We start from the raw sequence: 54,313 nt of genomic DNA, 5'->3' as shown, positions 1-54,313 counted from the left end.
ACGGCGTATGCCATCGCATCGGGGTCGGCGGCGATGGCGGGCGGCACGATGTGAGGTCGCAGCTGCACCCAGAGCTCGAGACCGGATCGGATGGAGCGTTCCAGATTGTCGCGGATCGGAGCGGCCAGCAGGGGTCGCATGGCTCCTCGGTAGACGCAGGCACGGCGGCGCACGTGTTCGAGCAGCGCCCGCTCCCCGTCGCCGATCGTGTCGGTGCGCGGGAGGATCTCCATCGACTCCGCGATCTCGGCCGACAGCGCCTGCGCGAGAAGGTCGACCGGGCTGTCTGCGTGCCGGTAGAAGGTGTCGCGTGCGACGCCGGCGCGTGCGCAGATCGCGGACGCGGTGACGTCGGCGATCGGCATGGTGGCGGCCAGCGAGAGGACGGCGTCGTGCAGGCGCTCCTGCGATCTCCGAGCCCGTGCGTCCATCCTCCCAGCGTAGTGACGGACGAAACTATCCAACAGGTGTCCGATAAGGCGTATCGTCGGAGGCATCGACGCCGAACGGCGTCACGGAGAGGAAGTCATGACAGAGTTCGAGAACAGTGTCGCCGTCGTCACCGGGGGCGTCTCGGGGATCGGGGCGGCGATCACGCGCCGTCTCGTCGACCGCGGAGCGAAGGTGTTCGTTGCCGACATCAACGCGGATGCCGTGGCCGCCGCCGCCGACACGTTCGGCGAGAACGTCGCCGGCCTGCGGACCGATGTCACCGACGAGGCCTCGATGGAGGCGCTGTTCGCTGCCGCGACCGAGCGCTTTGGGTCCATCGACGCCGTCTACAACGTCGCGGGCGGCTCGAAGCCGGGCAACGTGGTCGACATGGATCTCGCGACGTGGGACTTCAACATCAAACTGAACCTCTACGGTGCCTTCCTCGGAACCAAATTGGGCGCGAAGCACTTCCTCGCCGAGGGCAAGCGCGGCGCGATCGTCAACATCGCGTCGCTGAATTCGCAGGTGCCGATGCACGGGGGAGCGGGCTACTCCACCGCCAAGGCGGGGGTCGTGATGCTCACGAAGAATGCCGCCCTGGAGCTCGGGGAGCAGGGCATCCGCGTGAACGCCGTCTCGCCCGGGCTCGTCGCCACCCCGCTCACCGGCGGGCTGCTGGCCGTGCCCGGCGTGATGGACACGTATCTCGACCGCATCCCGGCGAAGCGCGCGGCCGACCCCGATGAGATCGCCGGCGTCGCCGTCTTCCTCGGCTCGGCCGACGCCTCGTACGTGAATGGCGAGAACATCGTCGTCGACGGCGCCTGGGCGACCACGGGCTACCCGGACCTGCGTCCGTTCCTGGGCTGAGGTCACTCGGTCGGAACCGGGCGCCGAGCGGACGACCACGCCCTCGGCGCCCGGCGCAGCGCGGCGCAATGCGGATGCGCGGCGAACGTGTCGGTCATGTCAAGGCGCTGTCGAGGCGGCAGCCGCCGCGGCTGAATGCTCTCATGACGATCACCAGACGCCTCACGAGGACGACGGGCGCAGCGCTGGCGCGCATCCTCGGCATCTTCCTGCGCGCAGGGATCGGTGTCGTGCTGATCGTGCGGCGCCCCCGTCCCATTCATTCGCGCGGTGCCGTGCTCGACGGGTGGGTGCGCCTCCGCCCACCCCTGCTCGCCGCCGGCCCAGGAGGGGAGGGCTCGACGCGTGCGATCAGGGTCGTCGCCCGCCTATCCCGCTCGATCGGGCTCCCCGACGGACTGCCCGATGTCTACGGACTCGCCGTGCGCGGTGTGATCGACGGCCGCACCGTCGACCTGCAACTCTCCGCGACCGGTGTCGGGGTGCCCGGCCGCTTCCTGCTCGCTCCGCACTTGACGCCGGACCGGGCGACCTACTCGAGCATCCTCCCGGTACGCACGAAGCGCGGACCGATGCTCTTCTGCGCGCGGACCCTTCAGTCGCCGGGGCTTCCGGCCGACCTTCCGGGCATACGTCGGGCCGTGCGCCGCGAGCCCTGGCGTCTGGGACTCTATGCCGCCACTCCCCGCGGGCGCTGGCATCCGATCGGAGAGATCGCGCTGGATGCATCCCGGCCCGAGGACGACCCGACGCTGCGCTTCGACGTCGACCGGCATCCGATTCCGGGCACGGAGCCGTACGGCTGGGTGGCCGCACTGCGTCAACCCGCGTACCGGCTCGCGCAGGGACGGGATCCGGGGGAGCGTACGGATGAGCGTCCAAGCTCGGCGGATACCGGAAACGCAGAAGGCCCGCGATGATCGCAGGCCTTCCGTTTCGATGTGGTGGGCGATACCGGACTCGAACCGATGACCTCTTCCGTGTGAAGGAAGCGCGCTACCAACTGCGCCAATCGCCCAATGCCCCAGGGGGCCGACAACCGATACTACCGGACCCGGAGTCGTGCTCGTGACCAACGAGGGAGACACGCGCGAGATTCGCCCCGGGTTTTGACACTCGGTGATCTTGGGCTAATGTTTCATGAGTGCCCGGGACAACAACCGGGAACGAAATGCGGATGTAGCGCAGTTGGTAGCGCACAACCTTGCCAAGGTTGGGGTCGCGAGTTCGAGTCTCGTCATCCGCTCGAGTGCAGGGGATCTTCGTCAGAAGGTCCACGGCACGTGGGGTCAATCCACACGGTGGCGTGGCCGAGCGGCTAGGCACCGGCCTGCAAAGCCGTTTACACGGGTTCGAATCCCGTCGCCACCTCACCGACAAATGAATAGCCTTTTAGGCGCGATTGGCGCAGCGGTAGCGCGCTTCCCTGACACGGAAGAGGTCACTGGTTCGATCCCAGTATCGCGCACAGACGAAACCCCCGGAATCCCGGGGGTTTCTTCGTTTCCGGGGTCGAGTTTTCGCGTAACTTTCGCTTAGGGGCTTGACGGGCGAACCTCATTTTTCGCCCTCTCCGAGGGGAACATGCGACGTTTTTCGTCGGCCCGCATAGGAGGCTCCATGAGCTTCCCCGTTTCGACCCCCAGCCACCGTCCTTTTCGCGTCCGTTCGGCGGGCGCCCGCGCCCTCGCTGCAGAGCCGGCCGAGCGGGTCTTGTTGTCCATCAAGGAGGCTGCGGCATACCTGTGCGTGTCGGAAAAGACGGTAAGGCGCTACATCGATGCCGGCGTCCTTCGCGCGTGGCGGTTCGGACCCAAGCCTCTACTGCGCATCGAGCTGAGCGACCTGGAAGCGCTGATGGCGCCGGCGCATCCAGCGCACATGTAGAGCGGACAGGGCGATGCCGCTCCGAGCTGTAGGTTGAAGGCGTGCCAAAGCCTCTCTCAATGAACGCCATCCGGAATCGAGCCGCGAAGTTCGCGCTTGACTGGAAGGACAGCCCCGGAGACGAGAAGCAGGACGCGCAGAGTTTCGTTCGTGACCTCCTGGGCGTGTACGGCATCACGGAGACGCGCGCTGCGTTCTACGAGAAGCGTGTGAAGAGGACCTCGACCGGGCGACGGGGGTACATCGACGCGTTGATCCCGGGACGCGCCGCCATCGAGATGAAGTCGCGAGGCGAAGATCTTGCCGCCGCAGAGCGCCAGGCACTCGACTACCTTGACTCCCTCTCCGACACAGAGATGCCGCGCTGGGTCATCAGCTGCGACTTCTCGACCTTCCGCATTCTGGATCTTCACGCCCATGATGCTGATCCTGTCGAGTTCGGACTCGAAGAACTTCGCGACAATGCTGACTCGATGGCGTTCTTCGCCGGATATGGTGGGCACCAGTTCGGCTCGAAAGAGCAGGAAGCCGCGTCCATCAAGGCGGCGAAGCTGATGGCCAGCCTCTACGAAGCGCTCGAGCAGAGTGGCTACGAGGGTCACGAGGCAAGTGTGTTCCTCGTGCGCACACTCTTCGCGCTCTATGCAGATGACTCAGGCGTGTGGGAGCGAGACCTCTTCCTCGAGTTCCTCGAAACACGCACTGCTGAGGACGGATCCGACCTCGGCCCGCAGCTGTCCCTGCTCTACCAAGTGATGGGCAAGGAGAAGCGACAGAAGAATCTCGACGAGCTAGTGAGCCGCTTCCCCTACGTCAACGGCGGCGTCTTCGAAGACCCTCTCGACATCCCGTCGTTCGATGCCGTCATGCGTCAGCGTCTGTTGGATGCTGCGAGGTTCAACTGGAGTGCGATCTCTCCGGCTATCTTCGGATCGCTCTTCCAAGCGGTCAAAGACAAGACGGCGCGCCGTCAGCTAGGCGAGCACTACACCACCGAAACGAACATCCTGAAGGTAATCCGTCCCATGTTCCTCGACGACCTGAGGCGCAGGTTCGACGAGGGATTCAACGACGCGAAGGCGCTCACGAAGCTGCGTGCGCGGATGGGTCAGATGCGCTTCCTTGACCCCGCGTGTGGCTGTGGCAACTTCCTCATCATCGCCTTCCGAGAGATGCGCGCGCTCGACTTGGAAATCCTGCAGCGACTTCAGCAGCTAGGCGGGGCCGGTGTGACACTTCTGTTTGCAGAAGAAGATCTGCCGGTCCGCCTAGAGAACTTCCACGGCATCGAGCTGGAGGAATGGCCAGCGCAAATCGCGAGCACGGCGCTTCACTTGGTTCAGCACCAAGCGAACATGGCGATGGAACTCGCGCTCGGACAGGCGCCCGATACTCTGCCACTCGACCGCATTCACACGATCCACGTCGGCAACGCCCTGCAAAAGGACTGGTCTGAGGTCGTGCCGCCCGGCGACGAGGTCTATGTCGTGGGCAATCCGCCGTTCATTGGGATGAACCGCATGACATCGGATCAGCAAGCTGACAACCGGCTGACATTCAGCTCCATTGATGCCAAGGGGCTTCGAACAGGTCGACTCGATTACGTGGCCTGCTGGTACGCAAAGGCGATCTCTTACTTGAAGGGCACGAGCGGACGAGCGGCCTTCGTCTCGACCAACTCGATCACCCAGGGTGAGCAAGCGCGGACGATGCTCCCGTTGTTGAGCCGGCATGGCTTCGCGGTGGACTTCGCTCATCGGACGTTCAAATGGACGTCCGAGGCCCCCGGAGCTGCAGCAGTTCACTGCATCGTGGTGGGCTTCTCCGCATCGAGTCGCTCCGGGCGGGGAGCCCGGCTGTTCACATACGACGCGCTCGCTGGTGACCCCACCGAGCTCCCCGTCGCGCGCGTTAACTTCTACCTGGCGGATGGGCCGGATGTCGTCCCTGCCAAGCTCGCAAAGCCGGCCACCCCGGGGATGCCCAACGGCCACAAGGGTAGTCAGCCCACTGATGGCGGGTATCTCATCATCGACGACGGAGATGACCTCGCCGCGCTCCTCGCGGACCCCCACGCTGCGCCGTACATCCGCCGGTTCATCCAAGGCAAGGACATGTTGCAGGGCCAGCCGAAGCGGTGGTGCTTGTGGTTGAAGGACGCCAATCCGAGCGATATCGCTGCTTCGCCGCTCATCAAGGCGCGGTTGGCGGCAGTGCGAGCCGAGAGAAAGAAGTCACCCACGCAGTCGGTGGTTGACTACGCCGACCGGCCAGCGCTCTTCACGCAGAACCGCCAGCCGTCGGGTGGCTACTTCGCGCTGCCGGAGGTGTCTTCGTCGAATCGGCGATGGATCCCAGGTCGATTCATCGAGGATGGATCCGTCGCCGGCAACAAACTGATCATCTTCCCTGACGCTCGAATGTGGCAGGCCGCACTGCTTCAGTCGTCGATGTTCATGGCGTGGGTCGAGACATTCGCTGGTCGACTCAAGTCGGACATTTCGATTTCGCCGGCGCTGGCCTACTTCCCCGTGCCATGGCCGACTGTGAGCGACAACCAGCGAGAGGTTCTAGCGGAGGGGTGGAAGTCGATTGTGGCCGCACGCGACCTGTTTCCGGACGCCACCCTCGCCGACCTGTACGACATTGATGCGATGCCGCACCAGCTTCTGAGCGCGCACGCGGCGCTGGACTCCGTGGTCGACAAGCTCTTCGGTGCTAGGCGAAAGCTGGCGGACAACGCTGAGAGACTGTCCATCCTGTTGAAGCGCTATGACGAGGCCAACTCGAGCGGACAGCTGGCGATGCCAGCTGCGAAAGCACGTTCTTCGAGGAATTAGAGCGAACTCAGGGCTGCGTCCACTTCACGCACGACTCGCCCCCACCGTTGCGTACCTCGACGAGCACGTACCCATCATCGACAGGCCGGCCCTTGCGCATCCCAATGAGCTCGACGGACCAGATCTCCGATGTGTCAGTCGTCTCGATGAGGGTCGCATCCCGGAGCTCCCACTTTTCCCAAGGGGATGCCTGCCCGAGGCACTGAGCGGACGCATCGCCGTCGAGCCACTGCGCTGCAAGGGAGCGGGCGTCGTCGCCGGGACCGGCGCAGGATGTGAGGGTGAGGACCAGGGCCGACGCAGCGACAGCTGTGATGAACTTCTTCATGACCGCCTCATGCGCGGTCCCATGTGTAGGTCGCACCGCGTGGTTGCCCGCAACGACGAAAGACCCCTCTCCCAGGTCAGGAGAGGGGGTCAGGTTCAGCCGTCGAGGCCAGTGCGCTCGCGGTAGTCATCGCGGGTCTCACCAGGAAGCGGCGCCGGCGCCACGACCGTGTGAGCGATGTACATCGGCTGCTTCGGGTTGCCGAGCAACCAACCGATGCCCTGCCAGCGCTTGGACGCCCACGTGACGAGCGCCCAGTACGCGGCCGCGACGACGGCGGTGAGGGCCGATGCGAGCTGGAGCTCCGTTCCCACCGGCAGAACGATGCCGAGGGTGACGAGCCAGCTGACGAGCGCGCCGACGCCGAGGGGGACGGAGGTGCGGATGAAGCCGACGATGTTGTCGGAGAGGGTCATGACGGGTCCTTTCAGAGCGGCGGGGCGAGTTCGCCTGGCCACGTGGGGCGGTCTGCGACCTGGTCGCCGGGCCAGCGGGTGTGGAGGGTGGATGCGTGCCGGTGAGCGAGGCCGTACTGCGCATGGCGAGTGTCGGATTCGGCGCGCACGGCGCTGAGCTCGGCTTTCACGGTGGCGATCTCGGCGCGGCCCTCGCGGGCGATGTCGAGGGCGAGCTCACCGGAGGTCTGCTCACGGGTGAGGGTGGCTGTCCGGCGGGCTGTGCGAGCGGAGTGGATGTGGCCGACGACAACGCCAGCGAGTGTGAGGAGCGCGGCGACGATGACGCCGGCGGTCGCGATGAGCTCGCCGGGAACATTGGCGAGGAGAGTGATGAAATCGTGCATCTGTGTGGGTCTCATATCCGTGATACGCCGAGGGTGCCCGTCAAAGACACCCTCGGCGAGAATCACTGCGTTCAGAAGGTTCCGGCGTTCAGTCGGACCTGGAGAGCGCGAGCGGTGTCCGGTCCCCACTGGCCGTCCTGCGCGACACCGAGGTGGCGCTGGAGCCCCTTGCTGGTGTTCGGCCCCATGATCCCGTCAGCGGCGACACCGACGCGGGCCTGGAGCGCCCGGATGGTGTTCGGGCCGATCTGACCGTCAGCAGCCACGCCGAGCGCTACTTGCAGCGCCTTGGTCGTAGCGACGCCCCACTGGCCGTCCACGGCGAGGTTCGGTCCGGCAGGGAAGCCCTTAGCGTCGGAAGCCGGACCCCAGACGCCGTCGGCGACGAGACTGTGTGCGCCTTGCCACGCGCGCACCTTCGCGGTCGTGTCCGGGCCGTAGATGCCGTCCGGGTTCGCTCCGACGAGGCGCTGGATCTCCGCTGTCGGGCGCTTCGTCCGGTTGCCGTTGGACGAGCTGCCAGCTCCGACGACGCGGGAGCGGGTGAAGTAGTTCCAGATGCCGGCGTACGTGTGCACGCCGCGTCCGCTCATGATCTCCATGTGCAGGTGCGGGCCGGTGCTGCGACCGGTAGAACCAACGGCCCCGATGACCGTGCCCTCGCTTACGCGGGTGCCCACTGCGGGGATTGCGTTGAGGTTCGGCTGGTGGCAGTACAGGACGAGCGGGCCGTTGTCGTACTGCACGAGCGTGGAGTAGCCGGCGTTGGCGTTCTGCCAGCGGCGACCGGTGACGATGCCCGGGCCGGAGGCGCGGATGGCGGTGCCGCTGGGGACGGGGAAGTCAACGCCGCTGTGGCCGGCGTAGGTCGTGGGGTTGCTGAAAGGCACGGGAAGCATGGCAGTTCCGTTCTGCGGCGGGGCGGCCGCGGGTGGGGCGCCGGCGAGGATGGTGTTGGCGCGGGTGACGATGTCGTCGAGGCGGGGGAGGAGGTACGGGCCGGGGCAGATGGTCCCGGTGCTGCTGTTCACCTCGCGGTGCCCGACGACGTTGGTGCGGGTCAGCGGGCCCCAGCCGTAGCGGGTGGAGAGATCAGCGGCCAGCTGCGCGAGAACTTCGAGCTGTGCGTCCGTGACTGCCCACTCAGGGGCGGCGGTCGAGTTGACGCTCTCGACGGTGATGGCGTCGCCGTCGTATGCGTGCCCGCCGGTCGTCCATGGGCGGAGCTCTTCGGGGACGATTCCGACGAGCACGGCGGTGTTCAGTAGGCAGTACGTCGCCGAGGTGTCCGCGCTGTTCGTGGCAAGGAACTCCGCATTGCCGTTTGAGGTGGAGCCGCAGTGATGGATGATGAGACGGCGCGGGGTCTTGCCCTGCCGGTCGGAGTGCTTGGTGGTCGCGAGCGTGCGCGTCGCGAGCACGGAGAAGGTCAATGGGTGCCTTTCGGTTGGCGTGATGAACACCGCCTCGGGTGGGCGGTGAAGGGGCGGCGGCTCGATAGAGTTCTGTCGTCAGTGACCGCGGGGAGACAGAGATGTTCGGCAAGAAGCAGAAGGCGACGACGACGCCGGAGGAGGTCGTCGAGGTCCTTGACGCCATCGCTCCGTGGCTTGAGGCCTACGCGTGGAGCGACAACGGGTTCGTTGTCCAGACTCCGCACGTGATGAACCGCGTCTGGGAGCCTCGCGACGACCTGTGGTGGTCCGGTGACCTGTACCAGGTCGGCGAGGAGGACTGGGAGACGTCGGATTGGGTGCAGTCCGGGGTTGGACGCACGGACAGCGCCGCAGCTATCGCTCTCTATGTCCTGGCCTACGCGTGGGAAGGACTGTTCTTCGAGCTGACCGACCGGGGCGACAAGCCGGCGTTCGCCTGGTTACTCAAGACCTCGGAGGTCTTCCTCGGCGCGATGCAGGGGGACTTCCCGGTCCCACTCGACCGCAACGAGCTCATGCTCGCAGCGCACTTCCACCAGGAGACTCAGGCGCGATTGGCAGCGAGCACGAACTGACAGCAGCCGCCCGTGTCGGTGAAGACACGGGCGGGTGCCGGTCAACGGCCAGCGATGAACGCGGTAACGAACGAGAACGCACCGGCACCCTGGGAGGAGACCTGCGAGCTGCCCGTGCGCGTGTTTGGATATGTCGACACGTTGCTCACGGCGCCGGACGGAGTGATCCGCAGACCGTTGGGAAGGATGACCTCGTAGCTCGGGCGATAGCCAGGGGGCAAAATCGCCGCTGTCGCTCCGGTGACTCCGCCGCCGCCAGGACGGCCGCGGAGGCGCACGATCCCGCTTGGAGTCCTGGCGTACTCGAACGGATCAGCGGGGTTCCAGGTGTAGCCATTCATGGGGGTGAGGGGCTTGTACTCGTATTGTTTGGAGCTATTCGGCTGCCAGTGGATGGAGTCCCAATGGGGAGTACTGGTCGCATTGACGCTCAGCAGCCTGGTCGACGCGTCGAGCGTCCCGTGGACGCTGCTACCGAGATGGAAGCCTTGAGTCCGGGATGGTGCCAACTCCGTCGACGGCAGGGTGACGTTGCCGGAGGTGGCCGACCCGATGAAGAACGCGGTGCCCTCACTGCCGACGCCACCTCGCGCCAAGTTGTTGACGTTCCAGAGACTGTGCGTTTGCGTATTCCAGGCGAGCCCGGACAGCGAGATCGTGTTGATGGATCCGTCAACGTTCCGGATGGCTCCGGTGGTGGTGGTGAAGATCGCCCCGTAGGGGATGAGACTCTTCTCGTCACGATAGGACGACCAGCTGTTTGCCCCCGAACGTGCTGGACGGTATGCCCCAGGGATGTACACCGCGATACGCTCATCGGTCAACGGAACCGCCGGGTCACGCTCAAGCACCCCATTGAGGATCACCCACTCACTTGCGGTCTTGCGGATGCTGAACGGCCCGTACCGCGCCGGGTCGTACTCGCGCCATCCCGCGGCAGGCTCGAGAATCTCGATGGACCCTGGCACTTCGCCGGGCTCGGCTGCGATGCGTCCGACGATGAGGTTGCCCACCACGGCGACACGGTCGCCTGCGAATGGAGGGTGCTCACTGATGAAGTCGAGTGGGTCGCTGTACGTGGCCCCGTTGTCGAACGACACGCGGGCGGGGCTTCCGGAGTAGCTGATGTATGCGGGGTGCACGGTGCCGTACCGGACGGAGACCCCGCCCCCACCACCGCCGCCGGAGCCCTTGAACCGTCCGTTTCCACCCACGCGCCCCATAGCCTTCGCGGCCTTGGCGAGCCGTGCCGCGTTGTCGGCGATCTTGTCCATGAGGATGATGTCGATGGTCGGGCTCTCGCCCTTGGTCTTGCGGACCTGAACGCCGGAGACTCGCACGTTCTCACCAGCGCCGCCGCGTCGGACCCATACCCAGTCGCCAAGGTCGTAGTTGACGAGGGGGACCCGGTCGAGTGTCTCGGCGTTCTCGGAGATCGTCAGCTCGGACTTCGGGGCGCCCGCCGCGAGCTCAGCGTCTAGGAGCACGTTGGCTGTGGCGTCGTCGGTCACACCGGATGCGGAGATGGCGCGTTCGAGGACGCCGAGGCCGATGCTGGTGTTGCCGGCCTTTCGGATGAACTTCCCGTCGTCCAGCCGCACCGTGACTGCGGTGGCGGCATCCGTCAGCGACGACCGGAACGGGCGCTCGAGAGCGCGCTTGCCGACGGTGAAGGGGTGCCGGCGGCCGGCGTTCTCCTTGAGGTACAGCACGAGCTCGCGCCCGCGGGTGGTCCAGTCGATGTGCCCGGTGTCGACGAGGACGCCGAGGGTGTCGAGGGCGGACTGGTCCGGCGGCAGGTCGATGGTGACCGCTTTCGGCCAGGCCGCGCCGGTCGAGTCGTGCGTAGCGGTGAACGTCCAGGTGACACCCTCGACGGCACCGCGCGACTTCGCCTCGGTGAGGAGGGTGTGCACGATGTAGCCGGGGGTGACGTCGGTGAACGTCCGGTCGCTCTGCACATCGTGCAGCGCCTTGCTCAGACGGAAGGACACGTACTCGACCACGTCCAGCTGTGTGGCCATGGTCGGGTCCAGCTCGTCGAGGGAGAGGCCCAGCGACGTGAACCGCGACTGCTCACCTTCTGTCCACTTCGTACCGTCCCAGATTTCGAGCGCGAGCTCCTCGCCGGCGCGGAGGGCACCATTCACCTTGCCGTGCTGGGACAGCTGCAGACGGAGCGCGGAGACCTCGCTGAGCGAGGCCGAGTAGTCGACCGAGTCGGCGCGGAGGTGTTCCGGCTTACCGGTGAGGCTGTCACTGACGCGGCGTACGCGGACGTCGAAGGTCATGTCTCCTCCTCAGAGGACGTAGGCGGGGCGAGCCCGGAGGGTCAGCGCGCTGGACTCGCCGCGTCCCATGCTGGTGACGCGCAGCTTCGGCTGAGCGACGAGCGGGTTGGCGGCGCTGATGACAGGGGTCAGGCGCAGGTAAAAGATGTCGGGGCCGGTTTCGAGGCTCGGGGTGACCTCCGTGCCACCGGTGAAGGCGTTGCCTCCGTCCGCGACCTGGAAGGCGCGCCCCGTGGCGAGCTCGTAGCGGATGCTGGCATCGACGGGGACAGCGGAGGTGTAGCGGATCCAGGAGAGCCCTGCGACGTCCTGGACGCGGACGCCGGCGGCGAAGGGGCCGTGCAGCACAAGCGCGCCGTCGGACACCTTGCCGTCTGAGCCGGTGAGCACGTTAACCGTCTGCGTGTTGGAGGCGATGGTCGTGGTTTCGGAGGTCTCGGCTCCGCGGAGCCAGACGCCGGAGATGACGAGCTCAGCGCGGACTTCGTACTCGGGATTGGCGCCCATGCCCACCTTCGTCGGCTCGAAGGAGCGGAGGCTGACCGAAGCGGTGCCCTGTCCCTTGCCGAGAATCAGCGACTCGGAGCGGAGGACGTTGCGCAGGCCGGGGAGCTGCGACTCGTTGATGGACCACACGAGCGTGACGCCGGGGACGTTCTCGACGCCGTCCATCTCGATGGCGCCGTCGTAACCAGGGACGAGGACCTCGGGCCGCGTGATGGTCGTCGAGTAGACGAACTGGCTGTCGTAGGTGAGGTACCAGCCGAGGTCAGGGTTGTCGGCGGGGATGCCGTTGAGCGTGTAGGTCACGGGAAGTCCTTGCGTCGAGCGTGGAAGAGGGAGGTCCCGGGGCGTGCGGGTGAGGTACGCCCCGGGTGTGGGTCACGCGAGTGCGATGTCCGCCCCGATGGCACGGCGGAATCGCTGGAGGCTCTGGGAACCCTTCTCGGCGACCGGATTGATGATGGTGACGTTGGCGGGCTGCTTGCCACCGCCGCTTGCCAGAGCCATCGAGTCGTCGTGCGGGATGATGGTCGCGCCGGGGTTGAAGTGCATGAGCTCGGGACCCTCTTCACCCACCCACGAGAGACCGGACTTGGCGACCGTGCCGCCGTCGGCCATACCGGGGAGCTTCGGCATGTCCATCAGGCCGATGGTGCCGATATTGCCCCAATCCCAGTCGCCGAGGAGGCCGCCGAGCGAGAGCACCCATTCGAGTGCGCGAGCCACGCCGTTGATGGCGTGGATGAGGCCGTTGACGCCGTGAAGGACACCGTTGACTCCGGTGACGAGGATCATTGATGCTGCCCAGCCGATGTTGCTCCAGTTGGTGAAGCCGTCCGTGACGGTAGCGAGGGCAGCGACGAGAAGTCCGACGACGACGATGATGGCGCCGATGATGAGGACCACCGGGTTCGCGGCTGCGGCGGCGTTGAACGCCCACTGTCCAGCTGCGAGCACCGCTAGGGCTGAGGCGATCCCCAGGATGATGGTCGTCACCATGGGGTTGTCCCGAAGCCACCCGAGGACCCCCGTGAGTCCCTGCATGAACTCCCGGAGGGTCGGGAGCATCGGGCGGATCGTGTCAGCGATGGCGACGGTGAGCGTACGGCCGAGACCGTTCAGCATGTCCTCGAGGGACATGGAGGCGTCGGCCATCTCCTGCGCGGTGCCGGTGAACTCTCCGAAGCCTGCTGCTGCGGTGGCCGGGTCCATGGCGGACAGAGCCACGCCGAGGTCTTCGGCCTTCGTTCCGAACAGAGCGACGGAGACGGCCTCCTTGGTGGCCGCGTCACCGATGTTGTTCACGGCGGTGAAGATCTCCGTCATCGCGGCCGCGGCGTCGGGGCCACCAGCTGCGAGTCGGCGGGTCATCTCCTCGCCGCTGACACCGATGGCGGCGTATGCCTCCATGGTCGCCTTCGACTGGTCGATAGACCGGATGCTGAACTCTTTCAACGAGTCCGCCACGAAGTCGGTGTTGCGTGCTCCGGCGTCCATGGCCTGCTTGACCATGCCCATCGCGGTCTCTGCGTCGATGCCGAGCTTCTGGAATTGCCCGGAGTATTCCGTGACGGTGTCGAGGATGTCCTCACCGGAGCTCTCGCCGAACGACTGGAAGGCCTTCGCGATGATGTCGGCTGCCTCGGTGGCGGAGCCGGCCAGCCCCGTGACGACCAGCTTGTTCGTGGCGTCGGAAAGCTGAGCGATGTCCGCACCCGTCTGCTCCGCGATCCCCATGAGCAGAGGACCGAGCTCCTCGAGTTCAGCCTGGGAGACGTCACCCAGCTCGGAAAGCATGGACTGGACGCTGCCGCCAACCTCTCCGAGCGATTCGCCCCAGCCCTGCGCGTACATGTCGGCTGCGACGTCGGCGTACTCAGCTGCGATCTGCGGGGTAACCCCGAGGTTCGCGACGAGGGAGCGTTCGAGGTCCACCTGCTGCATCGCAGTGTCGAGGCCGGACTTGAGCAGCCCGCCGACCGCGCTGCCGATGGCGGCGAACCCTGCCCAGCCCAGGAGCCGCTTGCCGAATCCCTGTACTCGTGACTGGGCGCCGTTCTCGACCTGTGTGCCGATCTGCGCGCCGGCGGCGTTTGCCTGGGTGGACGCTGACCCGAGGGCCTCGCCGATCTCGTCGGCGAGGGAGTCGGTCTTGGCGTGGAAGTCGACGTAGCCGGCGACGACCGGGATGCCGTTAGGGGTGTCAGCCATCGCTGTGTCCTTCGCTTTCAGCGGCCCACGCGAGGACGTCCGCGATGGGGAGGGCCTCGCCGCGGGTGCGGGATTCTGTGGCGCCGCCCGGGGTGAGGGGCTTCGGCCGGGGGTGGGGGTCGAGCTTGCGTGCCTTGCCGCCGTTGACGGTGATGATGACGCCGGCGACCTGTCCCAGGCGGTCGAACGAGTTGGCGAGCAGCGCGTCGGTCTGCGACCAGTTGTGTCCGTGGAGGACGCGGTAGAGGGCGGCGTCCGGGCGGTGCACGGCGGCCTTCACGAATGCCCACGCGTCGTCGTAGCTGAGGTGCGGCCCTACGTCGTCGTAGCGGAGACCAGCCGCGAGGAGGTCTGCACGCAGCGCATCCTCACGGTCCGGGTCTTCGCTCAGGAAGCCGCAGAGCCCTGCGATTTTCCCGACGTGGCCTCCGCCTGGCGGCGCCAGAGCTTGAGGAACCGCTGCAGCTCGACGTAGCCGAGCTTCTCGAGACCGGTACGGCCTTCGACGGTGTCGGCGATGTCGTAGATGAGGTGGAGCATGCCGAGGGCTTCGTCGCCTTCGGCGTCGGTGAGTGCTCGCAGTGCGACCAGGACGGGCAGCGGAACGAACCCCTGCGCGGGCACCTCGATGATGGTTCCGGCGATGGTGCGGAAGGTGAATCGGTGCTGGTTCTTGCTCTTCTTCTCCTGTGGGAGCCGGTCGGTGGTCGGAGGGGTGTTGGTCTTTGCCATGGGGCGTGTCCTTGCCGTGGAATGCCGTGGGAGGGGGGAAGACGCAGGGGCGTCGGCCACGGCAACCGACGCCCCTGCGGGCTGATGGGCTTACTCGCCCTCGCCCGGGGTGAGAACCTCCGGGACGGTCGAGCCGGCCTTGAACTCGTACCCGTAGACCAGGTCCGCGTCCGGGGCGCACTCGAGCGTGATCTCGTACGTCGTGGGGCTCTCGACGTTGTAGACGACGTCGCCGGTCTCGACGATCTGCGCCTTCGGGAGGTACAGGCGCACCTTCACGCCACCGTCCACGAAGTGGTTCGCCCACGACTGGTGCGGGAGCTCCGTCTTGCGGTACTTGCGGATCACGTCGCCGTTCTCGGCGAGGGAGACGTTGTCCATGCCGTACATCAGCTGGAACGTCTTGAACGTCGGGGCGAGGAGCGTCATCGTGACGCGCACGCCGTACTCGGTGATGATGGTGCGGATGATGGCGCCGGTCGCGTCACGCACGGGCGACGTGGACTTCGTCTCGGACACGGTCACGCCGTCGAGGGAGATGAGGCCGGCGTTGGTGAAGCCGTTGGTGAGGGGCGTGGTCGCGTCGGTCGGTGCGGCCGCGGTGAGCGGACCGACCTGGAAGTAGCCGCCCGCCTGCGAAGCGTCGGCGCCGGCAACGAGGATGTCGGTCATGAGAATGATCCGTTCTGCGGCATGGTGCCGCGGGTTGTGAGCTGGTGCGACTGCGAGTAGCTGGGAGCACCGGTGTCGGGGTGATGCCGTGGAGTGGGGCGGCTCGTCTCACGCACGCGGCGGACGGCCGGGACACGGTCGGGCATGGCGGTGACGAGCGCGCGGATGAGGGAGGCGACTCGTGACGCTTCGACGGAGTCCTCGTCGATGCCGAAGTGGTTCTCGATGGCGAACAGCGCCTCGTCGATGACGGTGTCCCGCTGCCCACCCCCAAGGAGGCGAACCCGGACATACGCGGCGAGCGGGTGCCCGTCGGCGCCACGGGGGACGTCGGTCGAGACAGGCAGGTCGATGCCGAACGTCGGAAGCGTGGTGCGGAGGTAGCTGACGAGCAGAGCCTCCGGGTCATCGAACAGAACGAACATCAGCGGACTCCTCGCGACTTGACGGTGTTGAACGCGCGCTCAAGGGTGTGGTCGTCGTGCTCGGCGCGGACGGCGGCGTGCGTGTAGGTGCGGACGGAGGTTCGGTAGCTGCCTCGCGGGTTGTTCTCCCGGCTGGTATTACCGTCCGTGCGGAAGTGGAACTCGGTGGCTCCGGGCGACTCGGTCATGTGGGACTCGGCTTCGCGCTGAACGGCGTCGGCGAAGTTCCAGAGAACCTCTGCGAGGGCCGGGTCGTGGCGGATGGCGCGTGGCGCGCCTCGCACGAACGCCCAACCGATCCGGCCGTTCCGGGCGCGGCTTCGAGCGAGAGCGTGAGCGCGGGGGAGGTTCCGGAGAAGCTGGCCCCTGTCGCTGCGCGCTCGGGCACGCGCCTCCGCCATGCCTTCAGCGCGGGTGACGTCATCGGGCGTACTCACACCGACCTCGCCTTCAGCAGCACCTGCGCGTGGGCGACGGAGCCGGTGACACCTCGGTAGACGAGCGGCACTCCGACGACATCGAGGGTGAGTGCGCGGCCGCGAGGATCTGTCCAGCGGACACGGTCGCCGGCGTCGAGGTCGATGTCAGCGGGCCCATGGAGCCGGTGAGTGACTTCCGTGGTTCCGTCGTCCTCGGTGCCAGACACCGCGATGATCCGCAGGCGGGTGAGCGGGAGCTCGTCCGGTGCGGTCCAGGTGGGCTTGCCGACGCCATGGGCGCTCGTGGAGATCGCGGGGCGGAGCCGGGTGGCGATGTCACGGTAGAACGACCGCATCAGGCCACCATGTGGATGACGCGGATACCGCGACGACGGCGACGCTGAGCGTCGAGGACGCCCTGTTCGCTTCGGGTGAGAGCGGAGACACCCGCCCAGGCGTCGGCTCCGTAGCTGACGGTCTCGCCGCCTGCGCCTTCGGACGTGACGCCCTGTGCCAGCGCGGACTCGGGGTCGATCCCGGCGAGACGCTGCGCGACGCCGGCGGTGAGCTCGATGAGCCAGTCCTGCCCGTCCACGCTGTCGATGAACGAGTCACCGGCGTAGGAGCGGATCCGGACGGACGCCCGCGCGAGGAATGTCGCGGGGACGTCATACCCTAGGGCTGTCGCCTGCTCGGGGGTGCACAGTGCGGGGGCCATGGTGGACTCCTTAGGTGGCGATGGGGAGTGACCCCGGCCTGCGGGGGCAGGCCGGGGTCAGGGGGGTCAGCCCTCGGACGGAGCGGTGCTCGGCTTGGTGAAGCCGGACGTGTGGACCGCGGCGGGGCGCGTGACCTTCACGCCGTAGACCGACAGCGAGCGGACGATGTCCGCGAAGCCGTCACCGGCGCGGACCGCCTCGGTCTTGTCGATCTGGCCGGCGAACGCCGCAGCGGCCTCGTGGTACGCGACGAACGCCGCGCCCGTGATGCCGGCGGGGAAGCCGTTGGACCAGATGACGGTGAAGCCGGCGACCTCACCGACCTTGTTCTTGCGCAGCTCGTCGCCACCGGACTGGACGGCGGTGCTGTCGCCGAGCCACTCGGTGATGAGCGCCTTCGCGGCCGGGTTCACCAGGAGGTAGCGGCCGTCCTCGGGGACCTCCGCGTTGTCCATGGCCGTCGCCAGCGCGCGGACGGCGGTCTTCGCCTTCGTGACGTTGTCCACGGCTGCCGTGGCGCCCTGGGTACCGCCGGAGATGAGCGCGGCGATGGCGGCGCGGTCGGCGTCGCGGGCGAGGGCGGTGCCCTGCAGGTCGGTGAACTGCGAGAGCGAGCCGGCGGCCTGACGCTCATCGACGTCGTCCACGCGCTCGGCGACGGCCTTCTCCTGGTCGATGAGGACGGTCACGTCGTCACCGGAGATCTCGGCGCCCTCGATGCGGCGGCCGGCGGCCTTGTAGTCGATGACCTCGGGGAGCGAGGCGCCGATGATCTTCACGGCGTTGCCCGTACGGATCTCGCCGTCGGGGATGGGGGTCAGCGTCGGGATGACGACCTGGCCGCGGTGGAAGGCGACCTGCACCTCGGCGCGGGTCAGTTCGGGGATGAAGTTCTCAACGGACATGGGTGGGGTTCTCGTTTCTGAGAGAGAGAGAGGAGTGGGTGGACGTGGGCTTACTTGCCCGACTGCAGGTCGCGGAGCTGGCCCGCTTCCTTGGCTGCGACGATCTCGGCGGGCGTCATGCCCTGGAGGTCGGCGCGGGTGAGCTGCTTGACGGAGCCGCCGACGGCGGTTCCCCGCGCGCCGGACGCGTTGGCGTCGTTGGCGGGGGCCGGGGCGGGTGCCTGTGCCTGTGCGGCGGCGGCGACAGCCGCGAGGAAGGTGTCGGCGGACGCGTTCAGCTCGTCTTCCGTCGTTCCGGTGAGGACGGCCGCGGGGACCTTCTTCGTGGAGGCGATGGTGGCGACGAGTGCGGAACGCTCTGCAGCCTCGGCGCGCGCTTCGAGTGCGGCGAGGCGCTCGGTGTCAGTGGCGGGTGCCTTGGCTGCGGCCTCGTGCTTGCGCGAGAGGCCCTTCCACTTGTCACGGTCCGCTTCGAGCGCTGCGATCTGCGCGGCGTAGTCCGGGGTCTCGGCGGCGGGCGCTGCGGGTGCAGTCGGCGCGGCTGGAGCCTCGGGCGCGGGGGTCTCGATGACGGGAGTGACGGGTGCGGTGTCGGTCATGCGGGTTCCTTGTCAGGAGAGGTCAGCCCCATGTCGGCGCTGAGAGATGAGCCCCGCCGGATGGCAGGGCGAACCGTCCACCCCATGTCGGGTGCGGGCGGGAGAATGTGGAGTGTCAGACGGGGCGGACGCCGCAGTTGCAGCCGTCATGGATGGGCTTCACGTCGGCGCGGCTGACACGGGCGCCGGCCACGGTCTTGCACTTGTCGCACGCGTCCCCGGAGCCGAGGTAACGCTCGAACCAGCGGACGCCACCAGCTGTGTAGGTCTGGGCGGCGATGCGACGGTCGGAGAGGGTGGTGCGGACGCCCTTGTCCATCAGCTGGACGGCATAGGTGAACGCCTCACGCTTCACGGTGGCGTCGGTGTAGTCCTTCTTGTTGCCGGTGGCGAAGAAGTAGCGGACCGCCGCGTTCATCATGTTGTGGACGTCGAGCTCACTGAGCAGGAGGTTCGTCAGGTCCACGGCGGGAGCGGGCCGCCCCATGAGCGTCAACTGGCGGACGGTGTGCGCGCGGGTCTTCGAGACGGTGTCGCCTGCTACGGGGCGGAGGAGCGTGAACGCTCGGGAGACGAACGCGGCACGAGCGTCACCTTCGAGTGCTACGGGGCCTGCCTCGGCGAGGAGCCGGGCGATGAGCGCGCCGGCGCGGAGCCAGGAGGCGTTCATCAGGTCGTCGTAGGAGGCCTCGAGTGCGGGGTCGTACATCGAGGCCTCCTGCGGCTCAGGCGGCCGCGGCCGCCGGTGGGGTGGGGGTGAGTTCGGTCAGCGACGCCATGAACGCTTCGTCTTCGCGCTGCGTCTGCATGGCGTCGGCGTCCTCGGGAGTGAAGCCGAGGTACTTGACAGCGATGGTCTGGAACGGCACGCCGACGGCCTTGGCGTTGAGCGCGGCTGCGGTGGTCTCGCTCGGCGTCGCGAGGGACGGGTCAGCGAAGACGACCTCGATGTCGAAGCCGAAGTCGGCGCCCATCTCGATGCGGGCGCACTGGAGCAGCGACCCCTCGATGCTCGGGCCGACGCGGAAGCGGCGGTCGCGGGCCTTGAGGATCTGCGCGTCGAGTGCTGCACGGGCGCCTTCAGCGGACTGGTTGGCGCTGTCCGGGATGAGCGCGCTCATCGGGGTGGAGGTGGTGCCGGCGAGCTCGCGGATGTCGTCGGTGACGGCTTCCAGGAGCGGCCGGAAGTCGGTCGTCGCCATCTCGTGGAGCTCAGCGTCATCGCCCAGGTCCAGCAGCGCGCCGGGGCTCACGTCGAGCAGAGCCTCTGCCTTCTTGACGTCCTCGGGGTCGTCGGGGTCGAGCCCGAGCCCCTTGATGTAGCGGAGCTTGAACGCCTGGTAGGCGACGACGACGAGCCGGTTGAGGATGCCGAGGCTGATGCGGTCGAGGAGGTCGGTGACGTACGCGAACTCGCTCACGCCGCCGCGGTTGAGCAGCATCGTCACAGGCACACCGTCGGCCGGTACTTCGTCACCCATGACTTCCCAGCCACCAGAGTTGGTGGTGCGGTAGGCCTTCGAGTTGGTGCGGTTGGAGGAACGAGAGAAGTCCTGCCGGGCGGTGCCGGTCCAGACGCGCGCGTAGTCCCGGCCGGCGACCTCGTCGCGCCACACCTTCACCGCGGCGGTGACCCGGTTCGGGTCCAGCGGGTCGGTGATGGCGAACACGTGGTCGGCGTCCTCGAACGTGATGATGGCCTGGCCGCCGGTGTCGGCGGTGATGAGGAACGACCGCCCGACGATGAGCATGTCGAGGATCGCATCGGCGAGGACGATGTCCAGCCGGCTTCGGCGCCAGATGCGGCGGAGCCTCCCGGTGGCGATCTTCACGGATGCGTCGTCGTCCTCTTCCGCGCCGTTCACCTTGACGGACGTCGGGGTGATGCGGGATGCGAGCGACTCGGCGATGAGGCGAGCGAAGAGGACCCGCGCGAATCGCTGGAATCGTGCCCAGCTGGCTCGGGTTTTCTTGCTCATCTCCGGTCCCGGCTGCGTGCCGTCGGCATACGCGCGGAGCCTGGCGTTCTCGGCGGCCTGGGTGTCCAGGCTCTTGGTGAGGACGGGGAGCGCCTCGACGGGGGAGGTGAAAGCCACGAGGGCTCCTTTCAGATCAGGTTGCCGAACCCGCGTCGGCGCCTGCGTTCAGCGCCGATGCCCTTGTTCTGTGCTGCGCGTGCTGCCTCCCAAGCGAGGATGGTCGCGATGAGGGCGTCCATCTTGTCCGGGGAGTCGGGGTTCTTCTTGTGCAGCTGCGTGCCGTAGCGGGTGCTGACTCGGCGGGCGTTGGTGAAGTGCCGCATGAGGTCGGGGTCGGCGTTCATGCGGAGACCACCAGCGAGGATGGCCTCGTAGAAGTCCTCGATCTGCTTGCCGAACGACCCGGCGGAGTGGCCGGACATGTACCGGTACATGGCGCGGGCACCGGTGACCTTGGCCTTGAGCTTCGAGTGGTACCGGGCGGTGAACGTGTCGAGCTCCTGCGTGAACCCGGTCGGGTCGGCGAAGAGTCCGATGACGTTGTACTTGGTGAACGCCTCGTCGATGCGGGCCTTGATCTCCTCCTTCGGCGGGTTCCACTTCTCCTTCGGCTCACCGTTGATGGCCTCGGCTTCCCACAGGCCCACCTTGTGGATGGACATGTCGGTGAGGCGGACGGCGATGAGCGCGGTGGAGTCGGGGACGCGGCGGGCCTTGCCGCCCTTCCAACCGGGGGCGTAGTCGAACCCGAGGGTGATGGTGTCGCCCTTGCGGAGCGGCTCGACCGTGTGAGCGGTGAGAGCGGACACCTCGGTGTGCGAGACGAACGCGGTGGCAGCGGACGCCTGCTGGTTGAGGTGGAAGCGTCGGAAGTCGGCGGGGTCCTCGGTGGGGTCCTGCGCCTGAGCGATCTTCGCGTCGTAGTCGATCCAGTCTCGGTAGCCGTAGACACCTTCGAGGACGGCTCGGAGGCGCTTGCTGTCGGAGAGGTCGGTGATGACGCCGCCGTGGCGGGAATCCCAGAATGTGCCGTTATTGGGGATCTTGCCGGAGGCGATGTCCTGCGCCTTGCGGTGCAGCAGCTCGAGGGTGGAGCCTTCCCCGGCCTGGTACATCGTGGAGATGTACAGCGCCCACGGCTGCGCGGCCTTCCTCTTCGTCAGGTTGTTCTTGACGCGGGTCACCATGCGCCGGTGCTCGGGACTGATGTAGAGGTGCGGTTCGTCGAGGACGACGATGGTTTCGAGACCGCCGTCCTTGGAGTCCGCACCTGAGGACATCGGGACGATGCGCCCGCCGTCGGCGAGTCGGGCGAACGTGTCGAATCCGATGATGTCGCCGGAGCGGGTCAGCTCGTTGCCGTGGTCGGGGTCGAAGTTGTACCTGAGGGTGGCGCGGTAGAAGCTGGCGACCTGGTCTTCGGAGACGGCCATCATGCGGCCTTCGGGGCCGGGGATGCGTCGGCCCATCGGCTCGCCGGGTTCGTAGACGTATTCGAAGGTGCCCTGACGGTAGACCTCGCCGCCTTCCGCCCAGCCGTAGAAGCGGGATGGACCAGCGACGTCGAACGCGACGACGAAGCTTGCAGCCTCCGTCTTGGCGCTGCCCTTCGGGAGGACGACGGCGCACTCGGAGTACAGCCGGCGGCCGTTCTCGTCGAGGGCGTACATGTCGACGATGAGGTCGTAGACAACGTCGTCAAGCTGGACGGGTTCGCCCTGTTTGTCGCCGCGCCCGTGGCGCATGAAGTGCTCGACCCATGCGGAGCCCAGGTGTCCGAGGCTGCGGTCGCGGTCGTGGCCGGGCATCCGGACGGCGAGTCGCTCGAACGCGGGGAGGTCGGACTCGGGGATGTCGTCGGGTTCGAGGGCGTCGGTCATCGCGCCCTCCTCGGACGTCAGGCTCGGGCAGCGCTCCGAGCTCGGCGGTCATACCGCTTGGAGGGGGCGGGTGCGGCCGGGGTGGTGGTCTTGGTCTTGCGGGCAGTGGTCTTCTCGGCGGCCACCTTGTGAGGGGCGAGCTGAGCGAGCTTCTCCGCATCGACGAGCCGGATGCGGAGCTTCCGGCGGGCCTCGGCGGTGAGGCCTAGAGCGTCGGAGCCGCGGCGCCATTCGGCGTGAGCGGCTGCCTGCCCAGTGGAATAGAGGGTGTCGGCGATGTAGGCGAGGCCGACGAGGGCGTGCCATTCATCGGTGCCCCACTCTGCGGTGTGCGGGAGAGCTCGCATGGTGTCCCACCACTTGCGGGTGTGGGGGTGCCAGGCGACGCTGTTGCCCTCGTCGTCGGAGCCGCGGTTGGCGGGGAGCTCGATGAGCGGCTTGCGGCGGTTCGGGGAGTCGAGGATGTACTCCCAGTCGCCGGTGTCCTCGGCGGGCTGTGGTCCGCGACGGGCCATCGGTCACCTCCGGGATAGAGTGCGGGCATGAGAAAAGGTGTCGGCCCGTGGCCAACGCTGAGCGGACCGAACAAGGACGGTGGTCGGCACATCGGCGTGCGGGTGTTGCCTGACGCTCGGGCGCAGTTGGAAGCGCGCGGCTTCGTCGTCGCGAACCAGATGTACGCCCGGAGCGTTGACCCTGGTGCGGTCCGTACCGTCCGCGTCGGCGACGTCTTCGATGTCCGCTTCGATGGCGACAAGGGTTGGTGGGTGTGGGGCGGCGAGACCCGGCTGGGGCGGCTCACCTGGTCGCTGTCGAGCTTCGAGGCCAAGGAGTGGCGAGAGGGCCTGCCACGCATCGACGACGGCACGATCCAGATCGTCCGGTTGGTGCTGAACCCGACCGGTCAGGTCGTCAACGCCGGCGGCATCGTCAGGCCCCGTGGCGTTGAAGTGCCGGCCATCGAGGACGCGGTTCCGTATGCAGAGGTCTACATCCCGACCCTGCGGGCGAAGGTCAGCGGAACGGCGGTGACCGTCCAGAGCGAGAACGTCCCCGAGGCGCCCCGGGTGGGCTCACAACCGACGAGGCCGGAGGACGTCCCGTCGAAGAGCTTCTGGGCTCGGGTGCTCAGGCGCTGAGCCATAGTTCCAGAGTGAGCCCACCCGCTGTGGTAGAACGTTTCTGGGATGCGTGGTTGTGTGCAGCATCAGATAGGGGAGACAGGTGGCGACGAGGTCACAGGCTATTGAAGAAGCGCGCCGTTTGAGTGAGCGATCCAAGCGGTTCGCCTCGAACTTCGGGATAGTGCTGTTCCTGGGGCTTGGAGCGGTCGGTATGGGAGCCCTCTTCCAGTTCCTCGTCGCGCCCGGTGCAGATCTCGACGACGTGGCGACATTCGAAACGTGGGGTGGTGTGCTCCTGGCTGGCGGGGCGGTCGGAGTGATCTCCGCATGGATCATGTATTCGAGTGCGATGAGTAGCAGCCGCCGTATCGCTCAGCTGTCGCAGGAACACGGATTCGACCCTCGCGACCTCTAGTACCGGAGGTCACCGGTAGGAGTAGTGGTTGCGCTCGCCCGGGTGTCGACCGAAGGACCGTCGGTATTCCCGGGCGGCCTTGGCTTCGGTCTGCGTCTTCGCGCTGTGGTGCTCCTTGCAGAGCCACTGGAGGTTGCGGAGGTCGTGCACCGCGTCGCCCATCGCCTGCCCCTCGGCGGAGCGGGCGTTGATGATGTGGTCGCAGTCCGTTCCCGCTTCGGGGCAACGTGCGCCCATCTCGAGCGGGGCTTCGCAGCGCCAGCCGGCGCGGGTGGCGGTCTGCCGGCGGCGGGTCTTCCAGTCGGAGGGCAGCGGGTCGTGGCGCTGGGTCCAGGTCATTGTTCCTCCTGGAATTAGGGGAGTGCAGAGCCGATAGCCTGCGAAGTATGAATCAGGTGATGGGGTCGAACGACCGGGTCGAGACCGCGGAAGCGATGGAGGTCGCTACCGGCCTGTTGATGCGTGCCCGTGCGCGATTCGAGGCGCTTGAGGAGCCGGACGAGGCGATGGCGGGGTCGATGCTCGTGGCGGAGAACGCTGCTACCGCGTTCGACCCGGTGGGGTATCAGATGGCGCGGCACCGGGCCAGGGCTGTCGACGCGCTCGAGATGCTGATGGACTCGATGCATGACCCGGCGAGCGGTCGGTTGGAGGCGCGGCCGATGGCCATGTACGCGCTCGTGCGCATGAGTATCGAGGCGTCGGCGATGGCACTCTGGACGATCCAGTCGTCGAAGAAACATGACCGGATCTACCGCTCCCTGCAGGTCGCGTACGCGCACCTCATCGAGTACGCGGACTTCGCTTCCGTTGTCGCGAATGCCGACCAGGCCGCCCCGTACGTAGCGTTCCGCGACGAGAAAACCGAAAGGCTCATCGAGCTGAAAGGCGCGGTCAGAATCCTCGGACAGCGAGAACTCACGAAGCCACCGAAACTGTGGCGAATCCTCCAGGCTGTGTCACCGACGGTGCCGCCGGGTCAACCGCACAGGGTCGACAGCCCATATGTGGTGTGGAAGATGACATCCGCGTTCCTACATGGGAGCGACCACCTCACCCGCGATCTTGGAGACTTCGAGCAAGTGACTGAGAGCGACGGCGTGGGCGCGACCTTCGTCGTGAAGCCATCCTGGAGCCTTCTCTGCTCGTGCGTCGCAGCATGCGTGATGGAAGTCGAGAAGCTCGACGCCCGAGTCCGCTACCTGGCGACGACGGCCTATGGTGAGCGCAGCCTGCTGCCAGTGAGTTGAGGCAGAGCTCAAATTCTTGTAACTGGTACGGAGCCCGAGCCACAGCGCCCTCCGCTCGGGCGCAGGGCGAGGGGAGGGGGTCCCCACCGGGGCAGCGCGCCCTTCGAGCTCTCGGTCGATGATCTACCGAAGGTCCTTGACAGTCGCTCAGTCCCGCCGACCGCAGCGGTGCACGTCGGCGGGGGAGCTGTGTAGTGGGCCTTCATGGACCCGTTCGGACTCGGTGTCGCGTGCCTCTCGCGGCGTGCGTGGCCCGACCGACGCGACAGCGCCGGGCAGCGGGCGTCATGGCGACGGTGCGTCCGAAGTAGGAGGGGCGGCGCTTCGACGGGTGGAGTGGGTCCGTCGACGCGCCGCAGCGGCCCGAGCAGCACAGCGTCAGGGCCAGCGTGAGGTGGCCACGCGAGTGGGGCGCTTTCCTCACTTGGTTCGGATGGCGGTTGCGGCAGCAGCGCGTCATCCGCCTATACCCACTCTGGCAACGGGGCTGCAACAGCGCGCGCGGCGCGGTGACTACGATGTCCGGCATGGGGAAGATTCCAGGCCACTACGAGTGGGATGACGACGACCTGACTCCAGGACAGCGCGCGGGAGGCGGTCTCCACCAGAACCTCTTCGACGAGGACGGGAAGTTGCGTGGAAACGCGCGATTCGTGCCCGGCGACATCGACCCCGACCCTATCGTTGTGACCGAGCACGTCTACGTGCCCGTGGAAGCGCGCCGGAAGAGCCGCGAGCAGGAGGAACTCGAGAAGGCAATAGCCGATGCTCTCACCTCGCTCGCCATACTCGGGATCGAGAAGGCGAAGCCACACGTGGCGAAGTTCTGGCGCGAGAAGGTCAAGCCGATTGCCGGTGACGTTCGGGCGAAAATCACGACGCGGAAGCATCGCGGTACGAGCCTCGAGATCCATACCCCCGAGCCGGATGAGGCCCCGGTAACGGCGGTCAGCCTGGCAGAGCCACGCCCGCTGATGTCGAACGCAGAGGCGCAAGCTCGCATGCTAGCCGCGATTGCTGCGCGCGCCTTCGCCGACGAACAGATGCGCCTCGTCGACGCATCCGAGATCGTGGACGGCGACGGCGTCGATTCTGTTAGAGACGCGCTTTCGACGATGCCGCCCGAGATCGTCGCGGAGCTCGTCCGTCGGATGGTCGAGAACCCGGCGACGTTCGAGGAGGAGTCACTCGCGGAGCTGGCCAGCGTGCTCGCTCGGGGCGCAGCGCGCGACAGCGCCACTCAGCGGCATCTACCGGCGGCGGGATCAGAAGCGCCTGACGCACAAGACCCAGCATAGTAAGAGAGCTCCGCCCTGCGGGCGTCGCTTTCATGTCACACGATCCGCCAGCTGCCTGCGAGTCGCCCATCCGCGAGCCAGTCATCCAGGACGAACGCCGCGTCCTCAAGTGCGAGGAGTGCGCCGCGGTGGACGGCGCCGAGGGGAACGAGCGTGCGTGCCGGCGCGGGGAGCGAGATCAGATCGTCGGCGGAGTGGCCGGTGTGACGGACCTCGTGGAGGTCACCGTCGACGAGAACCTCGACGAGACAATGCGCCGGCGAGATGACAGTGACGTAGGCGAGGTGAGTGTCGTTATCGTGCTCTCGCCACCACGTGAGAGTTGACGGGCCGCTGCGTCGGAGCGTTTTCTCGATCCCCGCGGAGAGGACGCCAGAGAGGTCATGAGTGCGGGCGGGGCCGGACCGCGTGGTACGGGTGAGGAACGTGGTGGGCATAGCGAGACCATGCGCGGCGTAACGCGATGATGTGGGGTGTGTGCGGAGTGTGGTCGCGAGAGGAGGAGCGGGCAAGGCGCTCTGCCAGACCATGAATGGGCGAAAATCGTGCCTCAGAAACCGCCAGATCCGGAGAAGATCCGCGCTTTTGGACGGGGTTCGCATCGGGTTGCACGTGTGTTCGGGCACGACGACGCCCCGGCGACAGCGTCGGCGCCGGGGTGTCATTTAGAGGCTCTCGTCAGGCGATGCGGGCTGTCGTCCGGTGAATGTTGCGCGTCGACCGCACCCACGAGCCGCAGCGCCCGCAGCTCATCAGCGTGTACGTCGCGGCCGTGGTCGAGGTGGTCTTCGGCGTCGCGCGCAGCTTCGGTTCGCCGCAGTTCGGGCAGCCGTCGGTGCCTCCAATCTGCGGGAGGCTCGCGCCCGCCGGCAGCCACGCGAGGAGGCGGAGATAGAGCTTCTCGGTCAGACACACGTCCTGCTTGCAGTAGCGGATCATCCGTGCCCGAGCACGGGGGTCTCCATCCATCGCCCCGCGCCAGAGATCGAAGCCCCCGGTGACGAGCTTGCGCGCCCCGACGAGCTCGGCTGCGACGTGGTCGAGCTTGCGCGAGTCGGGGGCGAAGTGCTTGCGCACGACACGGAGAAGGTCGACGCTTCGGTACGGTGCCGGGCGGCCGAGTCCGAGCTTGGCGAAGCTCCAGTTCAGCTTCTTCTCATCGAAGGAGATGCCGTTGTAGGTGACGACGACGTCGGCCTCGCTGAGCAGGTCGTGTACCGTGCGGATCATCCCTTCGTAACCGCCCTCATCCCAGACAGCGATGTGTTCGACGGGGGACCCGAGCCACTTGTAGCCAACGCTGAGAACGTCTCCGTGCTCTACGACCTGGTTCAGACCGATGTTCTGATCCCACATGCCGAAGTGGTAGCTGAGCGCGGGCTTCGTCTCGATGTCGAGAGTCAGGATGCGGAGTCCGCGAACGCTTCGGTGCAGGCTGTGGTGACGGCGGTCGGGAACGACTGCGGGAGCGGGACGCGGGACGCTTAGATCGCCGGTGTCGATGCGGAGGCGGAGGCGGTGGATGGTGGACGAGGAGGGAGCGCTTCCGATCTCGGCACCGATGATGTCTCCGGCGGTGCGGGTCGAAAGCGCGCGGTTGTGGAGCGCTTCCAGGCAGCGGTCACGAGCCGCAGAGTCGAGGAGCTGGATTCGGCGAAGGATGGTGGGGGACGGGTGGGACATGCTGTGTAACTCCGGTCTGGCCGATTGGCCGGTTGCGAAGTGGTTTTCATAGGGGTGCTGCTCGGTTTTGCCGACTGAGTTCGAGAGCGTCGGCGGGATCCTGCGGGCTGCTGGACGTCAAGTCATGCGCCGTCCTCCTTCTTATGTTCTGCTCGGCCGCTCGAGACTGCGTCGATCTCCGCCTCGATGGACGCGAGGATGGCGTCGAGGACGAGGTCGCTGAGCGTGCCCTGGGCACGCATCCATTCCGCACGGGTGAGAAGTCGGAGTGAAGCTTCAGGGAGCCGGGGGTAGCGCGTGGCGATGGTCTGGCGGAGGTCTGTGCCGCGCTTGCGAACCCTCAAAGCTGCTGATGCGGCGAGCACCATACCGTGGTCGAGGTGACGGTCGAGGGCCGGGGCCAGCATCCCGGAGCCGGCCGTGTCGCCGAGTGCGGCGAGCTCGGTGATGAGCTGCAGTGCGGATGCCGGTGCGGGGAGCTTGCGGGGGTCTACGGTGCCTCCGACGCGCTCACCTCCGGCGCTGACGCTCAGGTGACGAGTGAGGGACTGCGCGGCCTCCTGGGCCCGCAGGTAGCGGGCGGGGAGGTCGTGTGCGATGTGCTGCATGCCTTCCCTGGCAACGGGAGGAGGCGTTGCTGCAACAGGTGGCGCGTGTATACGTGAAAGCGGCGGCACGAGTGATGGCCGTTCACCAGGGCTCCCTGAGCGCGGGGTGCCCCGATACCTTGCGGTGCGACGTCCGAGCGCTGGGGTATCCTTCGGGCATGCCGCAGCTCGCCAAGCAGTGCCACTCGGGTGGGACGACCACTCCACAGTCATATGCCGTGCGGGACGAGCCCGATGAGACCGGCGAGATGCGCCCGGTGGTCTACTGCACCACGTGCCGTACACGGACGGCGTCCAAGCGCGGTGCGCGCGGGGCGTTCATGTTCAACCACAGTGGGTTCATCGACTGGGATGACCACCCACTCGGTGGGAGGTTCGGCGCGGACCTGTGTCTGATCTGCGATAAGCCGGTGCGGCAGGTGGGCGTTTTCATGATGTGCCCGTCAGCACACGGCGTCGGAACGTACCGACCGAGCGCGTGATTCCGAGAGGGCGGAAGCCTGGGGCGAAGGGTGACGCGCCTGAGCGGCTGCGATGAAGCCACTACATAGGGGCGCCGCCGTCCGCGCGCTCGCTACCTGCTGGTGATGGGCCCGTCCGCGCCTTCGACAGGACCCTTCGACACCTTCGACACCCTTCGTCATGACCTTCGACACGCGGCGATGGCCCGCGATCCCAGTCGGGACAGGGGATTGCGGGAGCTTCGACACCTTCGACACGAAATAGACGCTCCTGTATAGGTGAGAGCGAACCTTTTGCTGGAGTCGGATTAGAGAGAAGCCCCTTTCCTCTCCTATAAGAGCTCTACACATCGTGTCGAAGGTGTCGAAGGAAGCGCGATCCCAGTCAAGACAAGGGATCGCAGGACATCAGACCGTGTCGAAGCCCGTGTCGAAGGGTGTCGAAGCGTGTCGAAGGCCGTGTCCAGGGCGCGCTTCAGTTGCAGAGCTGCGCCGTCTCCGTTGCCAGGGAGGGCATGCACAGCACAACACACACCGCCCCTTCCATCCTCCGCACGGAGTGGGACGCCTCGTCCTACCCCCTGACCTCCCCGGCTCGCCGTGGCTCCGGTCCGGCCAAGCTCGCCGACAGTGGTGTCGCGCCCTTGGTTACCCAGGCTCGCGGATACGACCTGCTCACGACCAAGGAGCAGACCAAGGCCTTCGCCGCCTACCAGCGAACGGGCACTGGCCTCATCACCACCGCCCGCTCCCTCGAAGCCCTCCTCCACGGTGGCGAGGAAGACATCCTCACGATGCCGTGGTGCGCCCCCGAGACGGTCTACGAGGACGGACTCGACGTCCGCCCCACAGAGCGCCAGTACCGTCCCTCGGCCCCGAAGATGAACGAGAACGGCAAGATCGCCAAGTACGCATTCCTCCCCGGGTCACAGCTCCGCCTCGACATCCACCCCGCCACTCCGCAGGACTGGATCGAGGAGGCACCGCAGGTCCTTCTGAACGAAGGGCTCCTGAAGGGCGACAGTGGCCTCACCGCGATGCTGCTGTCGAGCGGCTCCACGCCCGCTGACCTCGCCGCCGTCGAGGACATGGCCGCCGCCCGAATTCGTCTCCGCGAGATCATGGATCGCGTCCCGCGTTCGCTACGCACGCTCATCGTCAACGCCGCATCCGTGACCGGCTGGGATCGCCACGCTGACTGGCGCGCCATCCCGCTGCGCGGTCGTCGGGCCATCGTCGCCTTCGATGGTGACCTGGTGTCGAATGCCAACGTCTGGCGGGAGACGGACAAGGCTCGCTCTTTCCTCGTACACAAGTCCGGAGCCGACGTCTCGCTCCTGGAGATGTGGAGTCCCGAGGTCGAGCTCGCGAAGCTCGCGGCCGGGATCGATCCGCAGGAGAAGATCGGCGTCGATGACTACCTGACGCGGATCGGCGACTGGAACTCCCTGATGGACACTCGGACCGTGCACCTGCCGCCGGCACCCATCGCCGACCGTGAGTGGAGTGCGGGGGACTGGCGCGTCAGCCCGGCCTGCCCCGCCATCGTCGAGGAGCTGGTCGAGCGCGCTGGCGCTGAGGGCAAGTCCCGCTACTGGGAGACGCGCTCGCGGATCGGAGCCAAGCTCCTCCGTGTCGTTGAGTCCCGGATGCCCCTGGACGAGGAGATCCTGTCTGGCGCGCGACTGGACGTCCCCGGACTCCACGCGACGCAGATGGTCGAGGTGGCGTTCTACCTGCTCGGCAAGTACGACGAGCCTGGCATCGATGCCCCTGCTGAGTACGTCGTGACGATTCCGGCTTCCGCTCTCGCGGCATCGGGCTCCGGCGACTGGAAGGTCCTTATCGAGCGCGAACAGATGCGACTGCCAAGCGCCATCCTCACCCACGAAGACTTCCCGATGCGTGACCTCCGGAGCTGGCTGGGCGCCGTGAAGGGTGCGTCCGACCCCACTCTCGCTATCGCCTGGGGCCGTCAGGGCTGGGTGGCGGGCGCGACCGGTGACGAGGAGCCGTTCGGCGCGTTCGTGGTCGGCGACATGGTCATTGCCGAGACCGTCGAGCAGGAGCAGGGCGTCGTTCAGGGCGTCCCGCGGCACGAGTCGCAGAAGCTCGGCCGCTTCGGCGTCGAGGACCACTACCGCGAGCTCGGGCACGCCGAGTGGGAGCGGCAGATGGCACTCGAGGTCCCGGAGACCATCGAGCGGTTCATCGGAGCCTTCCGTGACCCGCAGTCCGCAGCGATCCTGCTGTCGATGGCGCTCAGCCCGTCCAACCCCGTCCGTCACAAGGGCAGCAACCTTTACTTCTCCGGAGGCAAGGGCAACGGAAAGTCGTCGGGTGCAGCGATCCCGATGTCCTTCTGGGGATCCCGGCCCCGTGCCTGGTCCCGTGACCAGCTTCCGGGCACCGGGTCGGACACCCGCCCAATGCTCGAGAAGGCCATCGGCCGACACATCCTCTGGGTCGTCGATGACCTCGCTCCGTCCGCGAACGCCGCGACGGCAGCGGGTCAGGAGGACGCCATCGGTCAGATCATCCGGTCGAACTTCAACAATTCGTCGCGTAGCCGCACGGGTATCGACCCGGTCCCTGACCCGTATGCCGGCTTGTGCGTGACGGCAGAGAACCTCCCCAGCGTCCCCAGCGTCCGTGAGCGCCTCTGGGAGGTCGCAGTGCCGTCCGGTGGCCTGCTGACCGATGAGGGCTGGAAGGTGATGCAGGAGCTCGACACGACCGGCGCACTGCGCCGTCTCGCCGGTTACGCCGTGCGGTCGTGGACGAACGGCGTCTGGCGAGAGCTCTACCCGCACTGGGCGGACCGGATGGATGTCTGCGCGGCCGTCGACGAGATCGAGGGCTACCTGGAGGTCCGCGCCGAGGACTACCTCCGCGCCACGTACCCCGAGCGGTACGCCGCCGACCAGAAGATCTCGCTGTCTGCCTACCCCCGGGACCTTGAGAAGGCCGTCGCGCTGTATCGAGCACCCTGGCACTTCTACACCCAGCTCAAGGAGGCGATGACGCGCAACGGTCTCAACCCCGAGCAGAGCGCTGGCTTCCTGGCACTGGTCGATGACGTCCCGAACGCCCTCGTAGCGCACGCTATCGAGTCACGTGCGGTCTATGCGGCCATGTCGCCGGCCCGCAACGCTCTCCGTGCTATCGCGAGCCTTCTCGGCTCGGGCAAGGCTCACCTCGAGAACCCCACGACCCCGGGCGCGCCTCCGATGGTCGACGACGAGGACAAGATCGCCGCCGGTTGGCAGATGGGCGGCGACGGGTGGCGCCCCCGCGGGTCTGGCATCGGAAAGCTGGGCACGACCGCTCAGGGCGAGCTGGTCGCGATCCTGGACGGCACGAGCGCCTTCACCGCGGCGCAGCGCGAGTACCCGACCCTGATCCCGCACGGCAGCTCTGCTGACGCGGCGTGGACGGGTTTGCTGTCCGAGGGCGGCTTCGCTCCCACCGGAGTCAAGGTCGAGAAGTCCACCCGCGTTTACGTCGGGGACCCGGGAGCCACGACCAAAACTCGCCGGTCGCTCAAGGGTGTCGTCGTCCGGTGGGAGCCAATGCAGGACCTCCGCGGCTGACGCTCTGACGAAGGAAAACACCCCGTCTGGAACCTCACCAGACGGGGTGTGCTTTGACCCGTTATTGAGAAGCATTCCCATCTTGAGGAATTCTCGAATTTCCCGTTAGACCCGACTCCGCGCCGCGCACATGGCGTGCATGGAGCCGACTAGTCAGCAGCAGACACCCACCCCAGCCGAGATTGTGGCGGACCTCGCCATCGGAGTCGAGGTCACCGACGTAGACCTGAGCCGAGCATTTCACACCGCCTCGGGCGCCGCGCACCGCCGCCTTGAGCGTGAGGTTCTCCGCCGCTGCGAGAAGGGCATCAAGCACCTCGCGAGCAAGGACGCGGACGTTGCCGAGGAGGTGCGGGCTGCACTCCAGCTGGAAGTGCTTGCCCGTCACCCCCGCTCCGTGGCGAGCTCCGGCGGCATCGAGTCCTACGGCGGCTGGGTCCGGAAGATCGTCGGGAAGAATGCGCCGGCGCACGCCGCGCACGCGCGACTGAATTACGCGGTCGGCCTGAACAGGGCTCTCCGCATCGAGAAGCTCTCGCGCGAGTACCTCGACATCCGCTCCACTGAGGAACTCCATGCCCGGATGGCCGCTGACGGCGTCGAAGAGCTTCCGTCCGTCGAGGACGCTGACTACGCGATGGCGCTCCAGGCACGTCGCCGTGCGGCCAGCCTGACCCCACCGGAGGGAGCTGACGAAGGCTGGACGGACGCACTCGTGGGTTCTTCTCCTTCTGTCACCTCGGCGGGTGTGGGGGCGCCTGGGACCGAGCCGGACGAGGAAGAGGGCGCGGCGCGGGCGCTCCTTCTAGAGATGGGGTTCAACGGCGACGAGGCCACCGTTCTCGTATGCGAGCACGGGCTTGACGGGGCCACCCCCGTGAGCGGCCAGCGCGAGATTGCAGAGGCAACCGGCGTCGACTACGGACGCGTCCGCAGCGTCCGTGTAACTCTCAAGCGGAAGATCGCACGTCTCGACGACGGCGCGGTCCGCAGGGTGCTGGCGCTCGCTGAGCCCAGCGCGCCGCGGACCGCCGAGACGCGGCGGGACGTTGCCGCCGAGGTGCTGGTTGCAGCCGTGGCAGCTGTCGACGTGGTTGCCAAGCTCCCATGCAACTGACCAGATCGAGCCAGTCTTCGCCGCAGGGTATGCGGTGAACGAGAAAAGACGGAGAGGGACTTCCTCCCCACGCCAGTGGGTCCACAGGCCCACAGTTAGGAGCAACCATCATGACCAATGCCATCGACCTCCGGCCACTTGTCATCCGCGACCGCGCGCGACGCCGCGCTGCCAGCTGGGTAGCGACGCAGAGCGGCGTCCCGGAGCACCAGGTCATCGCGACTCACGCTGCCATCGAGTCGTGGAGCTATACCGACCTCGATTGCGATGAGTACGACGAGACTTTCGCTGACTGGGCGGCGCAGCAGAGGGATGTGCGCGTGATCCTGGCTGAGGCGCCGGGCGCTCTCGGAGTCCCACGCGAGGAAGCGCTCCAGTTGGTCCAGGCGATCCTTGAGTTCCGTCGAGGCGTGAAGCGACGCCTGGACGGATACCAATGGCACGACGAGCATGACCCTGCTCGTCGACGCGACGTGACGCGCCGACGCCGCGGAGCAGATGACGTCGCTAAGCGGTCGGGTCGGCGGAGCCACGCGATACGACAGGTAGTCTCCTCTTAGCTCCGACGGATGGAGCTTGAGGAGACCGAAATGCTCTACCTGGCCGCCGCGACCGACGCCGACGACGGCGCCTTCCTCGACTCCGCAACCGTTGCGATCATCGTTGCGGTCATCGCGCTCCTCGGAGTCGTCGTTACCCAGGCCATAACGCTGGTCAACGAGCGGGCAAAGCGCCGCGACGAGCAAACAAGGGCCGTCAGAGTCGAGATCGAGAAGCTCATGATGGTTTTCTTTGACTGGACTGACTTCGCGCGTAGCGTTCATCCGCCGAAGGACTGGGCGAAGTATTGCGAGCCTTTCGAGATCGAGTGGGAGCGGGTTTCTACCCCGTTGGTCGCCATCGCAGCGCACATGGCCGGACGCGGAAAGCACCGCGGTATCGTTCTGGCACTCATCGACGGGATCTCGATCCAAGGGACAGCCTTCCGCGAGGGGGAGAGCGTCGGGTCGGAGCCGCGAGTCGGATACACGCAGATGGGGTGGGCAGCGTTCGATACGGTCGCAGCATGGCTCCGGAACGAGCGTGTTCCTCGACATGCTCGTCATGCAGCCCGCTTGGCGCAGCTGATGCGTAAGCGTTTGGACGCCGAGTTCAATTGGCGCGAGCTGCATATGAAAGCGGATCACAAATCAGGTGTGCTCCGCGCCGCGGCCCGCTCGACCATCAATGGCGCACGGCGGTTCTGGCGCAACAACATTTCGAAGCCGCTCAGAGCCGCTTGGGGCTTCCTCTTTGCCCCCTAGCGCTCGTCACTCCGCGCGTTACGTCGAAGCAGGCGTCGACGGCGTGGAGACTTCAAGGTGGGCCGAGGTCACGTGGGAGAGGCGACGGGCTATCGCCTGTAAGAGATGCCGACGGCCCTTTGGGCCTCGTCGACGAACCATTGACGTTCCTTCAGAAGGATCGCCAGGGACTCATCAGGGGATCGCTCTGGCGCAGGCGGAAGGCCTGCGGCCCTGCGCGTCTTCTTGGGCCACCCGGCGCTGGCGTACTCCATCAGAGATCCCCAGTAGTCCCAGGCTGCATTGAATACGTTGTCTGGACCGACCATTCGCAATGTGTTGAGCGCATCGCTGAACTGGTCGAGTGCTTCAGCGTCATCATCGGACGCGGGACGGTTATGTCTTGACGTTGCATTCTCGGTGACGTTAAGGAAGGTGACGTACGCGTCGAGCCTGTGTTGGCGAACCCACCGAGCATGTTCGCGTTTCGATTGAATCCATGCACCCAGCAGGCCGATCATTGCGGCTCCCAGCGCACCAACTAGCAGAGATAGGTAGGGATTCACCATGTGTTCGAAGCTACCGCTAGGTGACCATGGGTGTCTGTCCCCAGTTTTTGAAGAACCCGCCGCACGTAAGCCGATCCCTCAGCGTGCACATTGGTCGAGTTCTGCGGTGCGCGTCGATTCGCGTCGGGGGAGTGCACGTAAGACCCGCACGATGATCTGCACGGTGATGGCGCCCTAAACGTGCAGCACCGCGCATGGAAGCGCCATGGCACTCATCGGGTACGCACGTTGCAGCACAGCAGCTCAGGATCTCGCAGCACAGCGAGAGGGACTGGCCACGTTGGGGGTCGCGCCCGACGATGTCTACGTCGATCACGGACTCACCGGAACGAACCGGAACCGACCGGGCCTCGATCAGGCATTGGCAGCCTGCCGCACCGGGGACACCTTGACCGTCACCAAGTTGGACCGTCTCGCCAGATCGCTCCCCGACGCCCGCGACATCGCAGATGAGCTATCTCGCCGCGGCGTCGCGCTCAGCCTGGGTGGCTCTGTTTACGATCCGTCCGACCCCGTGGGCCGATTGATGTTCAACGTCCTCGGCATGGTCGCCGAGTTCGAGGCGGACCTCGTTCGCGCTCGCACCCGTGAGGGCATGGCTATCGCCAAGGCGAAGGGGAGGCTCAGGGGCAAGGCTCCGAAACTGAACGCGGCGCAGCGCAAGCAGCTCCTCAGGCTCGCTGATGAAGGCGAGCACACTCAGGCGGAGCTCGGCGAGATTTTCGGGGTATCCCGCGGCACCGTTCAGCGGGAGCTGAAGCGAGTCCGCCCGGCCTAACCCCTCGAGAGCTCAGCCTCGAGCGCGGCGAGCTCCGCCGCGGCGGCAGCCTGCCTGGCTCGGAGCTCCTCGATGCGGCGCGCTTTGGCTGCATTCTCGGCAGCGACGGCCTGCGCGCGCGAGGCCAGATCAGACTGCCGGCTCGCGTCGGCGGCGTGCTGGTAGCGCATGGCCATGGCCGGTGTCGAGTGGCCAGCGATGGCCTGCAGCTCACGGGTGGTCGCGCCCGCCTGAGCAAGCAGCGTTGCCCCATAGTGGCGGAGGGCATGCGGGTTGAAGTACTTGATGCCGGCCGCCTCCACGGCATCCGCCCACCGTCGCCAGTAGACGGAGTAGCGGAGGTGGGCGCGCGCGTCGAGGACGGCCGGCCACAGCAGTGCATCTGAATCCTTTGGCGCCTCATCGCTTTCGAGGTACGCAACAAGGGCGGTTGATGGCGCCTCGGGCAGTACGACATCGCGAACGCCAGATTCGGATTTCGGCGGGCCGATGACTGCCCCGCGCTTCTTGACCCACGTGACTGCCCGGGTAACGCTGATCGACACTTCAGGGGAGAGCACACCCTCCTCGCGCTCGAGGTAGCGAACGGTCAAATCCTTGGGGCGAAGCTCGATCACCTCGCCATAGCGGAGCAGCCCCCACGCCTCGCAGGTGAACAGCGCGAGCGAGGACGCGTCGAGCCCGCCGAGCACCCTCTCAACTTCTAGGTCCGACGGTTTGCGCACCTTCTTACCGGTGCGCAGGGAGCCGGCGCCTGGGATGTTCACCGGGTTGGTGCCGATCAGCCGCTTCTCAAGGGCAGCGCTCATCACCGCCCGGAGGAGCGTGTAGGCATGAGCAGCCGACGTCACCTTCGGCTCATCGACGTCGAGCAGACTGGCCCACCAAGCGTCAACCTGCTCAGGAGTGATGTACCGGAGGTCAGTGCCGTGGAACATCTCTAGGGTCGCGATGTCGTAGTGGTACCCCTCGACGGTCCGCGGGGCGAGCGGCTTGCCGCCTTTCCGGCGGCGGTTGGCGACATACTCATCCGCGAACGCCTTGAACTCGACCGGGCGATCACGCGCGGGAACGAAGTTGCCCGCGATCTCCTGCGCGGTGCGTGGGCTCCACTCGCCGGCCTGGATAGCGGCATGCTGCGCGCTCAACCACGCCTGCGCCTGCGAACGTTTGCCGAACGCCGCTGGTGCGCGGTGGCGCTGTCGGTCAGGTCCCACATAGCTCGGGTAGAACTTGGCGCCCTTCTGCCCGAGGGTGCCGAACGAGGTGCGGGCCTTTCGGGGTCGGGGAGCGGGGGAGGCGTCGGGCATGCACCTATCCTGGCCGATACGCGAAGCCTTCGCGTAATTTTCGCGTAGCGTGTGACCATCGGTGTCCACGTAACGACCACTGCAATTGCTCTGAATTGGCGTCATTCCGCGGCTGAAGTGGTCGTTTGATGGACACGAGGCGACATGCGCGAACCGCGAGAGTCCGCGGGAGGACTGGTTCGATCCCAGTATCGCGCACCACCAGACGAAGCCCCCGGTTCACACCGGGGGCTTCGTCGTTCACGGTGTTCAGCCACGCGGCCCGCCGGGGCCTCCCGAGGGGGCGGATGCCGATGCGGGACTCGTGCGCGTGTCGATGCGGACGACGAGGGCGGCGGTGTACCCGGCGTTCTCGTCGCCGCTGATCGTCGCCAGCTGCGAGGCAGCGGAATCGTCGCCGAACACCGTGTCCTGCGCGAGAGTCACCGCGCCCAGATTGCGCGCCGAACCTTCGTAGCCGTCGAGAGCGTAGACCCCGGCGCTCTCCGCCTGCGGCAGAGCCATCTGCGAGGTCGCGACCGCGTTCGTCGCGTCGGTGATCGAGCCCACATCGGGATACACCTCGATGTGGATGTGGGGCCAGCGTCCCGCATAGCAACCGGGGAAGATCGACGTGAACGACACCCGGCCCTGAGCATCCGCCACCTGCACTCCTCGCAGGTAGGTGACGTCCTCCAGGCCGCCGGAGTACATCGAGTATTCGCCCTGAGCGGTGCAGTGCCACGCATACAGGGCTGCTCCCGCGAACGGTGCATCGCCGTTCGCCACGTCGACGAGCTGGAACTCGATCGTCAACGGCACTCCCGTCGCCGTCGCGCCGCCGTCGATGGAGCGGGTGATGTCGCGGCGTACGATGCCCGATCTCTCGAGGATGTCCGGACCGTTCGAGCCGTCCGCCGGATACGGACCCGCCGTCTCGTCGGGGATCTCGCCGCTGGTCGACGTGCCGTCGTCGCCCGTGCCGCCGGCCTCGGACGTCGACGGTGAGGCGGACGATGCGGACGGGGCCACTGTGCACGCCGTCAGGATCATCGCTCCGATGCCGAGCCCCGCGAACCCGAGCACCCCTCGACGGCTCATCACCGTGCGCATGTCGAACGGAGCACCCTGGTCGACGACCTCCTCGTCGGGCCGATCGAGCGGTCGCCCCTGGTAGGACGGGCCCTCGGGTGTGATGTCGGGATCGGGGATGCGGCTCATGGAAGGGTTCTCTCGGGAGGCGGTGCGTGTCCGCACTACGATCGCCGAGGAACCGATCAGGATTCATTGCGCCGACTATGAGCCGCTGATGAGGCGCTCAGGCCGCAGACGAGGACAGCGCTCAGCGACGTCGGCCCCGCACCGTCGATACCGCGAGGAGCACAGCGGCGACCCAGGGGCCTGCCACGATGATCGGATCGAGCCAGGTGTGCCGCAGGTCGATGCGTCCTCGCCCGAACCGGGAGGCGATCGGCCGGTGCCGCGGCTCGGCCAGCACCCCGGTCTGCGTGACGGGGTTGTCGGGACGGGACGTGACGAGCGACCGCAGGTGGGCCTCGACCGACTCCACGCGGTCGCCGAGCACGAGCAGCAGCCAACGCGTGTTCTTGGTCTCGCTCAGCCGATCGTAGGCGAGGCGGCGAATCGCCCCCGACAACCCGTGCAGGGGCTGAGCGGTGCCGAACACCGGCGGGAGCATCCCGTGCTCGATCGACCGCTCCCTGCCCTCACCGCCGGGCTGCCGGTCGGGTTCGATCCAGTGCGCTCCGGTGTCTCCGAAGTCCTCGCGCTGCTGCCACGTGCGGCGATGTTCCGGCGCGGCGTCGGTGCCCCAGCCGGGAATGCGGGCGCGGAGCTCGTCGGGGGTGGGGGCGAGAAGGGGCTTTGCAGGCTGGTAGGGCATGATCAGTCCTCTCCGACGGTGATGACGGGCTTGATGCAGCCGTCGAGCTTCGACGAGAACACGTGGTACGCCTCAGCGATGTGTTCGAGGGGGAACCGGTGGGTCAGCAGATCGGAGGGACGCACGTGCCCCTCGCGGATGTGCTCCAGCAGGCGGGGCCACTGCCGCTTCACCGGCGCCTGGTTCGCGCGCACCGTCAGCCCCTTGTTGACCGCGTCGCCGAGACGGACCGCGGAAGGGAGGGGGCCGTAGGCCCCGATGACCGAGACGGTGCCACCCTTGCGCACCGAGTCGATGGCCCAGTTCACGGCGACGGGAGACCCGCCCTGGAGTTTGAGCTTCGCGCCGGTGATGTGCTGCAGGAGTCCGCCGTCAGCCTCGGCGCCGACCGCGTCGATGGCGACGTCGGCGCCGAGGTGGCCGGTCGCACGCTTCATCGCGAGGACGATGTCGCCGACCTCTTTGAGATGCATGGTCTCGGCGTACGCGAAATCGCGGGCCTTCTCGAGCCGGTAGTCGAGGTGGTCGACGACGATCACCCGGCCCGCGCCCAGGAACCACGCGGATCGCGCCGCGGCCAGCCCAACCGGGCCGGCGCCGAAGACCGCGACCGTGTCACCCTCGGCGATCTCGCCGAGCTGGGCGCCGAAGTAGCCCGTCGAGAACGCGTCGGTGAGCATCAGGGCGTCCTCCGACGACAGCCATTCCGGCACGACGGATGGGCCCACGTCGGCGAACGGGACGCGGACGAACTCGGCCTGGCCGCCGTCGTAGCCGCCCGTGGTGTGGGAGTAGCCGTAGATCCCGCCGACGGCGGTGGCGTTGGGGTTGACGTTGTGGCAGTTCGACAGCAGGCCGCGGCTGCAGAAGTAGCAGGTGCCGCAGGAGATGTTGAACGGCACCATCACCCGGTCTCCGACCGAGAGGTTCTGCACCGACGGGCCGACCTCATGCACGATGCCCACGATCTCGTGGCCGAACGTGTGACCGATCCGGGTATCCGGCATCATGCCGTGGAAGAGATGCAGGTCGGACCCGCAGACGGCCGCGTGCGTCACACGGACGATCGCGTCGTTCGGATGCTCGATCCGCGGTTCCGCCTTCTCGGCCACCTGGATCTTGTACGGGCCACGGTAGGTCATCGCGCGCATGGTCGGCTCCGTCGGTGCAGATCGGTCAGGCGCGGGCGGTACGGTTGCCGTTGCCCGGGACGCGCGGCTCCCGGCTGACGAAGATGCCGAGGAGCACCATGCCGATGCCGAGGCCGAGGTGCAGCCAGTTGTCGGCGTCGTTCACCGGGATGAAGTTGAGCGATTCGTTGCCCACCGCGATCAGACCGTAGAGCCAGACGACGAGGTACGCCAGCCCGCCGATGATCAGGTACAGACGCGAGGAGCGGGCACGTGCCGCGAGGGCGATGCCGGCGATCGCGAACGCCAGGTGCACGAAGTTGTGCAGCACCGACACCTGGAAGACGCCCAGGAGGTGCGCCTCGGAATCGGCGCCCGCACCGTGCAGGTGCTCGGCGGAATGCGTGAGTCCGGGAATGAAGCCGGCGATGCCGACGAGGAGGAAGACGATGCCCACGATGAGGGCGGTCTTCTGGATCGGCGTCGCGGCGTAGCCGTGGGTGCGTCGTGCGGTGTCGGTCATGAGTGCCTCCAGGTGGGGGTAACAGGAGTGACTGACGTTAGAGAGGGCTGTGGATCGTCTGAGAGGGCGTTGACGGGTTGAGGGGGACGCGCTATCTTCGCGCGCTGTCGCTCGACCCCGCCTCCCGCGTCGGCCCCGGGTGCGCCGTCGCCCGTCCTGTCAAGCCCCGTGTCAGCACATGGCTGCGCTTCCTACCGTCCGAGGCATGCACGACATCGACGCCTTGCTGAACGATCGAACCGTCGTCGAGGACGACGGCGCCGACACCTCCGACGCGGCTCTTCGCCGCGTCTCGCATCTCGCGCAACTCGCGGCCGTGGTGCGCGCCTGGCCCGGGCTGCATGTGCGGTACTCCGAAGGACCGGACGCCGACGCCACCCGTTCGAGCATCGATACCGAGAGCGGGCTGGAACTGCCAGGCCTCTCGGTGAACCCGTTGGACGCCGAGCAATGGTGGACGCGGCCGCTGGAGGACTGGCTCGCGCGTCAGTTGTCGCAGTACCAGCACCTCGCGGACGACGAGCCGGAGCGGATCGCGTGGATCCTGCGCGGGCGCGTGTGCGGACGCGGTCCTGACTGCGAACCGCTGCTCGCCGAGGTCGAACCGGTCGCGATTCTCGACGAGTCGCTGCTCGTCGAGGCGCGGGAGCGATACGAACGCGAGTTCGACGCGGGCCGAGGCCCGACCGACGACGGAGGAGACCGATGACCGCGTCGCGCCGCTGGTCAGAAGTGGCCGCCGGGGTCTTCCGCATCGCGGTGGCGGACGTCAACTGCTATCTCGTGCAGACGAGCGACGGCCTGACGTTGTACGACGCCGGCCTTCCCGGCTCGCGCGGCGCGCTCACCCAGGTGCTCGAGCACCTCGGGGCGACCGTCTCCGACATCGACGCGCTCGTGCTCACCCACGGGCACTTCGATCACGTCGGCATGGGGCGCCTGCTGCAGAGCCGCGGGGTCGACGCTCATGTGCATCCGCGAGACGTGCACCTCGCCCGCCATCCCTACAGCTACCGGCCGGAGGAGGCTCGCGTCGCCTATCTGCTGTCCCATCCGGGCGGTATCCCGCCCATCACGCGCATGGCTCTGCGGGGTGCCTTGGGCGTGCGCGGCATCGAGGTCGCCGGACGCGTCTCGCACGGGCATCCCGTCGACGCGCCCGGCATGCCCATCGCGCTCTGGACGCCGGGCCATACCGGCGGCCATTGTGCGTTCCTCTTCGAGGAGACCGGCGTCCTCATCGCCGGTGACGCGCTCGTCACCCTCGATCCGTACACGGGCGAGCGCGGACCGCAGATCGTCGCTCGCGCGGCGACCGCGGACACCGCCGAAGCGCTGCGGTCGCTCGATGTACTGGATGAGAGCGAGGCGTCACTCGTGCTGCCTGGGCACGGCGAGCCCTCGCGGGACGGGGTGCGCGCCGACACGGCGGCGGCTCGCCGGCGCGGGGCGCACTGACCGCTCGCGCCCCGGGACGGTCGCGTTCTAACGAGAGCGCAGTGCCTCGGCGATGCGCAGGATGGCCTGCTCGATGAGCGGTCGGGGCATGGCGAACACGAAGCGCGTGAACCCGACTGCGGCCTCTCCGCAGGCCGCGCCGTCGGTCATCGCCACGCCGGCGTGCTCGCGGAACCAGGCGCCCAGGTCACCCGTGAGTCCGGTCCGGCGGAAGTCGAGGAGGGCGATGTAGGTGCCCTCCGGCAGGGTCAGGCGTACATCGGGAAGGTGCTTCGCGACGAGATCGGCGAGCGCGCGCCGATTGCCGTCGAGGTACTCCACGACCTCATCCAGCCACCCGCCGCTGTTCCGGTAGGCGGCGACGTTCGAGACGGCACCGACCGTCGACGTTCCGTGGCCGGTCCACATGCCCTCGCGCTCCCAGAGGTCGGCGTCCGCATCGTTCGACAGGATCACCTGCGCGCACTTGAGGCCCGCGAGATTCCACGCCTTCGACGCGGACGTCGCGGTGAGGGTGTGCGCGGCCGCCTCCTCGGAGATCGAGGCGTACGGGATGTGCCGAGCGGGCGCATAGACGATGGGGGCGTGGATCTCGTCGGAGAACACGCGCCCGCCCGCCGCGGAGACGGTTTCGGCCACGCGTTCCAGCTCCTCGCGGGTCGCGACCGTGCCGAGCGGGTTGTGCGGATTGCACAGCACGAGCATCTCCCCGCCGTCGGCGAACGCCGCGGTCACCGCGTCGTGGTCGAGCACCCAGCGGCCGTCGACGACCACCTGCGGCACCTCGATCACGCGTCGACCGTGCATCGGCGGGACCATCAGGAACGGCATGTAGGCGGGGGTCGGCACGATCACGGCGGATCCCGGTGCGGTGTGGTGCTCGATGGCGTACTCGAACGCAGCGATGACGTCGGGAACGTGCTTCACGCGGGCGGCAGGCACCTCCCACCTGTAATGCTCGGCGTACCAGCTCGCGGTCGCGGCGGCGAGGTCGGCGGCGAGATGCTCGGGCAGGTAGCCGGTCAGCCCGGCATCGAGCGCATCGCCGACGGCGGTCTTGATCGCGGGGGCCACCCCGAAATCCATCTCTGCCACGAACGCGCCGATGACGTCGGGGAACGCGGTCCATTTCACGCTTCCTGCCGCGCGGAGCTCGCGTTCGGTCAAGGCATCGAATCCGCCGGCGCGCATGGGGGAGTCCTTTCGAAGACGAGGGGGGCGTCTCGATCGTATTGCGACCAGGACCGGTGCGGCTCGTTCGGGGCGCTGCCGGTGCGGGCGGGGACGGTGCGGGCGGTGTCGGTGCGGGGGTGTCGGTGCGGGCGGTGGACGGGATGCTCAGACGCGAGGCGCGCGTTTGACCGCGTCGTAGGCGCCGAGCGCCGCCGCACGCGTCGACTTCAGGTCGACGATCGGCTCCCGAGGCGCATCCGACGCCCACTGCGAGATGTACAGCCCGTGCGGATCGAACTTCTTCGCCTGCAACTCCGGGTTGAAGATGCGGAAATAGGGCGCTGCATCCGCCCCGGACCCCGCGACCCACTGCCAGTTGAACGGGTTGTTCGCGTCATCCGCGTCGACGAGCGTGTCCCAGAACCATTCCTCGCCCCGGCGCCAGTCGATGAGGAGGTTCTTGATGAGGAACGACGCGGTCACCATGCGCACACGGTTGTGCATGTAGCCCGTGTGCCACAGTTCGCGCATCCCCGCGTCGACCAGCGGGATGCCCGTCTCCCCGCGCTGCCAGGCGCGGAGGTGCGACGGCTGGAGACGCGGCCAGGGGAAGGCGTCGAACTCCGACCGGAGGTTCTTCGTCGCGAGGTAGGGAAAGTGGAACAGCGTGTGCCAGGCGAACTCCCGCCAGCCCAACTCCGAGAGGAAGCCCGACGAGCCCTCGGTTCCGGTCGCCTCGTGCCAGACCGTGAACGGGCTCAGCTCGCCCCACCGCAGGCGCGGCGAGAGCAGCGACGTCGCCCCGGCGGACGGCTCGTCCCTGGCGCGGTCGTAGGTCGGCACGTCGTCCGACAGGAAGGCGCGCAGGCGGCGACGCGCCGCGGGCTCACCCGGCTCCCACGCCTCGCGGAGTCCTCCCGCCCAGTCGGGCGCCGTGGGAAGAAGGTGCCAGTCATCGAGTCGATCCGAGGCCGGCCCGTTCCGGAGCCCGTCGAGTTCGCGAGGCTCCGGGAAGGGAGTGCGCGGAGCAGGGAGATGCAGGCACGCGCGCCAGAACGGGCTGAAGACCGAGAAGTGCGTGCCGGACCCCGTCTTCACGGTCCACGGCTCGTGTAGAAGCGACCCCGCGAAGGAGGCGACCTCGACGCCGTCCTCCCGGAGCGACGACTTGAGTGCGGCGTCGATCTCGCGTGCGGCTCCGGCGTAGCGGCGGTTCCAGAACACCGCGCCGGCCGAGGCATCCGTCACGGCGTCGCGCACCACCCGCCCGGCCGGACCCCGACGCAGCACGAGGTCGACGCCGCGCTCGGCGAGGCGCTCCCGGAGGGACGCGAGGGAGTGGTGCAGCCACCAGCGTGCGGCGCCCCCGTACGGGCGGAGCCCGGGGGATTCCTCGTCGAGTACGAAGAGCGCGACGATCGGCTCTCCCCGATCCATCGCGGCACGCAGGGCGGGGTTGTCCGCGAGGCGGAGGTCGTCGCGGAACCACACGATCGAGGGGGAGGCCATCGCCCCATTGTGGCCCCGGCGGCGGACCGCAGGAAATGTCAGCGGCGGCCTTGACTTCGCCCCGGCGCGGAGGTCGCCCACAGGGCCCACCCCACCAGCACGGGCTGCAGGAACAGTCGACCGAACCGCCGCGCGTCGGTGTCGAGCCCCGGCGCCGATCGGCGGGTGCGCCACTGGTGGATGTTCCCGGGGAACACCGCGACGAAGAAGGCGGCGGTCGCCCAGCCGATGCGTCGCTGCTCGCGCGGGAGAGCGATGAGGCCGGCCCCGAGCGCGATCTCGGCCGCGCCGGAGGCGATCACGATCGCGTCGCGATCGAGGCGGGTGAGGCCGGTCGCCCAGTCCGGAACGACCAGGCGGAAACCGCGCGTCTGCACGAAATGCAGCACGCCCATCGCGGCGAGGCCGAGCCCGAGCATCCACCTGGCCGCTGCTCTCATCATCCGCTCACGCTACCCGCCGCGTCGTCTGCTGACACACTGGCACGATGACCGTGTTCCGCATCGCCGTCCTCTTCGTCCTCGCCGCGATCGCGGAGATCGGCGGCGCCTGGCTCGTGTGGCAGGCGGTGAAGGAGAACCGGGGCTGGCTGTTCGCGGTGCTCGGAGTGATGGCGCTCGGCGCCTACGGGTTCATCGCGGCCCTGCAACCCGACGCGAACTTCGGCCGAGTGCTCGCCGCGTACGGCGGCATCTTCATCGCGGGATCGCTCGCATGGGGGATCATCGTCGACGGTTTCGCCCCCACGGTCTGGGATTGGATCGGTTCGGCGGTCGCGTTGGCCGGTGCCGCCATCATCATCCTCGCCCCGGCCCTGACGAGCGCCACCGCCGACGCGGGAGCCTGACGCGGTCGGCGGGCGGTCGGCGGCCCTCGGGCATGCGAGTAGCCTAGATCGAGACCCAGATGGAGTGATCAGTGCCTGAAAACGCCCAGCCGACAGACGGCTTCGCCCTGTTCTCTGACCGATCCGTCGTCGCCATGCGCGTCAACGGCATCCTCAAGGACCTCGCGACCCCCGTGACCGACGCCGACGAGGTCGAGCCGGTCACCATCGACAGCCCCGACGGCCTCGGCATCCTGCGCCACTCGACGGCGCACGTGCTCGCGCAGGCCGTTCAGCGGATCAACCCGCAGGCGAATCTCGGCATCGGCCCGCCCATCACCGACGGCTTCTACTACGACTTCGGCGTCGACGCGCCGTTCACGCCCGACGACCTCAAGGCCATCGCCAAGGAGATGCAGCGCATCGTCCGCGAGGGGCAGCGCTTCGTGCGCCGCGTGGTCACCGACGACGAGGCCAGGGCGGAGCTGGCGAACGAGCCCTTCAAGCTCGAGCTCATCGGCCTCAAGGGCGGCAAGGAGGCCGCCGAGGGCGCCTCGGTCGAGGTCGGCGAGGGCGAGCTCACCATCTACGACAACACCACGCGCGACGGCGAGGTCGTCTGGAAGGACCTCTGCCGCGGGCCGCACCTGCCGAACACCCGCATGATCGGGAACGGGTGGGATCTCACGCGCATCGCGGCGGCGTACTGGCGCGGCAGCGAGAAGAACCCGCAGCTGCAGCGCATCTACGGCACGGCCTGGCCGTCGAAGGACGAGCTGCGCGCCTACCAGCACCGTCTCGAGGAGGCCGCCAAGCGCGACCACCGCCGCCTCGGCAAGGAGCTCGACCTCTTCTCGTTCCCGGAGGAGATCGGCTCCGGCCTCTCGGTCTGGCATCCCCGCGGCGGCATGATCCGCGGCGAGATGGAGCAGCACGCCCGCAAGCGCCACATCGAGGGCGGCTACACCTACGTGTACACGCCGCACATCTCGAAGGAAGATCTCTTCCTCACCTCGAACCACCTCGTGACCTACAAAGAGGGCATGTTCCCTCCCATCGTCATGGACGAGGAGCGCGACGCCGACGGCAACGTCACCAAGCAGGGCCAGGACTACTACCTGAAGCCCATGAACTGCCCGATGCACATCCTCATCTACAAGGAGCGGGCGCGCAGCTACCGCGACCTGCCGCTGCGGTTCGCCGAGAACGGCACCGTCTACCGCAATGAGCTCTCCGGGGCCCTGCACGGCCTCACCCGGGTGCGCGGATTCACCCAGGACGACTCGCACCTCTTCGTCACCCCGGATCAGCTCGAGGGCGAGGTCGCGAAGGTGCTCGACTTCATCCTCTCGATGCTCCGCGACTTCGGACTCACCGACTTCGAGCTCGAACTGTCGATGAAGGACGACGAGAAGTCGAAGTGGATCGGTTCGGACGAGTTCTGGGAGACGTCGACCGACGCCCTCCGCCGGGTGGCGGTCGCCTCCGGTCTCAAGCTCACCGAGGTGCCGGGAGAGGCGGCGTTCTACGGTCCCAAGATCGACCTCAAGACGCGCGATGCGATCGGCCGCACCTGGCAGCTCTCGACCGTGCAGGTCGACCCGAACCTGCCGGAGCGCTTCGACCTCGAGTTCATGGACAAGGACGGCCAGAAGAAGCGTCCCATCATGATCCACCGTGCGCTCTTCGGCTCGATCGAACGCTTCTTCGCGATCCTGCTCGAGCACTACGCCGGTGACTTCCCGGTGTGGCTCTCGCCGCTCCAGGTCGCGGGCATCCCGGTCGCAGAGGACTACGCCGACTACCTGGGCGAGGTCATCCGCACCCTGCGCGACCAGGGCGTGCGCGCCGAACTCGACACGTCCGACGACCGCATGCAGAAGAAGATCCGCACGCACACCACCGGCAAGGTGCCGATCCTGCTCATCGCGGGCGAGCAGGATCGTAACGCCGGGACGGTCTCGTTCCGCTTCCGCGACGGATCCCAGGAGAACGGGATCCCGGTCGCGGACGCGGTCGAGCGCATCCGTCGTGCGATCGCCGAGCACACCCTCGTGCAGAAGGCCGGGGACCTGGCATGACCGAGCAGCCGCTGGAGCCCGCCGCCGACTTCGTCGGAGTGCCCGACGAGTTCCAGCGGCTGTGGACCCCGCACCGGATGGCGTACATCCAGGCGGGGCCGGAGCCGCTGCGGGAGGACTGCCCCTTCTGCGAGGCGCCGAAGCATCCGGACGCCGAGCGGCTGATCGTCGCACGGGGGAGGACGGCGTACGTCCTCCTCAACCTGTTCCCGTACAACTCCGGCCACCTGCTGGTGTGCCCGTACCGCCACATCGCGACCTACGATCAGGCATCCGCCGAGGAGGTCGCCGAGATCGGCGCCCTCACGCAGACCGCCATGCGGGTGCTCGCGGAGGTGTCGCGCTGCGACGGCTTCAACCTGGGCATGAATCAGGGCGCGGTCGCCGGCGCGGGCGTGGATGCGCACCTGCACCAGCACGTCGTGCCCCGGTGGCGATCCGACGCGAACTTCTTCCCCATCATCGCCAAGACCAAGGCGCTCCCGCAGTTGTTGGGCGAGGTGCGGGAGGCCGTGGCGAACGCCTGGCCGGCCCCCGCGGATCCCGCCTGATCGACGGGTCCGCGAGGACGGGGATCAGCGCACCTGGCGGGCGGTGAACTGCATACGCGGGTGCGCGTAGAACTCCTGCGCCTCGACGAGCTGCAGCTCGCGCTCACCCGAGTCGAGGGTGGCCTGCAGCAGGTCGTACACGCTCGAGGCCGTGCGCTCCAGTGCGGTCTGAGCGCTGCCGGTCTCGACGTAGTGCGCGGTGAAGAGGGCAGCGGTGACGTCACCGGAGCCGTTGGCCTTCATCGGCAGGTGGGGCGTCTGCACGATCCATGCGCCCGCGTCGTCGACGGCGAGCATCTCGATGGTGCCCTCCTCGCGGTCCGGACGCTCGACGCTCGTCACCAGCACCGTCTTCGGCCCCATGGCCCGGGCCAGGTCGACGGACGCGAGGGTCGACTCGAGCGTGTCGGGCTCGGTATCGGTGAGGAATCCGAGCTCGAACTGGTTGGGCGTGATGATGTCGGCGACCGGCACCACCTTCTCCCGCAGAAGCACCGGGATGGCCGGCGCCACGAAGCATCCCGACTTCGCGTTCCCCATCACGGGGTCGCAGGCGTACAGCGCGCGCGGGTTCGCGGCCTTGACACGGGCAACCGCATCGATGATCACGTCGCCGATGCCCTCGCCGCCCTGATATCCGCTCAGCACCGCGTCGATACCGCTGAAGACGCCGCGCTCCTCGATGCCGGTGATCACATCGCGCACATCGTCGGGCGAGATCAGCGGACCGCGCCACGACCCGTACCCGGTGTGGTTGGAGAAGTTCACCGTGTAGACGGGCAGAACCTCGACGCCGATGCGCTGCAGCGGGAAGACAGCGGCGGAGTTGCCGACGTGGCCGTACGCGACGGCGGACTGGACGGAGAGGATCTTCATCTCGGGATGCCTTCTTTCGGGAGGGTTCAGGGGTGCCTGCGGCGGTTCACCGCGCGCACGCGATGAGATCGTCGACGAGGAGGGAGGTGTCGTCGTCGGAGAGATCGTGGACGGTCAGGCGCAGGTGAGTGGACGGCGCGGCCTGCTCGTGGAGCGTGAACTCGTCGCCCGTTCGCGCGAGCCACCCGCGTCGCATGAGGCGCTCGGCGATGTCGCGCGCCGGTCGGGCGAAGCCCACCCACAGGCTCAGGCCGTCGGTGGAGCGCACCTCGAAGCCCACCTCGCGCAGCCGTGCGGCGACGGCGTCGTTGCGGGCCGCATAGTGCGCTGCTGTGTCCCGAATCCGGGCGACCACCGTCTCGTCGGTCAGCTGTGCGAGCGTGAGGCGCTGCAGCAGGTGGCTGACCCAGGTGGTGCCGGGGCTGAGTCGCATGGCGAGGCGCTCGGCCGTGGCGGGGTCGGTCGCCGTGACGGCGAGGCACATGTCGGGGCCGAGGAACTTCGAGACGGATCGCACGAGCGCGAACCGGTGGTGCCCGGCAGCGATGAGCGACTCGTACGGCTGCTGCGAGAGCATCGAGAAGTGGTCGTCTTCGATGACGAGGACGTACGGATGCTCCGCGAGCAGCGCCCGCAGCGCACGGGCGCGCTCGGGGGTGAGGCTCGCCCCGGTCGGATTCTGCGCGCGCGGGGTGCAGATCACGGCACGCACGCCTGCGTCGAGCGCGGCCCGCAGGCCGTCGACGGTCATGCCCTCCTCGTCGACCGGCACCGGCACCGGGCGGTACCCGCCGAGGCGGACGGTGTGGATGCTGGAGAGGAAGCAGGGGTCTTCCAGAGCGACCGCGTCGTCGCGGGTCAGGGCCTGGGCGAGGAGGCGTTCGACGGCGTCGACGGCGCCGCTGGTCACGGTGATGCGGAAGTCGGACGTCGCGAGGTCGGCGGACACCCATTCACGCGCCCGCCGCTCGAGGTCGCGATCGATGACGGGTTCGCCGTAGAGCACGGGGCGGGACGCGATGCGGGAGAGCGCGGCGGAGGGATCGGGGATGCGTGCGGGGTCGGGGTTCCCGGTGCCGAGGTCGCGCAGCACGGTGTCGGACGCGAAGCCCTCCTGGGCGACGGCGCCCGCTCCGGCCATCGTCGTGCCGGCGCGACCACGGGAGACGACTAAGCCGGCCTGTGCGAGCTGACGATAGGCGGCCACTGCCGTGTTGCGATTCACGCCCAGGGAGGAGGCCAGCTCTCGCACGGGTGGCAGGGGGTCGCCGGGGCGCAGCGCGCCGCGATCGCGGAGCGCGCGCACGCTGTCTGCGATGTCGGCCGCGGTGGTGCCCGTGATATCGATCGTCATCATTCCTCGACACGATTCTAGAACGTGCGGGACGATGGTACGGTTTGGCCTAGATCAAAACCGGCAACGATCCGGGACGAGAGGAACGACATGGACGACAAGGCACCCACCACCGGATCCGCACGCGTGAAGCGCGGCCTCGCCGAGATGCTCAAGGGCGGCGTGATCATGGACGTCGTCACCGCGGATCAGGCGCGCATCGCCGAAGACGCCGGCGCGGTCGCGGTGATGGCCCTCGAGCGGGTTCCGGCCGACATCCGCGCGCAGGGCGGGGTGTCGCGCATGAGCGACCCCGACATGATCGACAGCATCATCGACGCGGTCTCGATCCCCGTCATGGCGAAGGCGCGCATCGGCCACTTCGTCGAGGCGCAGGTGCTGCAGGAGCTCGGGGTGGACTACATCGACGAATCCGAGGTGCTCTCGCCCGCCGACTACGTGAACCACATCGACAAGTTCGGCTTCACCGTCCCGTTCGTCTGCGGCGCCACCAACCTGGGCGAGGCGCTGCGGCGCATCACCGAGGGTGCGGCGATGATCCGCTCGAAGGGCGAGGCGGGCACCGGCGATGTTTCGGAGGCCACCAAGCACATCCGCACCATCACCCGCGAGATCAACCGCCTTCGCTCGATGACCCGCGATGAGCTCTACGTCGCCGCGAAGGAGCTGCAGGCGCCGTACGAGCTCGTGGCCGAGGTGGCCGAGAGCGGCCAACTGCCTGTCGTGCTGTTCGTCGCCGGGGGAGTGGCGACGCCGGCCGATGCGGCGATGATGATGCAGCTGGGCGCCGACGGCGTCTTCGTGGGCTCGGGCATCTTCAAGTCGGGCGACCCGGCGCGTCGGGCGGCGGCCATCGTCAAGGCGACCACCTTCCACGACGACCCCGCGCTCGTCGCGGAGGTCTCGCGCGGGCTCGGCGAGGCGATGGTCGGCATCAACGTCAGCGACCTCCCGGCGCCGCACCGGCTCTCCGAACGTGGCTGGTAGCCCCCGCGTCGGCATCCTCGCCCTGCAGGGCGACGTGCGCGAGCACGCGCTCGTGCTGGAGGAGCTGGGTGCGCGGGTGTCGCGCGTGCGCCGCCCCACCGATCTTCGGGAGATCGACGGGCTGGTCCTCCCCGGCGGGGAGTCGAGCGTGATCGACAAGCTCTCCCGGGCCTTCGGCCTGCAGCAGCCCATCCGGGAGGCGATCGCGAACGGGCTGCCGGTGCTCGGGACGTGCGCGGGTCTCATCCTGCTCGCCGACCGCATCCGCGACGGCATCCGCGGTCAGGAGAGCTTCGGGGGTCTCGACGTGACCGTGCGCCGCAACGCCTTCGGTCGTCAGGCGGAGTCGTTCGAGGGGGAGCTCGACGTCGCGCCGCTGGGTGCGCCGGCCATCCGTGCAGCCTTCATCCGGGGGCCGATCGTCGACGAGGTCGGGCCAAGGGCCGAGGTTCTGGCCGCGCTTCCGGACGGTCGCGTCGTCGGGGTCGAACAGGGCGCTCTGATGGGGCTGAGCTTCCATCCGGAGATCACGGGGGAGACGCGATTCCACGAGCGCTTCCTCGCGCGCGCCTCCGCCGGAGCCGTCGCGTGAGCGGTCGCGACGTCGGGCCGAGGCGATGATTCGATAGGATGGACGACGCGCTGGGCGCGATCCGGCGCGAGACGACGAGCGGAGAGTTATGTCCGGGCATTCCAAATGGGCGACCACGAAGCACAAGAAGGCCGTCATCGACGCGCGCCGTGCGAAGTCGTGGGCGAAGCTCATCAAGAACATCGAGGTCGCGGCCAAGCTCGGCGGCGCCGATCTGTCCGGTAACCCGACGCTCTACGACGCCGTCCTCAAGGCGAAGAAGACCTCCGTTCCGAAGGACAACATCGACCGCGCGATCAAGCGCGGGGCCGGCATCGGCGGCGAGGCCGTCGAGTACACCTCGATCATGTACGAAGGCTACGGACCCAACGGGGTCGCCCTCATGATCGAGTGCCTCACCGACAACAAGAACCGCGCGGCGGCCGAGGTGCGGACCGCGCTCAGCCGTAACGGCGGCACCCTCGCCGACCCGGGGAGCGTGGCGTACAACTTCTCCCGCAAGGGCGTCATCGTCGTCGGCTCCGAGGGGACGACCGAAGACGACGTGATGATGGCAGCGCTCGAGGCGGGGGCCGAGGAGATCGAGCCGCACGCCGAGGGCTTCGAGGTCCTCACCGAGGCCTCCGACCTCGTCACCGTGCGATCGGCCCTGCAGGACGCGGGCATCGACTACGAGTCCGCCGACGTCGAGTTCGTTCCCAACCTCAAGGTCGAGATCGACGCCGACACCGCCCGGAAGGTGTTCCGCCTCATCGACGCGCTGGAAGACAGCGAGGACGTGCAGAACGTCTTCAGCAATTTCGACCTGACCCCCGAGGTTCAGGCCGAGCTCGAGAACGACGACGCCTAGGCGCGTCACCGCGTCGGGGCGGTCGCGGCCGCTTAGCCTGGTGACGTGACCTCCTCCTCGCTGCGTGTGCTGGGCATCGACCCCGGGCTCACGCGGTGCGGAGTCGGCATCGTCGATGTCGACCGCGCGCGGCGGGGGTCGCTGGTGCACGTAGACGTCATCCGTTCCTCACCGGATGCTCCCATCCACGAGCGACTGGCCATCGTCGCGGCCGGGATCCGTCGTGTAATCGCCGAGCACCGCCCCGAGGCGGTCGCGGTCGAGCGCGTGTTCGCCCAGCAGAACAGTCACACCGTGATGGGTACCGCGCAGGCCAGCGGCGTGGCGCTTCTGCTCGCGGCGGAGGCGGGGCTGCCCGCGGCCACGCACACTCCCAGCGAGGTGAAGGCGGCGGTCACGGGGTACGGGGCCGCGGACAAGCGCCAGGTGCAGACGATGATCGCGCGCATCCTGCGTCTCGACGCCCTGCCGCAGCCGCCCGACGCGGCGGATGCCCTCGCCATCGCCCTCTGCCATGCCTGGC

59 protein-coding genes and 4 tRNA genes (2 of these 63 only partly in view) are annotated in these 54,313 nt (G+C 67.7%); 26 read left to right on the top strand and 37 right to left on the bottom strand.

Annotated features, from left to right (window positions below; all coding sequences use genetic code 11):
• Positions 1-431: the 5' portion of a TetR/AcrR family transcriptional regulator gene (locus RWS82_RS05370; protein ID WP_314647627.1), read on the bottom strand. It extends 121 nt beyond the left edge of the window; 431 of the gene's 552 nt are visible here — the first part of the coding sequence; the start codon lies at positions 429-431; its stop codon lies beyond the left edge, outside the window.
• A 97-nt stretch (positions 432-528) separates the two neighbouring features.
• On the opposite strand from RWS82_RS05370, the gene RWS82_RS05365 reads away from it, so the two are divergent.
• Together RWS82_RS05365 and RWS82_RS05360 are read left to right on the top strand one after the other, a co-directional pair.
• The gene (locus tag RWS82_RS05365) at positions 529-1,305 is read left to right on the top strand and encodes an SDR family oxidoreductase (RefSeq protein WP_314647625.1); all 777 of its coding nucleotides are present in this window, start codon (positions 529-531) and stop codon (positions 1,303-1,305) included.
• Between the two features lie 143 nt (positions 1,306-1,448).
• Positions 1,449-2,225 (top strand): hypothetical protein, encoded by a 777-nt coding sequence (locus RWS82_RS05360; protein ID WP_314647623.1) that lies wholly within the window; start codon positions 1,449-1,451, stop codon positions 2,223-2,225.
• Positions 2,226-2,247: 22 nt separating this feature from the next.
• On the opposite strand, the gene RWS82_RS05355 is transcribed toward RWS82_RS05360, so the two are convergent.
• Positions 2,248-2,323, bottom strand: a tRNA-Val gene (locus RWS82_RS05355).
• A gap of 155 nt (positions 2,324-2,478) precedes the next feature.
• Between RWS82_RS05355 and RWS82_RS05350 the strand changes: the two genes are divergently transcribed.
• The 5 genes from RWS82_RS05350 (at position 2,479) to RWS82_RS05330 (ending at position 6,032) form a co-directional block, all read left to right on the top strand.
• Positions 2,479-2,551 (top strand) — tRNA-Gly (locus RWS82_RS05350).
• Between the two features lie 54 nt (positions 2,552-2,605).
• Positions 2,606-2,676: transfer RNA gene (locus RWS82_RS05345), tRNA-Cys, on the top strand.
• 25 nt (positions 2,677-2,701) lie between these two features.
• Positions 2,702-2,773, top strand: a tRNA-Val gene (locus tag RWS82_RS05340).
• A gap of 152 nt (positions 2,774-2,925) precedes the next feature.
• Positions 2,926-3,192 (top strand): helix-turn-helix domain-containing protein, encoded by a 267-nt coding sequence (locus RWS82_RS05335; RefSeq protein ID WP_314647621.1) that lies wholly within the window; start codon positions 2,926-2,928, stop codon positions 3,190-3,192.
• A 59-nt stretch (positions 3,193-3,251) separates the two neighbouring features.
• Positions 3,252-6,032 (top strand): DNA methyltransferase, encoded by a 2,781-nt coding sequence (locus RWS82_RS05330; protein ID WP_314647620.1) that lies wholly within the window; start codon positions 3,252-3,254, stop codon positions 6,030-6,032.
• 7 nt (positions 6,033-6,039) lie between these two features.
• On the opposite strand, the gene RWS82_RS05325 is transcribed toward RWS82_RS05330, so the two are convergent.
• From RWS82_RS05325 to RWS82_RS05310, 4 genes are all read right to left on the bottom strand, one after another.
• A complete protein-coding gene (locus RWS82_RS05325; RefSeq protein ID WP_314647618.1) occupies positions 6,040-6,360 on the bottom strand; it encodes a hypothetical protein in 321 nt (106 codons plus the stop codon).
• A 95-nt stretch (positions 6,361-6,455) separates the two neighbouring features.
• Entirely contained in the window at positions 6,456-6,776 is a 321-nt protein-coding gene (locus tag RWS82_RS05320) for a hypothetical protein (protein WP_314647617.1), read from the bottom strand.
• A gap of 11 nt (positions 6,777-6,787) precedes the next feature.
• Positions 6,788-7,162, bottom strand: coding sequence for a hypothetical protein (locus tag RWS82_RS05315; RefSeq protein ID WP_314647615.1), 375 nt, complete (start codon positions 7,160-7,162; stop codon positions 6,788-6,790).
• Positions 7,163-7,233: 71 nt separating this feature from the next.
• Positions 7,234-8,595, bottom strand: coding sequence for a peptidoglycan DD-metalloendopeptidase family protein (locus RWS82_RS05310; RefSeq protein ID WP_314647612.1), 1,362 nt, complete (start codon positions 8,593-8,595; stop codon positions 7,234-7,236).
• 101 nt (positions 8,596-8,696) lie between these two features.
• Here RWS82_RS05310 and RWS82_RS05305 point away from each other — a divergent pair, with 101 nt between their 5' ends.
• Positions 8,697-9,173, top strand: a complete 477-nt coding sequence (locus RWS82_RS05305; RefSeq protein ID WP_314647610.1) for a hypothetical protein — start codon at positions 8,697-8,699, stop codon at positions 9,171-9,173.
• Positions 9,174-9,214: 41 nt separating this feature from the next.
• Here the strand turns inward: RWS82_RS05305 and RWS82_RS05300 are convergent, their stop codons facing one another.
• The 16 genes from RWS82_RS05300 to RWS82_RS05225 all read right to left on the bottom strand — a co-directional run bounded on the left by RWS82_RS05300 (position 9,215) and on the right by RWS82_RS05225 (position 23,024).
• Positions 9,215-11,464 carry a hypothetical protein gene (locus RWS82_RS05300; RefSeq protein WP_314647609.1) on the bottom strand — a complete coding sequence of 750 codons (2,250 nt, stop codon included), beginning with the start codon at positions 11,462-11,464 and terminating at the stop codon, positions 9,215-9,217.
• 9 nt (positions 11,465-11,473) lie between these two features.
• Positions 11,474-12,274 carry a hypothetical protein gene (locus RWS82_RS05295; protein WP_314647608.1) on the bottom strand — a complete coding sequence of 267 codons (801 nt, stop codon included), beginning with the start codon at positions 12,272-12,274 and terminating at the stop codon, positions 11,474-11,476.
• Between the two features lie 72 nt (positions 12,275-12,346).
• Entirely contained in the window at positions 12,347-14,179 is a 1,833-nt protein-coding gene (locus RWS82_RS05290) for a phage tail tape measure protein (protein WP_314647606.1), read from the bottom strand.
• Entirely contained in the window at positions 14,172-14,447 is a 276-nt protein-coding gene (locus RWS82_RS05285) for a hypothetical protein (protein ID WP_314647604.1), read from the bottom strand. Before RWS82_RS05285 ends, RWS82_RS05290 begins: the two co-directional genes overlap by 8 nt.
• Positions 14,448-14,566: 119 nt before the next feature.
• Entirely contained in the window at positions 14,567-14,911 is a 345-nt protein-coding gene (locus RWS82_RS05280; RefSeq protein ID WP_314647602.1) for a hypothetical protein, read from the bottom strand.
• A 90-nt stretch (positions 14,912-15,001) separates the two neighbouring features.
• Positions 15,002-15,583, bottom strand: a complete 582-nt coding sequence (locus RWS82_RS05275; protein ID WP_314647600.1) for a hypothetical protein — start codon at positions 15,581-15,583, stop codon at positions 15,002-15,004.
• Positions 15,580-16,008: a hypothetical protein gene (locus tag RWS82_RS05270; protein WP_314647599.1), complete on the bottom strand. Its 429-nt coding sequence runs from the start codon at positions 16,006-16,008 to the stop codon at positions 15,580-15,582. The genes RWS82_RS05275 and RWS82_RS05270 overlap by 4 nt, the downstream gene beginning before the upstream one ends.
• Positions 16,008-16,196, bottom strand: a complete 189-nt coding sequence (locus RWS82_RS05265) for a hypothetical protein (protein ID WP_314647598.1) — start codon at positions 16,194-16,196, stop codon at positions 16,008-16,010. The genes RWS82_RS05270 and RWS82_RS05265 overlap by 1 nt, the downstream gene beginning before the upstream one ends.
• 245 nt (positions 16,197-16,441) lie before the next feature.
• Entirely contained in the window at positions 16,442-16,783 is a 342-nt protein-coding gene (locus RWS82_RS05260; protein WP_314647597.1) for a hypothetical protein, read from the bottom strand.
• Positions 16,783-17,145, bottom strand: a complete 363-nt coding sequence (locus RWS82_RS05255; protein ID WP_314647596.1) for a hypothetical protein — start codon at positions 17,143-17,145, stop codon at positions 16,783-16,785. The genes RWS82_RS05260 and RWS82_RS05255 overlap by 1 nt, the downstream gene beginning before the upstream one ends.
• 66 nt (positions 17,146-17,211) lie before the next feature.
• Positions 17,212-18,051 carry a hypothetical protein gene (locus RWS82_RS05250; protein ID WP_314647594.1) on the bottom strand — a complete coding sequence of 280 codons (840 nt, stop codon included), beginning with the start codon at positions 18,049-18,051 and terminating at the stop codon, positions 17,212-17,214.
• Between the two features lie 50 nt (positions 18,052-18,101).
• The gene (locus tag RWS82_RS05245; RefSeq protein WP_314647592.1) at positions 18,102-18,650 is read right to left on the bottom strand and encodes a hypothetical protein; all 549 of its coding nucleotides are present in this window, start codon (positions 18,648-18,650) and stop codon (positions 18,102-18,104) included.
• Between the two features lie 115 nt (positions 18,651-18,765).
• Positions 18,766-19,359 (bottom strand): hypothetical protein, encoded by a 594-nt coding sequence (locus RWS82_RS05240; RefSeq protein WP_314647590.1) that lies wholly within the window; start codon positions 19,357-19,359, stop codon positions 18,766-18,768.
• Between the two features lie 16 nt (positions 19,360-19,375).
• A complete protein-coding gene (locus RWS82_RS05235; RefSeq protein WP_314647588.1) occupies positions 19,376-20,746 on the bottom strand; it encodes a phage portal protein in 1,371 nt (456 codons plus the stop codon).
• An 11-nt stretch (positions 20,747-20,757) separates the two neighbouring features.
• Positions 20,758-22,509 (bottom strand): hypothetical protein, encoded by a 1,752-nt coding sequence (locus RWS82_RS05230; protein ID WP_314647586.1) that lies wholly within the window; start codon positions 22,507-22,509, stop codon positions 20,758-20,760.
• A 17-nt stretch (positions 22,510-22,526) separates the two neighbouring features.
• Entirely contained in the window at positions 22,527-23,024 is a 498-nt protein-coding gene (locus RWS82_RS05225; RefSeq protein WP_314647585.1) for a hypothetical protein, read from the bottom strand.
• 27 nt (positions 23,025-23,051) lie between these two features.
• On the opposite strand from RWS82_RS05225, the gene RWS82_RS05220 reads away from it, so the two are divergent.
• Both RWS82_RS05220 and RWS82_RS05215 read left to right on the top strand, forming a co-directional pair.
• The gene (locus tag RWS82_RS05220) at positions 23,052-23,648 is read left to right on the top strand and encodes a hypothetical protein (RefSeq protein WP_314647583.1); all 597 of its coding nucleotides are present in this window, start codon (positions 23,052-23,054) and stop codon (positions 23,646-23,648) included.
• An 85-nt stretch (positions 23,649-23,733) separates the two neighbouring features.
• Complete coding sequence (locus RWS82_RS05215; protein WP_314647582.1) at positions 23,734-24,048, top strand: hypothetical protein; 315 nt, start codon at positions 23,734-23,736, stop codon at positions 24,046-24,048.
• A gap of 9 nt (positions 24,049-24,057) precedes the next feature.
• Here RWS82_RS05215 and RWS82_RS05210 read toward each other — a convergent pair whose 3' ends face one another.
• Positions 24,058-24,387, bottom strand: a complete 330-nt coding sequence (locus tag RWS82_RS05210; RefSeq protein ID WP_314647581.1) for an HNH endonuclease signature motif containing protein — start codon at positions 24,385-24,387, stop codon at positions 24,058-24,060.
• Between the two features lie 47 nt (positions 24,388-24,434).
• Here RWS82_RS05210 and RWS82_RS05205 point away from each other — a divergent pair, with 47 nt between their 5' ends.
• Together RWS82_RS05205 and RWS82_RS05200 are read left to right on the top strand one after the other, a co-directional pair.
• The gene (locus tag RWS82_RS05205; RefSeq protein ID WP_314647579.1) at positions 24,435-25,298 is read left to right on the top strand and encodes a hypothetical protein; all 864 of its coding nucleotides are present in this window, start codon (positions 24,435-24,437) and stop codon (positions 25,296-25,298) included.
• Between the two features lie 527 nt (positions 25,299-25,825).
• Positions 25,826-26,596, top strand: coding sequence for a hypothetical protein (locus tag RWS82_RS05200; RefSeq protein WP_314647577.1), 771 nt, complete (start codon positions 25,826-25,828; stop codon positions 26,594-26,596).
• A gap of 35 nt (positions 26,597-26,631) precedes the next feature.
• Here the strand turns inward: RWS82_RS05200 and RWS82_RS05195 are convergent, their stop codons facing one another.
• The 3 genes from RWS82_RS05195 to RWS82_RS05185 all read right to left on the bottom strand — a co-directional run bounded on the left by RWS82_RS05195 (position 26,632) and on the right by RWS82_RS05185 (position 28,887).
• A complete protein-coding gene (locus RWS82_RS05195; RefSeq protein WP_314647576.1) occupies positions 26,632-27,033 on the bottom strand; it encodes a hypothetical protein in 402 nt (133 codons plus the stop codon).
• A 241-nt stretch (positions 27,034-27,274) separates the two neighbouring features.
• Positions 27,275-28,279, bottom strand: coding sequence for a ribonuclease H-like domain-containing protein (locus RWS82_RS05190; RefSeq protein ID WP_314647575.1), 1,005 nt, complete (start codon positions 28,277-28,279; stop codon positions 27,275-27,277).
• 122 nt (positions 28,280-28,401) lie between these two features.
• Positions 28,402-28,887: a hypothetical protein gene (locus RWS82_RS05185; protein ID WP_314647574.1), complete on the bottom strand. Its 486-nt coding sequence runs from the start codon at positions 28,885-28,887 to the stop codon at positions 28,402-28,404.
• 1,105 nt (positions 28,888-29,992) lie between these two features.
• Here RWS82_RS05185 and RWS82_RS05180 point away from each other — a divergent pair.
• From RWS82_RS05180 to RWS82_RS05165, 4 genes are all read left to right on the top strand, one after another.
• The gene (locus RWS82_RS05180) at positions 29,993-32,941 is read left to right on the top strand and encodes a hypothetical protein (protein WP_314647573.1); all 2,949 of its coding nucleotides are present in this window, start codon (positions 29,993-29,995) and stop codon (positions 32,939-32,941) included.
• Between the two features lie 184 nt (positions 32,942-33,125).
• Positions 33,126-34,058, top strand: coding sequence for a hypothetical protein (locus tag RWS82_RS05175; RefSeq protein WP_314647571.1), 933 nt, complete (start codon positions 33,126-33,128; stop codon positions 34,056-34,058).
• A 110-nt stretch (positions 34,059-34,168) separates the two neighbouring features.
• Complete coding sequence (locus RWS82_RS05170; RefSeq protein WP_314647569.1) at positions 34,169-34,618, top strand: hypothetical protein; 450 nt, start codon at positions 34,169-34,171, stop codon at positions 34,616-34,618.
• Positions 34,619-34,648: 30 nt separating this feature from the next.
• A complete protein-coding gene (locus RWS82_RS05165; RefSeq protein WP_314647567.1) occupies positions 34,649-35,362 on the top strand; it encodes a hypothetical protein in 714 nt (237 codons plus the stop codon).
• An 89-nt stretch (positions 35,363-35,451) separates the two neighbouring features.
• Here RWS82_RS05165 and RWS82_RS05160 read toward each other — a convergent pair whose 3' ends face one another.
• Positions 35,452-35,910 (bottom strand): hypothetical protein, encoded by a 459-nt coding sequence (locus RWS82_RS05160; protein WP_314647566.1) that lies wholly within the window; start codon positions 35,908-35,910, stop codon positions 35,452-35,454.
• A gap of 205 nt (positions 35,911-36,115) precedes the next feature.
• Here RWS82_RS05160 and RWS82_RS05155 point away from each other — a divergent pair, with 205 nt between their 5' ends.
• The gene (locus RWS82_RS05155) at positions 36,116-36,688 is read left to right on the top strand and encodes a recombinase family protein (RefSeq protein WP_314647564.1); all 573 of its coding nucleotides are present in this window, start codon (positions 36,116-36,118) and stop codon (positions 36,686-36,688) included.
• On the opposite strand, the gene RWS82_RS05150 is transcribed toward RWS82_RS05155, so the two are convergent.
• The 5 genes from RWS82_RS05150 to RWS82_RS05130 all read right to left on the bottom strand — a co-directional run bounded on the left by RWS82_RS05150 (position 36,685) and on the right by RWS82_RS05130 (position 41,533).
• Positions 36,685-37,998 (bottom strand): site-specific integrase, encoded by a 1,314-nt coding sequence (locus tag RWS82_RS05150; protein WP_314647562.1) that lies wholly within the window; start codon positions 37,996-37,998, stop codon positions 36,685-36,687. The two genes, RWS82_RS05155 and RWS82_RS05150, sit on opposite strands and share 4 nt — an antisense overlap.
• 249 nt (positions 37,999-38,247) lie before the next feature.
• On the bottom strand, positions 38,248-39,198 hold the full coding sequence (locus RWS82_RS05145) for an intradiol ring-cleavage dioxygenase (RefSeq protein ID WP_314647559.1): 951 nt from the start codon (positions 39,196-39,198) through the stop codon (positions 38,248-38,250).
• A 121-nt stretch (positions 39,199-39,319) separates the two neighbouring features.
• Positions 39,320-39,880, bottom strand: a complete 561-nt coding sequence (locus tag RWS82_RS05140; RefSeq protein WP_314647557.1) for a hypothetical protein — start codon at positions 39,878-39,880, stop codon at positions 39,320-39,322.
• Positions 39,881-39,882: 2 nt separating this feature from the next.
• Positions 39,883-41,031: a zinc-dependent alcohol dehydrogenase gene (locus RWS82_RS05135; protein WP_314647555.1), complete on the bottom strand. Its 1,149-nt coding sequence runs from the start codon at positions 41,029-41,031 to the stop codon at positions 39,883-39,885.
• A 25-nt stretch (positions 41,032-41,056) separates the two neighbouring features.
• Positions 41,057-41,533 (bottom strand): DUF4383 domain-containing protein, encoded by a 477-nt coding sequence (locus RWS82_RS05130; RefSeq protein WP_314647554.1) that lies wholly within the window; start codon positions 41,531-41,533, stop codon positions 41,057-41,059.
• Between the two features lie 205 nt (positions 41,534-41,738).
• Here RWS82_RS05130 and RWS82_RS05125 point away from each other — a divergent pair, with 205 nt between their 5' ends.
• Entirely contained in the window at positions 41,739-42,242 is a 504-nt protein-coding gene (locus RWS82_RS05125) for a DUF6098 family protein (RefSeq protein ID WP_314647552.1), read from the top strand.
• Complete coding sequence (locus RWS82_RS05120) at positions 42,239-42,991, top strand: MBL fold metallo-hydrolase (RefSeq protein WP_314647551.1); 753 nt, start codon at positions 42,239-42,241, stop codon at positions 42,989-42,991. Before RWS82_RS05125 ends, RWS82_RS05120 begins: the two co-directional genes overlap by 4 nt.
• Before the next feature lie 27 nt (positions 42,992-43,018).
• On the opposite strand, the gene RWS82_RS05115 is transcribed toward RWS82_RS05120, so the two are convergent.
• The 3 genes from RWS82_RS05115 to RWS82_RS05105 form a co-directional block, all read right to left on the bottom strand.
• A complete protein-coding gene (locus RWS82_RS05115) occupies positions 43,019-44,125 on the bottom strand; it encodes an aminotransferase class I/II-fold pyridoxal phosphate-dependent enzyme (RefSeq protein ID WP_314647549.1) in 1,107 nt (368 codons plus the stop codon).
• A gap of 204 nt (positions 44,126-44,329) precedes the next feature.
• Positions 44,330-45,673 carry a deoxyribodipyrimidine photo-lyase gene (locus RWS82_RS05110; RefSeq protein ID WP_314647547.1) on the bottom strand — a complete coding sequence of 448 codons (1,344 nt, stop codon included), beginning with the start codon at positions 45,671-45,673 and terminating at the stop codon, positions 44,330-44,332.
• Between the two features lie 38 nt (positions 45,674-45,711).
• Positions 45,712-46,116, bottom strand: a complete 405-nt coding sequence (locus tag RWS82_RS05105) for a hypothetical protein (RefSeq protein WP_314647544.1) — start codon at positions 46,114-46,116, stop codon at positions 45,712-45,714.
• A 44-nt stretch (positions 46,117-46,160) separates the two neighbouring features.
• Between RWS82_RS05105 and RWS82_RS05100 the strand changes: the two genes are divergently transcribed.
• The 3 genes from RWS82_RS05100 to RWS82_RS05090 all read left to right on the top strand — a co-directional run bounded on the left by RWS82_RS05100 (position 46,161) and on the right by RWS82_RS05090 (position 49,131).
• Positions 46,161-46,520: a YnfA family protein gene (locus tag RWS82_RS05100; protein ID WP_314647542.1), complete on the top strand. Its 360-nt coding sequence runs from the start codon at positions 46,161-46,163 to the stop codon at positions 46,518-46,520.
• A gap of 134 nt (positions 46,521-46,654) precedes the next feature.
• Positions 46,655-48,580 (top strand): threonine--tRNA ligase, encoded by a 1,926-nt coding sequence (thrS, locus tag RWS82_RS05095; protein WP_314648199.1) that lies wholly within the window; start codon positions 46,655-46,657, stop codon positions 48,578-48,580.
• Entirely contained in the window at positions 48,577-49,131 is a 555-nt protein-coding gene (locus RWS82_RS05090) for an HIT domain-containing protein (RefSeq protein ID WP_314647539.1), read from the top strand. The genes thrS and RWS82_RS05090 overlap by 4 nt, the downstream gene beginning before the upstream one ends.
• Before the next feature lie 24 nt (positions 49,132-49,155).
• Here RWS82_RS05090 and pdxY read toward each other — a convergent pair whose 3' ends face one another.
• On the bottom strand, positions 49,156-50,007 hold the full coding sequence (gene pdxY / locus RWS82_RS05085; protein ID WP_314647538.1) for a pyridoxal kinase PdxY: 852 nt from the start codon (positions 50,005-50,007) through the stop codon (positions 49,156-49,158).
• A 46-nt stretch (positions 50,008-50,053) separates the two neighbouring features.
• Positions 50,054-51,361, bottom strand: a complete 1,308-nt coding sequence (locus tag RWS82_RS05080; RefSeq protein WP_314648197.1) for an aminotransferase class I/II-fold pyridoxal phosphate-dependent enzyme — start codon at positions 51,359-51,361, stop codon at positions 50,054-50,056.
• Between the two features lie 90 nt (positions 51,362-51,451).
• On the opposite strand from RWS82_RS05080, the gene pdxS reads away from it, so the two are divergent.
• From pdxS to ruvC, 4 genes are all read left to right on the top strand, one after another.
• Entirely contained in the window at positions 51,452-52,348 is an 897-nt protein-coding gene (gene pdxS, locus RWS82_RS05075) for a pyridoxal 5'-phosphate synthase lyase subunit PdxS (protein ID WP_314647536.1), read from the top strand.
• Positions 52,338-52,940, top strand: a complete 603-nt coding sequence (pdxT, locus tag RWS82_RS05070; protein WP_314647534.1) for a pyridoxal 5'-phosphate synthase glutaminase subunit PdxT — start codon at positions 52,338-52,340, stop codon at positions 52,938-52,940. The genes pdxS and pdxT overlap by 11 nt, the downstream gene beginning before the upstream one ends.
• A gap of 88 nt (positions 52,941-53,028) precedes the next feature.
• On the top strand, positions 53,029-53,790 hold the full coding sequence (locus tag RWS82_RS05065; RefSeq protein WP_314647533.1) for a YebC/PmpR family DNA-binding transcriptional regulator: 762 nt from the start codon (positions 53,029-53,031) through the stop codon (positions 53,788-53,790).
• A 45-nt stretch (positions 53,791-53,835) separates the two neighbouring features.
• Positions 53,836-54,313: the 5' portion of a crossover junction endodeoxyribonuclease RuvC gene (ruvC, locus tag RWS82_RS05060; protein WP_314647531.1), read on the top strand. The gene runs 107 nt beyond the window's last position; the window shows 478 of its 585 coding nt (coding positions 1-478); it begins with the start codon at positions 53,836-53,838; its stop codon lies beyond the right edge, outside the window.

Source organism: uncultured Microbacterium sp. (assembly GCF_963528945.1).
Lineage (GTDB): Bacteria > Actinomycetota > Actinomycetes > Actinomycetales > Microbacteriaceae > Microbacterium.
This window is presented reverse-complemented; position numbering and strand designations above follow the sequence as displayed.

Coding starts and splice junctions, on each gene's coding strand:
- RWS82_RS05065 (WP_314647533.1), top strand. CDS start 53,029: ATGTCCGGGCATTCCAAATGGGCGACCACGAAGCACAAGAAGGCCGTC.
- RWS82_RS05260 (WP_314647597.1), bottom strand. CDS start 16,783: ATGCGGTCGTTCTACCGTGACATCGCCACCCGGCTCCGCCCCGCGATC.
- RWS82_RS05150 (WP_314647562.1), bottom strand. CDS start 37,998: ATGCCCGACGCCTCCCCCGCTCCCCGACCCCGAAAGGCCCGCACCTCG.
- RWS82_RS05225 (WP_314647585.1), bottom strand. CDS start 23,024: ATGGCCCGTCGCGGACCACAGCCCGCCGAGGACACCGGCGACTGGGAG.
- RWS82_RS05195 (WP_314647576.1), bottom strand. CDS start 27,033: ATGCCCACCACGTTCCTCACCCGTACCACGCGGTCCGGCCCCGCCCGC.
- RWS82_RS05210 (WP_314647581.1), bottom strand. CDS start 24,387: ATGACCTGGACCCAGCGCCACGACCCGCTGCCCTCCGACTGGAAGACC.
- RWS82_RS05290 (WP_314647606.1), bottom strand. CDS start 14,179: ATGGCTGACACCCCTAACGGCATCCCGGTCGTCGCCGGCTACGTCGAC.
- RWS82_RS05275 (WP_314647600.1), bottom strand. CDS start 15,583: ATGACCGACATCCTCGTTGCCGGCGCCGACGCTTCGCAGGCGGGCGGC.
- RWS82_RS05130 (WP_314647554.1), bottom strand. CDS start 41,533: ATGACCGACACCGCACGACGCACCCACGGCTACGCCGCGACGCCGATC.
- RWS82_RS05155 (WP_314647564.1), top strand. CDS start 36,116: ATGGCACTCATCGGGTACGCACGTTGCAGCACAGCAGCTCAGGATCTC.
- RWS82_RS05105 (WP_314647544.1), bottom strand. CDS start 46,116: ATGATGAGAGCAGCGGCCAGGTGGATGCTCGGGCTCGGCCTCGCCGCG.
- pdxY (WP_314647538.1), bottom strand. CDS start 50,007: ATGAAGATCCTCTCCGTCCAGTCCGCCGTCGCGTACGGCCACGTCGGC.
- RWS82_RS05315 (WP_314647615.1), bottom strand. CDS start 7,162: ATGCACGATTTCATCACTCTCCTCGCCAATGTTCCCGGCGAGCTCATC.
- RWS82_RS05120 (WP_314647551.1), top strand. CDS start 42,239: ATGACCGCGTCGCGCCGCTGGTCAGAAGTGGCCGCCGGGGTCTTCCGC.
- RWS82_RS05170 (WP_314647569.1), top strand. CDS start 34,169: ATGACCAATGCCATCGACCTCCGGCCACTTGTCATCCGCGACCGCGCG.
- RWS82_RS05325 (WP_314647618.1), bottom strand. CDS start 6,360: ATGAAGAAGTTCATCACAGCTGTCGCTGCGTCGGCCCTGGTCCTCACC.
- thrS (WP_314648199.1), top strand. CDS start 46,655: ATGCGCGTCAACGGCATCCTCAAGGACCTCGCGACCCCCGTGACCGAC.
- RWS82_RS05305 (WP_314647610.1), top strand. CDS start 8,697: ATGTTCGGCAAGAAGCAGAAGGCGACGACGACGCCGGAGGAGGTCGTC.
- RWS82_RS05160 (WP_314647566.1), bottom strand. CDS start 35,910: ATGGTGAATCCCTACCTATCTCTGCTAGTTGGTGCGCTGGGAGCCGCA.
- RWS82_RS05125 (WP_314647552.1), top strand. CDS start 41,739: ATGCACGACATCGACGCCTTGCTGAACGATCGAACCGTCGTCGAGGAC.
- RWS82_RS05265 (WP_314647598.1), bottom strand. CDS start 16,196: ATGACCGAGTCGCCCGGAGCCACCGAGTTCCACTTCCGCACGGACGGT.
- RWS82_RS05280 (WP_314647602.1), bottom strand. CDS start 14,911: ATGGCAAAGACCAACACCCCTCCGACCACCGACCGGCTCCCACAGGAG.
- RWS82_RS05135 (WP_314647555.1), bottom strand. CDS start 41,031: ATGCGCGCGATGACCTACCGTGGCCCGTACAAGATCCAGGTGGCCGAG.
- RWS82_RS05320 (WP_314647617.1), bottom strand. CDS start 6,776: ATGACCCTCTCCGACAACATCGTCGGCTTCATCCGCACCTCCGTCCCC.
- RWS82_RS05330 (WP_314647620.1), top strand. CDS start 3,252: ATGAACGCCATCCGGAATCGAGCCGCGAAGTTCGCGCTTGACTGGAAG.
- RWS82_RS05190 (WP_314647575.1), bottom strand. CDS start 28,279: ATGTCCCACCCGTCCCCCACCATCCTTCGCCGAATCCAGCTCCTCGAC.
- RWS82_RS05270 (WP_314647599.1), bottom strand. CDS start 16,008: ATGTTCGTTCTGTTCGATGACCCGGAGGCTCTGCTCGTCAGCTACCTC.
- RWS82_RS05255 (WP_314647596.1), bottom strand. CDS start 17,145: ATGGCCCCCGCACTGTGCACCCCCGAGCAGGCGACAGCCCTAGGGTAT.
- RWS82_RS05140 (WP_314647557.1), bottom strand. CDS start 39,880: ATGCCCTACCAGCCTGCAAAGCCCCTTCTCGCCCCCACCCCCGACGAG.
- RWS82_RS05360 (WP_314647623.1), top strand. CDS start 1,449: ATGACGATCACCAGACGCCTCACGAGGACGACGGGCGCAGCGCTGGCG.
- RWS82_RS05200 (WP_314647577.1), top strand. CDS start 25,826: ATGGGGAAGATTCCAGGCCACTACGAGTGGGATGACGACGACCTGACT.
- RWS82_RS05250 (WP_314647594.1), bottom strand. CDS start 18,051: ATGTCCGTTGAGAACTTCATCCCCGAACTGACCCGCGCCGAGGTGCAG.
- pdxS (WP_314647536.1), top strand. CDS start 51,452: ATGGACGACAAGGCACCCACCACCGGATCCGCACGCGTGAAGCGCGGC.
- RWS82_RS05090 (WP_314647539.1), top strand. CDS start 48,577: ATGACCGAGCAGCCGCTGGAGCCCGCCGCCGACTTCGTCGGAGTGCCC.
- RWS82_RS05100 (WP_314647542.1), top strand. CDS start 46,161: ATGACCGTGTTCCGCATCGCCGTCCTCTTCGTCCTCGCCGCGATCGCG.
- RWS82_RS05240 (WP_314647590.1), bottom strand. CDS start 19,359: ATGTACGACCCCGCACTCGAGGCCTCCTACGACGACCTGATGAACGCC.
- RWS82_RS05230 (WP_314647586.1), bottom strand. CDS start 22,509: ATGACCGACGCCCTCGAACCCGACGACATCCCCGAGTCCGACCTCCCC.
- RWS82_RS05185 (WP_314647574.1), bottom strand. CDS start 28,887: ATGCAGCACATCGCACACGACCTCCCCGCCCGCTACCTGCGGGCCCAG.
- RWS82_RS05080 (WP_314648197.1), bottom strand. CDS start 51,361: ATGACGATCGATATCACGGGCACCACCGCGGCCGACATCGCAGACAGC.
- RWS82_RS05365 (WP_314647625.1), top strand. CDS start 529: ATGACAGAGTTCGAGAACAGTGTCGCCGTCGTCACCGGGGGCGTCTCG.
- RWS82_RS05245 (WP_314647592.1), bottom strand. CDS start 18,650: ATGACCGACACCGCACCCGTCACTCCCGTCATCGAGACCCCCGCGCCC.
- RWS82_RS05145 (WP_314647559.1), bottom strand. CDS start 39,198: ATGAGCCGCATCCCCGATCCCGACATCACACCCGAGGGCCCGTCCTAC.
- RWS82_RS05335 (WP_314647621.1), top strand. CDS start 2,926: ATGAGCTTCCCCGTTTCGACCCCCAGCCACCGTCCTTTTCGCGTCCGT.
- RWS82_RS05300 (WP_314647609.1), bottom strand. CDS start 11,464: ATGACCTTCGACGTCCGCGTACGCCGCGTCAGTGACAGCCTCACCGGT.
- RWS82_RS05205 (WP_314647579.1), top strand. CDS start 24,435: ATGAATCAGGTGATGGGGTCGAACGACCGGGTCGAGACCGCGGAAGCG.
- RWS82_RS05220 (WP_314647583.1), top strand. CDS start 23,052: ATGAGAAAAGGTGTCGGCCCGTGGCCAACGCTGAGCGGACCGAACAAG.
- RWS82_RS05165 (WP_314647567.1), top strand. CDS start 34,649: ATGCTCTACCTGGCCGCCGCGACCGACGCCGACGACGGCGCCTTCCTC.
- RWS82_RS05110 (WP_314647547.1), bottom strand. CDS start 45,673: ATGGCCTCCCCCTCGATCGTGTGGTTCCGCGACGACCTCCGCCTCGCG.